The organism is Variovorax sp. GW821-FHT09D07, assembly GCF_059416345.1.
The window spans coordinates 223,399-278,766 of sequence record NZ_JBWKOY010000002.1 but is presented as its reverse complement, the minus strand read 5'-3'; the positions used below and the strand labels follow the sequence as shown (position 1 = coordinate 278,766).

54 protein-coding genes and 1 tRNA gene (2 of these 55 cut by a window edge) are annotated in these 55,368 nt (G+C 68.2%); 21 read left to right on the top strand and 34 right to left on the bottom strand.

The window, feature by feature from the left end; translation table 11 throughout:
* Together AC07OX_RS07600 and AC07OX_RS07595 are read right to left on the bottom strand one after the other, a co-directional pair.
* Positions 1-716, bottom strand: the 5' portion of a protein-coding gene (locus tag AC07OX_RS07600; protein WP_495260749.1) for a LytR/AlgR family response regulator transcription factor. The gene continues 79 nt to the left of window position 1, outside the view; the window shows 716 of its 795 coding nt (coding positions 1-716); its start codon is at positions 714-716; its stop codon lies off the left edge, out of view.
* On the bottom strand, positions 713-1,768 hold the full coding sequence (locus AC07OX_RS07595; protein WP_495260750.1) for a sensor histidine kinase: 1,056 nt from the start codon (positions 1,766-1,768) through the stop codon (positions 713-715). The genes AC07OX_RS07600 and AC07OX_RS07595 overlap by 4 nt, the downstream gene beginning before the upstream one ends.
* A 238-nt stretch (positions 1,769-2,006) precedes the next feature.
* On the opposite strand from AC07OX_RS07595, the gene AC07OX_RS07590 reads away from it, so the two are divergent.
* Positions 2,007-3,191, top strand: coding sequence for an alpha/beta fold hydrolase (locus AC07OX_RS07590; RefSeq protein ID WP_495260751.1), 1,185 nt, complete (start codon positions 2,007-2,009; stop codon positions 3,189-3,191).
* A gap of 135 nt (positions 3,192-3,326) precedes the next feature.
* Here AC07OX_RS07590 and AC07OX_RS07585 read toward each other — a convergent pair whose 3' ends face one another.
* On the bottom strand, positions 3,327-3,704 hold the full coding sequence (locus AC07OX_RS07585) for a tautomerase family protein (RefSeq protein WP_062469294.1): 378 nt from the start codon (positions 3,702-3,704) through the stop codon (positions 3,327-3,329).
* Between the two features lie 83 nt (positions 3,705-3,787).
* Here AC07OX_RS07585 and AC07OX_RS07580 point away from each other — a divergent pair, with 83 nt between their 5' ends.
* Complete coding sequence (locus tag AC07OX_RS07580) at positions 3,788-4,645, top strand: LysR family transcriptional regulator (RefSeq protein ID WP_062469291.1); 858 nt, start codon at positions 3,788-3,790, stop codon at positions 4,643-4,645.
* A 10-nt stretch (positions 4,646-4,655) separates the two neighbouring features.
* Here the strand turns inward: AC07OX_RS07580 and AC07OX_RS07575 are convergent, their stop codons facing one another.
* Entirely contained in the window at positions 4,656-5,258 is a 603-nt protein-coding gene (locus tag AC07OX_RS07575) for an SMI1/KNR4 family protein (RefSeq protein WP_495260752.1), read from the bottom strand.
* 168 nt (positions 5,259-5,426) lie between these two features.
* Here AC07OX_RS07575 and kdsA point away from each other — a divergent pair, with 168 nt between their 5' ends.
* Entirely contained in the window at positions 5,427-6,278 is an 852-nt protein-coding gene (gene kdsA / locus AC07OX_RS07570) for a 3-deoxy-8-phosphooctulonate synthase (protein ID WP_442478996.1), read from the top strand.
* 23 nt (positions 6,279-6,301) lie between these two features.
* Here the strand turns inward: kdsA and AC07OX_RS07565 are convergent, their stop codons facing one another.
* The 19 genes from AC07OX_RS07565 to flgB all read right to left on the bottom strand — a co-directional run bounded on the left by AC07OX_RS07565 (position 6,302) and on the right by flgB (position 26,456).
* Entirely contained in the window at positions 6,302-7,360 is a 1,059-nt protein-coding gene (locus tag AC07OX_RS07565; RefSeq protein ID WP_495260753.1) for a hypothetical protein, read from the bottom strand.
* Between the two features lie 184 nt (positions 7,361-7,544).
* Positions 7,545-8,168, bottom strand: coding sequence for a pentapeptide repeat-containing protein (locus tag AC07OX_RS07560; protein WP_495260754.1), 624 nt, complete (start codon positions 8,166-8,168; stop codon positions 7,545-7,547).
* Between the two features lie 148 nt (positions 8,169-8,316).
* The gene (flgL, locus tag AC07OX_RS07555) at positions 8,317-9,528 is read right to left on the bottom strand and encodes a flagellar hook-associated protein FlgL (protein ID WP_495260755.1); all 1,212 of its coding nucleotides are present in this window, start codon (positions 9,526-9,528) and stop codon (positions 8,317-8,319) included.
* Positions 9,529-9,562: 34 nt separating this feature from the next.
* Complete coding sequence (gene flgK, locus AC07OX_RS07550) at positions 9,563-11,515, bottom strand: flagellar hook-associated protein FlgK (RefSeq protein ID WP_492741794.1); 1,953 nt, start codon at positions 11,513-11,515, stop codon at positions 9,563-9,565.
* A gap of 123 nt (positions 11,516-11,638) precedes the next feature.
* Complete coding sequence (locus tag AC07OX_RS07545) at positions 11,639-13,357, bottom strand: methyl-accepting chemotaxis protein (protein ID WP_495260757.1); 1,719 nt, start codon at positions 13,355-13,357, stop codon at positions 11,639-11,641.
* A 10-nt stretch (positions 13,358-13,367) separates the two neighbouring features.
* Positions 13,368-13,892, bottom strand: a complete 525-nt coding sequence (locus tag AC07OX_RS07540) for a chemotaxis protein CheW (RefSeq protein WP_495260758.1) — start codon at positions 13,890-13,892, stop codon at positions 13,368-13,370.
* Positions 13,893-13,908: 16 nt separating this feature from the next.
* Entirely contained in the window at positions 13,909-15,531 is a 1,623-nt protein-coding gene (locus tag AC07OX_RS07535) for a methyl-accepting chemotaxis protein (RefSeq protein WP_495260759.1), read from the bottom strand.
* A 16-nt stretch (positions 15,532-15,547) separates the two neighbouring features.
* Positions 15,548-17,128 (bottom strand): methyl-accepting chemotaxis protein, encoded by a 1,581-nt coding sequence (locus tag AC07OX_RS07530; protein ID WP_070061534.1) that lies wholly within the window; start codon positions 17,126-17,128, stop codon positions 15,548-15,550.
* A gap of 190 nt (positions 17,129-17,318) precedes the next feature.
* The gene (locus tag AC07OX_RS07525; RefSeq protein ID WP_062469256.1) at positions 17,319-17,600 is read right to left on the bottom strand and encodes a hypothetical protein; all 282 of its coding nucleotides are present in this window, start codon (positions 17,598-17,600) and stop codon (positions 17,319-17,321) included.
* Positions 17,601-17,607: 7 nt separating this feature from the next.
* Positions 17,608-19,173 carry a methyl-accepting chemotaxis protein gene (locus AC07OX_RS07520; RefSeq protein ID WP_495260760.1) on the bottom strand — a complete coding sequence of 522 codons (1,566 nt, stop codon included), beginning with the start codon at positions 19,171-19,173 and terminating at the stop codon, positions 17,608-17,610.
* Positions 19,174-19,243: 70 nt separating this feature from the next.
* Positions 19,244-20,236 carry a flagellar assembly peptidoglycan hydrolase FlgJ gene (gene flgJ / locus AC07OX_RS07515; protein ID WP_495260761.1) on the bottom strand — a complete coding sequence of 331 codons (993 nt, stop codon included), beginning with the start codon at positions 20,234-20,236 and terminating at the stop codon, positions 19,244-19,246.
* A 10-nt stretch (positions 20,237-20,246) separates the two neighbouring features.
* Positions 20,247-21,368 carry a flagellar basal body P-ring protein FlgI gene (locus AC07OX_RS07510; RefSeq protein WP_447741791.1) on the bottom strand — a complete coding sequence of 374 codons (1,122 nt, stop codon included), beginning with the start codon at positions 21,366-21,368 and terminating at the stop codon, positions 20,247-20,249.
* Entirely contained in the window at positions 21,368-22,063 is a 696-nt protein-coding gene (locus AC07OX_RS07505; RefSeq protein WP_159278101.1) for a flagellar basal body L-ring protein FlgH, read from the bottom strand. Before AC07OX_RS07505 ends, AC07OX_RS07510 begins: the two co-directional genes overlap by 1 nt.
* Positions 22,063-22,845: a flagellar basal-body rod protein FlgG gene (gene flgG, locus AC07OX_RS07500; RefSeq protein ID WP_062469245.1), complete on the bottom strand. Its 783-nt coding sequence runs from the start codon at positions 22,843-22,845 to the stop codon at positions 22,063-22,065. The genes AC07OX_RS07505 and flgG overlap by 1 nt, the downstream gene beginning before the upstream one ends.
* Positions 22,846-22,868: 23 nt before the next feature.
* The gene (locus tag AC07OX_RS07495) at positions 22,869-23,615 is read right to left on the bottom strand and encodes a flagellar basal body rod protein FlgF (RefSeq protein ID WP_307694679.1); all 747 of its coding nucleotides are present in this window, start codon (positions 23,613-23,615) and stop codon (positions 22,869-22,871) included.
* Positions 23,616-23,628: 13 nt separating this feature from the next.
* The gene (gene flgE / locus AC07OX_RS07490; protein WP_495260762.1) at positions 23,629-24,843 is read right to left on the bottom strand and encodes a flagellar hook protein FlgE; all 1,215 of its coding nucleotides are present in this window, start codon (positions 24,841-24,843) and stop codon (positions 23,629-23,631) included.
* Positions 24,844-24,925: 82 nt separating this feature from the next.
* Entirely contained in the window at positions 24,926-25,612 is a 687-nt protein-coding gene (locus tag AC07OX_RS07485) for a flagellar hook assembly protein FlgD (RefSeq protein WP_070061527.1), read from the bottom strand.
* A gap of 44 nt (positions 25,613-25,656) precedes the next feature.
* Positions 25,657-26,052, bottom strand: coding sequence for a flagellar basal body rod protein FlgC (flgC, locus tag AC07OX_RS07480; protein WP_062469232.1), 396 nt, complete (start codon positions 26,050-26,052; stop codon positions 25,657-25,659).
* On the bottom strand, positions 26,049-26,456 hold the full coding sequence (gene flgB / locus AC07OX_RS07475; RefSeq protein ID WP_159274363.1) for a flagellar basal body rod protein FlgB: 408 nt from the start codon (positions 26,454-26,456) through the stop codon (positions 26,049-26,051). Before flgB ends, flgC begins: the two co-directional genes overlap by 4 nt.
* A 221-nt stretch (positions 26,457-26,677) precedes the next feature.
* Here flgB and flgA point away from each other — a divergent pair, with 221 nt between their 5' ends.
* The 6 genes from flgA (at position 26,678) to AC07OX_RS07445 (ending at position 33,207) form a co-directional block, all read left to right on the top strand.
* Entirely contained in the window at positions 26,678-27,376 is a 699-nt protein-coding gene (flgA, locus tag AC07OX_RS07470) for a flagellar basal body P-ring formation chaperone FlgA (protein WP_495260763.1), read from the top strand.
* 96 nt (positions 27,377-27,472) lie between these two features.
* Complete coding sequence (gene flgM / locus AC07OX_RS07465) at positions 27,473-27,769, top strand: flagellar biosynthesis anti-sigma factor FlgM (protein ID WP_495260764.1); 297 nt, start codon at positions 27,473-27,475, stop codon at positions 27,767-27,769.
* On the top strand, positions 27,766-28,221 hold the full coding sequence (locus AC07OX_RS07460; RefSeq protein ID WP_495260765.1) for a flagella synthesis protein FlgN: 456 nt from the start codon (positions 27,766-27,768) through the stop codon (positions 28,219-28,221). Before flgM ends, AC07OX_RS07460 begins: the two co-directional genes overlap by 4 nt.
* A 9-nt stretch (positions 28,222-28,230) precedes the next feature.
* Positions 28,231-28,665, top strand: coding sequence for a YadA-like family protein (locus AC07OX_RS07455; protein ID WP_495260766.1), 435 nt, complete (start codon positions 28,231-28,233; stop codon positions 28,663-28,665).
* A gap of 123 nt (positions 28,666-28,788) precedes the next feature.
* On the top strand, positions 28,789-29,622 hold the full coding sequence (locus tag AC07OX_RS07450; RefSeq protein ID WP_495260767.1) for a response regulator transcription factor: 834 nt from the start codon (positions 28,789-28,791) through the stop codon (positions 29,620-29,622).
* A 570-nt stretch (positions 29,623-30,192) separates the two neighbouring features.
* Positions 30,193-33,207, top strand: a complete 3,015-nt coding sequence (locus tag AC07OX_RS07445; RefSeq protein ID WP_495260768.1) for a transglycosylase domain-containing protein — start codon at positions 30,193-30,195, stop codon at positions 33,205-33,207.
* 61 nt (positions 33,208-33,268) lie between these two features.
* On the opposite strand, the gene AC07OX_RS07440 is transcribed toward AC07OX_RS07445, so the two are convergent.
* The 5 genes from AC07OX_RS07440 to AC07OX_RS07420 form a co-directional block, all read right to left on the bottom strand.
* Positions 33,269-33,358, bottom strand: a tRNA-Ser gene (locus AC07OX_RS07440).
* Between the two features lie 57 nt (positions 33,359-33,415).
* Positions 33,416-34,747, bottom strand: coding sequence for a serine--tRNA ligase (gene serS, locus AC07OX_RS07435; protein ID WP_307696204.1), 1,332 nt, complete (start codon positions 34,745-34,747; stop codon positions 33,416-33,418).
* 63 nt (positions 34,748-34,810) lie between these two features.
* Entirely contained in the window at positions 34,811-35,767 is a 957-nt protein-coding gene (locus AC07OX_RS07430; protein WP_095743997.1) for a threonine/serine dehydratase, read from the bottom strand.
* A gap of 5 nt (positions 35,768-35,772) precedes the next feature.
* Entirely contained in the window at positions 35,773-36,741 is a 969-nt protein-coding gene (gene ispH / locus AC07OX_RS07425; protein WP_095743996.1) for a 4-hydroxy-3-methylbut-2-enyl diphosphate reductase, read from the bottom strand.
* The gene (locus AC07OX_RS07420; RefSeq protein WP_062469447.1) at positions 36,738-37,181 is read right to left on the bottom strand and encodes an FKBP-type peptidyl-prolyl cis-trans isomerase; all 444 of its coding nucleotides are present in this window, start codon (positions 37,179-37,181) and stop codon (positions 36,738-36,740) included. Before AC07OX_RS07420 ends, ispH begins: the two co-directional genes overlap by 4 nt.
* 107 nt (positions 37,182-37,288) lie before the next feature.
* On the opposite strand from AC07OX_RS07420, the gene radC reads away from it, so the two are divergent.
* Complete coding sequence (gene radC, locus AC07OX_RS07415; RefSeq protein WP_492734218.1) at positions 37,289-37,966, top strand: RadC family protein; 678 nt, start codon at positions 37,289-37,291, stop codon at positions 37,964-37,966.
* Positions 37,966-38,631: a Smr/MutS family protein gene (locus AC07OX_RS07410; RefSeq protein ID WP_070061513.1), complete on the top strand. Its 666-nt coding sequence runs from the start codon at positions 37,966-37,968 to the stop codon at positions 38,629-38,631. The genes radC and AC07OX_RS07410 overlap by 1 nt, the downstream gene beginning before the upstream one ends.
* A gap of 24 nt (positions 38,632-38,655) precedes the next feature.
* Here the strand turns inward: AC07OX_RS07410 and AC07OX_RS07405 are convergent, their stop codons facing one another.
* The 4 genes from AC07OX_RS07405 to fabV form a co-directional block, all read right to left on the bottom strand.
* Complete coding sequence (locus AC07OX_RS07405; RefSeq protein ID WP_495260894.1) at positions 38,656-40,719, bottom strand: bifunctional 2',3'-cyclic-nucleotide 2'-phosphodiesterase/3'-nucleotidase; 2,064 nt, start codon at positions 40,717-40,719, stop codon at positions 38,656-38,658.
* A gap of 142 nt (positions 40,720-40,861) precedes the next feature.
* Positions 40,862-42,085 carry an NAD(P)/FAD-dependent oxidoreductase gene (locus AC07OX_RS07400; RefSeq protein ID WP_495260769.1) on the bottom strand — a complete coding sequence of 408 codons (1,224 nt, stop codon included), beginning with the start codon at positions 42,083-42,085 and terminating at the stop codon, positions 40,862-40,864.
* 159 nt (positions 42,086-42,244) lie between these two features.
* Positions 42,245-42,664, bottom strand: a complete 420-nt coding sequence (locus AC07OX_RS07395) for a group II truncated hemoglobin (RefSeq protein WP_447741765.1) — start codon at positions 42,662-42,664, stop codon at positions 42,245-42,247.
* 27 nt (positions 42,665-42,691) lie between these two features.
* A complete protein-coding gene (fabV, locus tag AC07OX_RS07390) occupies positions 42,692-43,888 on the bottom strand; it encodes an enoyl-ACP reductase FabV (RefSeq protein ID WP_495260770.1) in 1,197 nt (398 codons plus the stop codon).
* 191 nt (positions 43,889-44,079) lie between these two features.
* Between fabV and AC07OX_RS07385 the strand changes: the two genes are divergently transcribed.
* From AC07OX_RS07385 to AC07OX_RS07365, 5 genes are all read left to right on the top strand, one after another.
* A complete protein-coding gene (locus AC07OX_RS07385; RefSeq protein WP_095946445.1) occupies positions 44,080-44,907 on the top strand; it encodes an ABC transporter substrate-binding protein in 828 nt (275 codons plus the stop codon).
* Positions 44,908-45,028: 121 nt separating this feature from the next.
* Complete coding sequence (locus AC07OX_RS07380; protein ID WP_099792089.1) at positions 45,029-45,724, top strand: amino acid ABC transporter permease; 696 nt, start codon at positions 45,029-45,031, stop codon at positions 45,722-45,724.
* A 12-nt stretch (positions 45,725-45,736) separates the two neighbouring features.
* A complete protein-coding gene (locus AC07OX_RS07375) occupies positions 45,737-46,447 on the top strand; it encodes an amino acid ABC transporter permease (RefSeq protein ID WP_070061508.1) in 711 nt (236 codons plus the stop codon).
* A complete protein-coding gene (locus AC07OX_RS07370; RefSeq protein ID WP_099792091.1) occupies positions 46,444-47,187 on the top strand; it encodes an amino acid ABC transporter ATP-binding protein in 744 nt (247 codons plus the stop codon). The genes AC07OX_RS07375 and AC07OX_RS07370 overlap by 4 nt, the downstream gene beginning before the upstream one ends.
* A complete protein-coding gene (locus tag AC07OX_RS07365) occupies positions 47,184-48,185 on the top strand; it encodes an isopenicillin N synthase family dioxygenase (RefSeq protein ID WP_495260771.1) in 1,002 nt (333 codons plus the stop codon). The genes AC07OX_RS07370 and AC07OX_RS07365 overlap by 4 nt, the downstream gene beginning before the upstream one ends.
* Positions 48,186-48,213: 28 nt before the next feature.
* Here the strand turns inward: AC07OX_RS07365 and AC07OX_RS07360 are convergent, their stop codons facing one another.
* Together AC07OX_RS07360 and AC07OX_RS07355 are read right to left on the bottom strand one after the other, a co-directional pair.
* On the bottom strand, positions 48,214-48,882 hold the full coding sequence (locus tag AC07OX_RS07360) for an HAD family hydrolase (RefSeq protein WP_095743979.1): 669 nt from the start codon (positions 48,880-48,882) through the stop codon (positions 48,214-48,216).
* 79 nt (positions 48,883-48,961) lie between these two features.
* Positions 48,962-50,302 carry an MFS transporter gene (locus AC07OX_RS07355; RefSeq protein WP_095743978.1) on the bottom strand — a complete coding sequence of 447 codons (1,341 nt, stop codon included), beginning with the start codon at positions 50,300-50,302 and terminating at the stop codon, positions 48,962-48,964.
* 190 nt (positions 50,303-50,492) lie between these two features.
* Between AC07OX_RS07355 and cyoA the strand changes: the two genes are divergently transcribed.
* The 5 genes in view from cyoA to AC07OX_RS07330 are tightly spaced (at most 1 nt apart) and all read left to right on the top strand, a layout consistent with a single transcriptional unit that may run on beyond the window.
* Complete coding sequence (cyoA, locus tag AC07OX_RS07350; RefSeq protein WP_062469097.1) at positions 50,493-51,518, top strand: ubiquinol oxidase subunit II; 1,026 nt, start codon at positions 50,493-50,495, stop codon at positions 51,516-51,518.
* A gap of 1 nt (position 51,519) precedes the next feature.
* The gene (cyoB, locus tag AC07OX_RS07345) at positions 51,520-53,526 is read left to right on the top strand and encodes a cytochrome o ubiquinol oxidase subunit I (protein WP_492734214.1); all 2,007 of its coding nucleotides are present in this window, start codon (positions 51,520-51,522) and stop codon (positions 53,524-53,526) included.
* Positions 53,519-54,160: a cytochrome o ubiquinol oxidase subunit III gene (gene cyoC / locus AC07OX_RS07340; protein WP_062469091.1), complete on the top strand. Its 642-nt coding sequence runs from the start codon at positions 53,519-53,521 to the stop codon at positions 54,158-54,160. Before cyoB ends, cyoC begins: the two co-directional genes overlap by 8 nt.
* Complete coding sequence (cyoD, locus tag AC07OX_RS07335) at positions 54,157-54,582, top strand: cytochrome o ubiquinol oxidase subunit IV (RefSeq protein WP_369631730.1); 426 nt, start codon at positions 54,157-54,159, stop codon at positions 54,580-54,582. Before cyoC ends, cyoD begins: the two co-directional genes overlap by 4 nt.
* A protein-coding gene (locus AC07OX_RS07330) for an SURF1 family protein (RefSeq protein ID WP_495260772.1) crosses the window boundary here: on the top strand, positions 54,582-55,368 show its 5' portion. The gene runs 38 nt beyond the window's last position; 787 of the gene's 825 nt are visible here — the first part of the coding sequence; the start codon lies at positions 54,582-54,584; its stop codon lies off the right edge, out of view. Before cyoD ends, AC07OX_RS07330 begins: the two co-directional genes overlap by 1 nt.

Sequence of the window (55,368 nt, the reverse complement as noted above, 5' to 3'; positions counted from 1 at the left end):
CGCCCGTTCTCGTCGCGGGTGGCGCTCACGACGCAGTGGGTGTTGACGAGCACGCCGCGATGCACCTGCGTGAAGTCGGCGGCGTCGATGCGCGACACCAGATCGCGCAGGCTCATGCGCACCAGCGCCTCGCCCTGGGCCGTGACGACATTGACGTACTTCTCGGCGGCTTCCAGGCAGATCACCTCCGAGACCGGAATCATCCGCACGGTGTTGCCGACGCCGGCGCGGATGACTTTGATCTTTTCGGGCGCATCCGCCGGATCGGTGATCGACTGCACGCGCTCCATCAGGGCCGCCATGCCACCGGCCGCCGGTGTCCGGGCGCGTTCGTGCAACCTGTGCTTCAGGCGTTGTACGCAGACCTGCAGGCGTTCGAGCGTCGCCGGCTTGAGCATGTAGTCCATCGCCGCATGCTCGAACGCCGAGATCGCGAAATTGTCGTACGCGGTGATGAACACGAAGAGCGGTTCGGCCTGGTCGTCGGGCCACTCGTCAGCGACGGCCTCGGCGACTTCCAGGCCTGTCTTTCCCGGCATCTTGATGTCCAGGAACATCACATCGGGCGCCAGGGTCTGTGCCAGCTCGATCGCCTTCAGGCCATCGTCGGCAACGCCCACGATCTCCAGCTCGGGCCAGGCTTCGTGCAACAAGCGCTGCAGTGTTCGCGACAGCACCGGTTCATCTTCGGCAATCACGCCGCGCCACGCGCTCACGATGGAATCCTCACGACCGCGCGAACGCCGCACGGCGATCGCGCTTGCAGAGACAGGGACGCACGCAAGCCATAGCGGGTCTGGAGGCGATCACGCACATTTTTCAGTCCGGCCCCGCAGACCTCGTCGCCCCCCGAAGCGGGCAGGTGCGGCGACAAGCCCAGACCGGAATCGTCCACAGCGACCTCGATGCCGCCCTCGATCGAACGTGCCAGCACTTCGACGCCACCTGCGCCCAACTTCGGCTCCAGGCCGTGCCTGATGGCGTTCTCGACCAGCGGCTGCAACAGCATCGGCGGGATGGCGATCCGCTCCAGCTCGGCGGGCAAGTCGAGCCGGTAGGCCAGCCTGGGCCCCATGCGCAAGGACATGATGTCGAGGTACGCCCTCAGCTGGGCGAACTCCGACTGCAGCGTCGTCACCTCGTCGCGTGACGCTGCATGCGTGCTGCGCAGGTAGACGATCAGCTGGTCGATCATGCGCTCGGCCTGTCGGGGGTCCTCGTCGACGAGCGAGCGCAGAGTCGCCAGCGTGTTGAACAGCATGTGGGGCTCGAGTTGCGCGCGCAGCAGCCGCAGTTCCGATTCGGTGGCCAGGCGCTGGGCGTCGGATCGGGCGACCGCCTCCTTGGCAAGCTGGTCGCGCGTCGCAGCGACGTAGAGGACGAACATGGCCAGCACCAGGCCGAAGGCGAACGCCACCATGTAGTCGCTGTCATGACCCACGACGCGGCCGACCGGTTCGCCCAATATCAGGAGCGCGACCAGGTGCCCCCCGAAGTACCCCGTCGGGATGGCGATCGCGCCGGTCAGGAGCCAACGGGGCAGCGCCTGCATTCGCCGCAGTCGTCCAAAGCGGCCCAGCACCGCGACGCACGCGATGAACACCATGCCGACACATTCGACGAAGACGAACAGACGCGCCGGCGTTTCGAGTGCAGGAGCGGCCCAGAAGAGCAGCCCGGCCGCGATCGCGCACAGCAGGAACGAACTGGCCGTCAGCCGCGCTGCGCCCAGCCAGCGGGCGGGAATGGGTGAATCAACGCGGATCACGGATGGCCGTCGGCTGCATGCATCGCGTCACTGTAGAGGTTGGCACGCCATGCCGCCACCGATCGGGGGGCCGTGGGGGCGAGTTTGTCCTCGAGCCGTCGTTTGAGGGGACCGAACGGCGACCGCTCGATACCGTCTCACGACCGTTGGCACCCTCGGTTGGACGTTTGGGCGCCAAACCGGATGCGCGCCTGGCTGCGGCCGCCGACAGTGCGGACCTCACCACCCGGGAGTCCCCATGCAACGATCTTCTTCTCTTTCGAACGCGCTGCTTTGCGCCGCGGCCGCCGTCTGTGCCGCCCTCGTCACGACGCACGCACAGGCCTTCGACGGCATCGTGGAAAAGCAGGTGTTCAACCTGCCCACCTACACGACCGTGAACGGCCAGGTCATCAAGGGCGTGCGCATCGGCTATGAAACCTATGGCCGTCTGAATGCGGCGCGAGACAACGTGATCCTCATCAATCACTTCATCACCGGCACCTCGCACGCCGCCGGCCGGTATGCGGCGAGCGACGCCGCGCCGGGTTACTGGGACACGATCATCGGCGCCGGCCTTCCGATCGACACCGATCGGTTCTTCGTCATCGCGACCGACGCGTTGTCCAACCCCAATCGCGCATCGGCCACCGTCATCAGCACCGGCCCGGCCAGCATCGACGCCGCCACCGGCAAACCGTATGGTCCGCGCTTCCCGGTGCTGGCTGCGCGGGACACGGTGGAAGTGCAGAAGGCCCTGCTCGATGCGTTGGGCATTCGAACCCTCTACGCCGTGGCCGGCGCGTCGGCCGGCGCCTGGATGTCGGTGGAATGGGCCTCGGCCTACCCGGAGCGCGTGCAACGCCTGGTGTCCATCGTGGGACCTGGCGTCGACAGCCCGGCCTACGCCATCGCCAAGATGAGCTCGTGGGGCGCGGCCGTGCGGCTGGACCCGAACTGGGCCCACGGCGACTACCACGGCAAGGCCGAGCCGCTGGCAGGCATGACGCAGGCCATGCGGCTGGTCACGCTCGACGCGCTCAGCTTCGCCTGGGCCGACAAGGCCTTCGGCCAGAAGTGGGCCGACCCGGGCAAGAACCCCGGCGAAGCGGCCGCGAACCAGTTTGCGGTCGATGCCACCCTCGAGAAGATCGGCGAAGCGCGCGCCAAGGGCATGGACGCCAACAGCTGGCTGTACACGCTGAAGGCCTTGCAGCTGCCCAGCGCCAAACCAGAACGCATCAAGGCCAGGTCGCTGTTCGTGGGCATCAGCTCGGACCAGATCTTTCCGCCGCTCCTGTCCAAACGCGCCGTGGAGATCCTCAAGGCGCAAGGCACGCCGGCAGAGTATGTCGAGATGAACAGTCCCAACGGCCACGCCGATGCACTGGGTGCCACCATCGGCCTGGCCGGGCCGGCGATTGCGTCGCTCCTGGCGAAGTAGGCGCGCGGTCTGTGGCGTTGTCAGCAAGCGTCCGGTCGGGAAGAGGAAGCCGGCCTCTTTCAAATTCCGTCCGCCAGTTTTCTGGAATCGCGCGATGGATGCAGGCTTTCTTCTTGAGGCTGAAGCAGCCATTCCTCAGGCAAATTGCGCCAGCCCATGCCCGACGGACCAGTTCTCCCTGGGTGCATCGGCCAGGGTCACGAACACATCCTCCGGGCGTATCCCCGGACTCTCGGCCAGTAGCTGCGCGATGCGCTGGAACAGTGCCTTCTTCTGCTGCGCGGTGCGCGTGTTGAAAACGGTGATCTGGATGTAAAGGAGATCGTCGCTGCGCGCGACGCCGAAGGCGCCTCCATATCGGAAGTTGGCGGCCTCGTGCTCGGTGATCGTCATGAACTGGTCGTCTTGCGGCACGTTCAACGTGTCGCGCAGGGCGCGATAGAGGCTGTCGAAGATCGCCTGCCGGTAGGCCTCTGGCTTTCCCGCGCGCATCGAGATGTGAATGGTGGGCATCGCTGCTCCGAGTCATGGTGGAACAGCGGATGTTATGTATTCAGATTTGCTATTGATACTTATCTCAATAACAATCTTTTGTCATGACTGATCGCCCGCTGGATCTCGATGCCGTTCAGGCCTTCGTTCGCATCACCGAGCTGGGCAGCTTCACGCGCGCGGCAGAAGTCATGCAGACCACGCAAGCAGGAATCAGCCTGAAACTGAAACGCCTGGAAGACAGGTTGGGCTGCCGGCTCCTGGAGCGCACACCGCGGCACGTGGAGCTGTCGGCGCGCGGTGCCGCCTTCCTGGGACATGCCCGGGAACTCCTGGCGGTCCACGATCGCACGCTGGCGGCCTTTGCCAGCGCCCGCCAGCGGCTGACCATCGGCATCAGCGACCACGTGGCAGGCCCGGAGTTGCCCGCGCTGATCGCCCGCATGAACGCGCAAGACGCGCAGCTGCTGATCGATATCCGGATCGGCTCCTCGGGCGATCTGCTCCAGAGCTACGACCGACGCGAACTCGACACGGTCATCGTCCGGCTGCACGCGGGACGCACGGACGGAAAGCTTCTGACGCAGGAGCGCTTCGGCTGGTTCGCTGCCGCAGGCTGGCAGCACCGCGTGGGTGAGCCGCTGCCGCTGGCCACGATGGCGCAGCCCTGCGGCGTGCGCGCGCTGGCGGAGCAGCTCCTGGACACGGCCGGCATCCCGTGGACCGAGGTGTTTGTGGGGGGCGGCGTCGCGGCCGTGGCGGCGGCGGTGGTGGCCGGACTGGGGGTCGCTGCGTTGGCGCCGCGCATGCTGCCCCTGGGCTGCGTCGACGTGGGGCCGAAGCTGGGCCTGCCCGACCTGCCGCGCCTGCCCGTCCTGCTGCACTCCCGGGTCCGGGAGGCTCGGGCGCGGGAGGCCGTGGACGCCCTGTCTGCGGCGTTCAGGAGCGTGGCAAGAAACTGATCCGACCGCGTCAGGGCGCGCGTTCGTCCACCACGAAGCCCCAGAAATCGTCGTCGCAGTGGATGCAATGGTCCAGGAAGGATTGCATGTCGCTGGCGTGGAACCACACCAGGCCCTGCGCCTCGTCGCACAGCGCATCGGCCTGCGCGTCCAGGCTGAGCGATGGGAGGTGGGCCAGTTCCATCTCGGCAAGAAACTCCTGCGTGTCCAGCTTGCCTGCAAAGAGGTCGTGGTCGAGGCTGGCGATCCGGCCCTTGTGCCGGCCGTGCAGCACCTCCACGAACGGGTTGCCCGCCGGGTCGCTGCCGATGTCCAGAAACCAGGCGGCCAGCAGGCTCTCGGCCTGCAGCGTCTCCAGGTCGCAGTGGGGGTCCGATGCGCCGAAGCTGTTGAGCACCCGGAAGTTGGCGTGCGACGCGCTGCTCGCCGTGCCGTCTGGCTGCACATAGGCCGCGATGTCGCCGGCCTGTTCCATCTCGTACAGGGAGAAGCCGTTCTGGGTTCGCAGGAAGGCGGCGTAGGCGTTCGAGAAACCGAGGCGGCGCTGCAGCGCGTCGACCGCCTGCGCGGAGGCCGGTGCGCGGCCAAAGGGATTGGGGAAAAGTACTTTCATGGCGTTCGCAGCAGCCTACCGCGGATCACGGCGCACCGGCCCCGCGTCGCTTTCGTGCACCGCCCCTATCGGCCAGGCAGGTTCAGGCCGTAGGTGGCCAGGGACCCATTCTGGGCCAGAAGCCGAACCGCGAGAATGCGGGCAACAGACACTTCAGAGGAGCTCGCCTTGACCACCGTCGCCATCACCCCCGCCATCCACGTCAGCAACAGCAAGGGCTTTGTCCTGTTCGGCGGCGTGAACGTCCTCGAGTCGAAAGACATGGCCCTGCGTGCCGCGGAAGAGTACGTGCGGGTCACGCAGAAGCTCGGCATTCCCTATGTCTTCAAGGCGAGCTTCGACAAGGCCAATCGCTCGTCCATCCATTCCTACCGGGGGCCCGGCCTGGAAGAAGGCCTGAAGATCTTCGAGGCCGTCAAGGCCGCGTTCGGCGTGCCCGTCATCACCGACGTGCACGAGCCCTGGCAGGCGAAACCCGTCGCCGAAGTGGTGGACGTCCTGCAGCTGCCCGCGTTTCTCGCCCGCCAGACCGACCTGGTCGTCGCGCTGGCCCAAACCGGCAAGGTCATCAACGTCAAGAAGCCCCAGTTCCTGAGCCCGACGCAGGTGCTCAACATCGTGGAGAAGCTCAAGGAGGCGGGGAATTCCTCCGTCATCCTGTGCGACCGCGGCACCTGCTTCGGCTACGACAACCTCGTGGTGGACATGCTCGGCTTCGGCACCATGAAGAAGGTCACCGGAAACCTGCCGGTCATCTTCGACGTGACCCATGCGCTCCAGCAGCGCGAGGCGAATGCCATCGCCTCCGGCGGGCGGCGCGAGCAGGTGGCCGAGCTGGCGCGTGCGGGCCTGGCGGTGGGCCTGGCGGGCCTTTTTCTCGAAGCGCACCCCGACCCGGCGCAGGCCAAGTGCGACGGTCCCAGCGCCCTGCCGCTGGACCAGCTGGAGCCCTTCCTCACGCAGCTGAAGGCGTTGGACGACCTGGTGAAGTCGTTCGCGCCCTTGCACATCCGCGCCTGAACAGGACGCTCCCGCACGGGCCTCTAGCGGCTGTCGAGGCGGGCCTTCATGTAGCAGGCCCGCAGCAGCGCCTGTTCGCGATGGGGATCGTGCAGTCCGTTGCCCATCGGCCGGGTCCGGCTCGCCGCCTCCTGCAGCGCCCCGGCGTGGTACTCGGCCAGCGACTGGGGCGGAACGGCCAGTGCGCCTGCGGCGTATTCGACCCTGGCTTTTTCCGTCATCCAGCCCTGCACGCGCTCGCGCGACCCGGTGTGCGTGCGGCGGTAGTAGCGGTCGGCCTCCACCTCCGATTGATAGAAGGTGTCGATGGCGGTCCGCAGGGCGTCCGAGCAGCGCGACATCAGCATGTCCACGGAGGGCTCACTGCGCGAGGAGGCCCTCGCCGCGGGGACGCTGCCCGCCTGAACCGTCGGACGCTCCGGCGCCGCGGCCTCGTTCGGCATGGCGGCCGAGTCGCAGTTCCTGGCGCCCGAATGCCTGCATTCGGAGACGAGCCGCACGTACTCCTGCTGATAGACCTTGCGCGTGGCCACGCGGTCGTCGGGCGTCAGGTTGCCGCAGCTGCGATCGAGGTACTCGATCATCGTGTAGTTGTGGATGCGGTCCGCGCCGGGGCCCGAGGCCTGCGTGGCGCGTTGCTGCAGCGCCTTGCATTCTTCAGAGGAGGCGCGCGTTCGCTGCGAGGGCGCCGGATTCGCGGCCTTCGCTTCTTTCTCGGAGAAGCAGTACCCCCGGTAGCCTCGTCCTTCCACGTACCGCCAGCGGCCCGTGCCCCGGTGCTTGGTCGAGCAGGCCCACCAGTGCACGGTGCCGTGCAGGAGGTTGCCCTCCTTCTTGCCGGGGCCCAGCGTGCTGAGTCCGCCGTTGGGGCACTGGAAGGCCTCGGAGCTGTCGAAGAAGTGCTTGGTCTGCCGCGGGTTCTCGACGCAGAAGCCGACGTCGACGCTGTAGTTGCACTGGTTGAAAAGCGTGCTGTCCTTGCCGATGACGCAATGGCTGTCGGTGCCGTCGTTCGCGGCCAGGGCGGGCAAGGCCGTGCCCAGCAGGAAGACGCTCAGGGCCAGGGTGCGAACGATCGGCATGCTTTTCTCCTCCAGGATGGCGCCTGAATCTAGCCGGCCGATTCGCAAACGAAATACCGCTTTTGTGGGAGGCCACGGGAACCGGTGGCCCGCCTCGCAAGACGCAAGCGGAGAAGCAATCACACGCCAACGGCAGGCAGCTTGCTTCCTGCCTCGTGTTCATCGCACCCGCGCTGCCTCGCTTCTATTCCTCCGGCCTGACGTCCATTCCCAGCGCCTCGGCGATGGTCAAGGCTTGCACGGCGGTGATGACTGCGCCTTGGAGCTGCACGTGCTGCGGTTCGAGTGCGCTCAGGTCACTGCCACGCAGGTCGCACCGCGAGAAGTTGGCGCTGTGCAGCCAGGCCCCCGACAGATCGACATCGCGAAGAACGCCGCCGTCGCACCGTGCGCCCGTGAGGTCGACCTCCCGCATCCGTGTCCCATGGAACGATGCCTTGCGCAGGTCGGCCCCCGGCAGACCGGCAAACGACCAGTCGCCGCCGACCGCCTTCATCACCTCGAACATGCAGCCGTCGAACATGCTGCCGATGAACTTGCAATCGATGAAGCTGGCGTCGAAGAACTTGCAGGCGACAAACGTGCAATTGACGAAGGCCGCATCCGTGTGGACCGACGAATTGAAGCGCGCGCTCCGGAACGTGCAGTCGGTGAACACCGAACCGGTGTTCCTGGCCTCCGTCATGTCCAGATCGTTGAACAGGACGGCGGTGTAGGTTTGCCGGTCGATGTCCTTCCCGTACCAGCGCTCTCCAGGCAGCGTGGTCTGGGTCGCAGGTGCCGGTGCCCCATATGCACGGTCGGCCATGGATCGATTCTCCGAGGAAGGTGGGTGTGGTGCGCTGCTGCCAGGCGGACGACCGGCGGCAGCCAGTCGACGCATTCTGCCCGCGCCCATCGCGACGATCGGCTTTCCCCCTCCAGTGGCCAGCACGCAGCCGCTGGCCACCCCACCCTCACAGGTAGTTGAAAAGCGAAATGCTGTTCAACTTGGCAAACGTCATCTGCGTCGCCTGCAGCGACGACTGCCGCTGGTAGAACTCGGAAATCGCCGTGTACGGATCGAGGTCCTCGATCGATGACAGGTAGCTTTCTTCCTGCAGCTTGTTCATCGCACCCGCGCTGTCGAGCGCCTGCAGCTCGACCTGGCGCGAGCCCACCGACGACAGCACCGTGAGCACGTTGTCGTGTGCGTTCGTGACCTTCACGTTGGCGGTGCTCAAGGCGTTGCGCAACTGCGCCTGGGCCGCCGCGCCGCCGCCGTTCAGCGGTGCGCGCAACGCCGTCACCAGTTCGCCCAGGGCCGCGAAGATGTCGGTGCCGGCGTTCTGTGCGGTCGACACGTCGAAGCTGTCGCCGTTGGCCGGCGTGCCGCTGATGGCGATCTGCACGCCGCCGAACGAGATCGGGGTGCCGGCGGTGAACGGGCCGCTCGCGGCCACCACGGGCGGCGTGTCCTTGGTCATCACCGTGTAGTCGGTGCCGGTGAAGCGGATGGTGAAATCCTTGCCGTAGTTCGGTGCGGTGGCGTCGGTGATGCTCACCGCGCCGAACACGCCCGAGCCGGTGTTGGCAGGTGAGCCCGAGGTCACATAGCCCGCACCGCCCTGCACCGACTGGAAGATGCTGCGGCCGTCGTCCGAGGTCGACATCTGGCGCGCCACGTCGATCTGCATCAGCCGCTCGCCCTGGTCGCCCACGTACTGCACGCCGCCGCCGGCAGCCATCACGAAGGGCGGGCTGCCGCTCTTGAAGCCGGCGAACAGGTACTGGCCGCTGCCGTTGTCGCTGTTGGCCACGCCCACGAGCTGCTCCAGGCTGCTCTGGATGGCGGTGGCGAGCGAGGCGCGGTCGGCGTCCGAGAGGCCGCCGCCGCCGGCCTGCACGACCAGCGTCTTCACGTGCTGCAAGATGGCCGTCACCGAATTGAGCGCGTTCTCTTCGGTCGACAGCGCCAGCGCCGCGCGCTGGCGGCTGGTGGTGAACTGGGCGCCCTCCGCCAGCGTCTGGCTCACGCCCAGCGCGCGCGCCGCGCCCACCGGGTCGTCGCCGGCCGTCAGGAACTTGGAGTTGGTCGCCAGCTGCTGCTGGACCTTGAACAGCTTCTGCTGCTGCAGGCCCATCGACTGCAGGCTCTGTTCGTAGAAGGATTGGGTGCTGATGCGCATCGCGGGTCCTGAAATCTGTGCGGGGGGTGAACGATCAGCTGCGGATGCCGAGGATGGCGTCGAACATCGCCGAGGCGGTCTGGATCACCTTGGCGTTGGCCTGGTACATCTGCTGGAACATCAGCAGGTTGCCGGTTTCCTCGTCCTGCACCACGCCGGAAATCGCGCGCTGGCTGGCCTTGATCTGGCCGGTGACGCTGTCCTGCGTGACGGCGGCCACCTTGATCGACATGGCGCGGTTGCCGACGTCGCTCACCAGCTGCGAGTAGGCGCCGTTGAAGGTCGCGGTGCCGTTCGACATCGTGGTCTTGCGCTGCAGCGCGCCCAGCAGCAACGCGTTGCCGCCGTCGGACACACCGCCGGTGTTCTTGCCGATGGTGAAGGTGTCGCCCTGCGCGGGTGCGCCCGTCATGGCCACGGTGATGCCGTCGAAGCTCATCTTCGCGCCCGCCGTGTAGGGCACGGGCGTGCCGGCCGGGTAGCTGGTGGCGGTGCCGTCGGCGCGCGTGACGGTCACGGCCGAGCCGGCCGGAAAGCCCGACAGCGTGCCGGTGCCCGCGTTGAAGCTCAGCGTGACGTTGCCGGCCAGCGGCGAGCCCGGGTAGGCCGCGTCGACGGTGGCCGCGCCCAGTGCGCCACTGCCCTTGTTGCCCGCGGTGTTGCCGGTGATCACGGGCGAGGCGGCCGCCACCTTGGCCGGGTCGCGTACCAGCACCTCGAGGTCGCGCGCGCCGGTGCGCGTGGGCTGCACCAGGAACGAATCGCCGGCCTGTGCCGTGCCGCTCGCGGCCGTGAGGCTCACGCCATCGAAGCTGATCGGGAAGGTGGTGAAGCTGCCCATCGGCGTCTTGTCCGAGAGCCGCGTGACCGTGTAGGTGAGCGTGCCCCCCACGTCGGTGACGCTCACGTTGTAGTCGCTGGTGGTGAGCTTGGACGCATCGGTCAGCGTGGCGCCGAGCTCGAGGTTGCCGCTGTTGCCTGCATTGGCGATGGTGCCCGGCACGGCCTGCGAGAAGAAGTTCTGGCCCAGCGCGCCGTTCAGGTCCACGCCCAGCTTGTGCTGCGCGTTCACCGCGTCGGCCACCGACATGGCGAGCCGGCCGATGGCGTTCTGCGTGGGGATCAGCGTGTCCTTGCGAAAGGCCATGAGGCCGCCGAGCACGCCGCCGGTGAAGGCGCTGTCGTCGAGCTCGACGGTGTTGCCGGCAAAGCCCGACAAGGCCACCACCTGGCGCGTGGGGTCGGCCGACGACGTCACCGCCGCCATCTTCGAGGCATGGTCGCCCACCACCAGCGACTGGCCGGTGGCGATGAACACGTTGTACTTGCCGTCGTCCTGCTGCAGCACGCGCACGTCGACCACCTGGCTCAGCTCGCTCACGAGCTGGTCGCGCTGGTCGAGCAGGTCGTTCGGCGCCTGGCCGCCGGCCACCGCGCTCATCTGGCTGATCTGCTGGTTCAGGCTGGCGATCTTGGCGGCGTAGGTGTTGATCTGGCTCACGCTGCCCACGATCTGCTCGTTGACCGAGGTGTTCAGGTCCGACAGGTACTGGTCGGTCGCGCGGAACTTGCTGGCCAGCGACTGCGCCGCGCTGATCATCTGCTGGCGCGCCGCCGGGTCGGCCGGCGTGTTGGCCACGCCCTGCACGCTGGTGAAGAAGCTCTGCATCAGCGGCGCGATGCCCGAGGTCTTGTCGGCCAGCAGCTGGTCGATGCGGTTGACCTGCACGCCGTTGGTGGCCAGCGCGGCCGACTGCGACTGCGCGGTGGCCAGCTGCGCCGTGAGGTAGCGGTCGTAGCTGCGCGACACGGTCGTCACGTTGGCGCCCGAGCCGATGAAGCCCGAGCCGCTGGCAATGCCGCCGGCGGAGGCGATCTGCGCGATCTGGCGGCTGTAGCCGGCCGTGTACACGTTGGCGGTGTTGTGGGCCGTGGTCATCAGCGCGGTGCGGGCGACCGCGAGGCCGCTCAGACCTGTGTAGAACATGCTTCCGGACATAAGGCTTTACCTGTCAAAGGGGTGTGGGGGAGCGGCATCGCACGATGCCTCCCCATGGTTATCGGCAGCGCGCGCCCGAAGTTGAGGGCGCGCGGTGTCATGCCGTCTTTCTCAGAACTCCGACCAGTCGCCCTTGGCGTCGCCGGCCATGGCGAGCTGCGGTGCACCGCTCGGTTCGCGGCGCGTGGGCAGCGCCTTGGCGCGCGGCTTGGGCGTCGGCTTCGGCGGCTTGGGGATCGGCGTGATGCGCGTGAAGCTGGCGCGGGTCGTCGCGACCGCGTTCGCGTCGAGCTTGAAGACGCTCACGGCCTGCACGAGGGCGCCGGCCTGTTCCTGCAGCGACTGCGCGGCTGCCGAAGCTTCTTCGACCAGCGCCGCGTTCTGCTGCGTCACCTGGTCCATCTGCGTGATCGCCTGGTTGATCTGCTCGATGCCCGAAGTCTGCTCCTGGCTGGCGGCGGTGATCTCGCCCATGATGTCGGTCACGCGCTTGACGCTGCCCACGATCTCTTCCATCGTGCGGCCGGCTTCGGCGACCTGCTTGCTGCCTTCTTCGACCTTCTCTACCGAGTCACCGATCAGGGTCTTGATTTCCTTCGCGGCGGCTGCGGAGCGTTGAGCCAAGCTGCGAACTTCCGAAGCCACGACTGCGAAGCCTCGGCCTTGCTCGCCAGCGCGTGCGGCTTCAACAGCAGCGTTCAGCGCAAGGATGTTGGTCTGGAACGCAATGCCATCGATGACGCCGATGATGTCCACGATCTTCTTGGACGATGCATTGATCGAACCCATCGTGTCCACGACCTGCGACACGACCGCGCCGCCCTTGACGGCGACCTCAGAGGCAGAGACCGCAAGCTGGTTCGCTTGACGCGCGTTGTCCGCGTTCTGCTTCACCGTCGAAGTCAGCTCTTCCATCGAAGCCGCCGTCTGCTCCAGCGAGCTGGCTTGCTCTTCGGTACGCGACGACAGGTCCTGGTTGCCCGAAGCAATCTGCCCCGACGCCGTGGCGATCGTCTCCGTGCCCGTGCGCACTTCACCCACCACCTTGGCGAGATTCGCGTTCATGTCCTTCAGCGCCTGCATCAGCTGCCCGGTCTCGTCGCGGCTGTCCACGCGGATGTTCGCGCTCAGGTCACCGGCGGCTACGGTCTCGGCCACGCCCACGGCCTTGGCCAGCGGGCGCACGATGCTGCGCGAGATGAAGAAAGCGAACAGGCCACCCAGCAGCACCGTGAGCGCCGTCAGCAGCAGCCGCAGGTTGAAGCTCTTCGCATTCGCCGCGTCGATGGCGTGGCTCATGTCGTCGATGGCGCGGCGCTCGATGGCCAGCAGCTCAAGCACGCGGTTCTCGTAGGCCTTGGCGGCCGGCTGAAACGACAGCTGGTAGGCGCGCACGGTCTCGACCGTGTTGCCGCTGGCCTTGGCGCGGGTCACGTCGTCCTTGGCGGCCTGGTACTTGGCGCGCAGCTCGACGATGGACTTGTAGGTCGCCTTTTCTTCGTCGGTGACCAGCAGCGCCTCGACCTTGGCCATGGTCTCGCTGCCCTTCTTCACGCTCTCGGAGATCACGTCGGCGAACAGCATCGGCAGCGCCTCGTCGGTGGTGCGCGCGATCATCGAGGTGCGCGCAATGGCCGAGTAGGTCAGCACGTACCAGTCCGAAATGAGCCGCTCCTTGGCCAGCGGGCTCTGCATCATGATGCGCGTGGCTTCGGCGTTCTTGTGCGCCGACATCAGCCCCACCGCGCTGGAAATGAGCGTCAGCCCCAGCACGATGGCGAAGGCAAGGGTCAGGCGGGTGCCGATGCGAAGGTTCGAAAAGAATGTCATGGGATGGTCCTCAAACAGTGGCGGCGGCTTCGATGAGGCCCATTTCTTCGCTGGACATCAGCCGGTCGATGTCCACCAGGATCAGCATGCGTTCGTCCAGCGTGCCCAGGCCGATCAGGTAGTCGGTGTCGAGCACCGAGCCCATCTCGGGCGCCGGCTTGATCTGCTCGGCCGTGAGCGTGATCACGTCCGACACGCTGTCCACCACCATGCCCACCACGCGGCCCGAGATGTTCAGCACGATCACCACGGTGAACTGGTCGTAGGTGGGTTCGCCCAGCTCGAACTTGATGCGCATGTCGATGATCGGCACGATGATGCCGCGCAGGTTGACCACGCCCTTGATGTAGTCCGGCGCGTTCGCGATGCGCGTCACGGCGTCGTAGCCGCGCAGCTCCTGCACCTTCTGGATGTCGATGCCGTATTCCTCGTCGCCGAGCTTGAAGGTCACGACCTCCAGGCGGTTGGCCACGGCCGATGCGGACGGCGCCGCGCCATTCGATCGCGGTGATGTGTCTCTGGTGTTGTTCAACATGTGTTCTTCTCCTCGTTCAATACGCATCCCGGGCGCCGGCACCCTCGCCCGCCCCGGTCCTGAATACCCCTGCGGCCCTGACCAGGCCCTCCGCCTGTTCCTGCAGCGACTGCGCCGTGGCCGACGCTTCCTCGACCAGCGCGGCGTTCTGCTGCGTCACCTGGTCCATCTGCGCGATGGCCTGGTTGATCTGCTCGATGCCCGAGGTCTGCTCCTGGCTCGCGGTCGTGATCTCGCCCATGATGTCGGTCACGCGCTTCACGCTGCCGACGATCTCCTGCATGGTCCGGCCGGCCTCGGCCACCTGCTTGCTGCCCGCCTCGACCTTCTCCACCGAGTCGCCGATGAGGGTCTTGATTTCCTTCGCGGCCGCGGCCGAGCGCTGCGCGAGGCTGCGCACTTCCGACGCGACCACGGCAAAGCCCTTGCCCTGCTCGCCCGCGCGCGCGGCTTCGACGGCCGCGTTCAGCGCGAGGATGTTGGTCTGGAACGCGATGCCGTCGATCACGCCGATGATGTCGACGATCTTCTTGGAAGAGGCGTTGATCGAGCCCATCGTGTCCACGACCTGCGACACCACCGCGCCGCCCTTCACTGCCACTTCGGAGGCGGAGACGGCCAGCTGGTTCGCTTGCAGGGCGTTGTCCGCGTTCTGCTTCACGGTCGAGGTCAGCTCTTCCATCGACGCGGCCGTCTGTTCCAGCGAGCTCGCCTGCTGCTCGGTGCGCGAGGACAGGTCTTCGTTGCCCGAGGCGATCTGGCTCGACGCCGACATCACGCCCGCGACATTCGCGCCCACGTCCGCGACGATGGCGAAGAGGTTGGCGCTCATCTGGTTCAGCGCGCGCAGCAGCCCCGCGATCTCGTCGCCCGGCCGCACCGTGAAGCGCACAAGGTCGCCACCGGCGATGGTGCGCGCGACCTCGATGGCTTCGTCGAGCGGACGGAACACCGTGCGCCCGAGGAACGCACCGAGGCCCAGCCACGCCAGCGCGGCGCCAAGGCTGCCCGCTGCCACGGCGGTGGGCAGCCAGCTGTGCGCGCCGGACGCAGCGGCCAGACGGGACGCTTCCATCCAGCCCATCGCGCCCAGGCCCGCTGACAGCGCAGCCGCCGCGACGGTCACGCCGAACACGCGGCGGCGCACCGGGATGCGGCGCAGCCGCGCCAGCGGACGCGTCCAGCCGCTGCGCACCACCTCGCCCTGCAGCAGTTCGAGGCCCTTGGCCTCGCCCTCGCGCATGCGGCGGTAGAGCGCATCGGCGGCGGCCACGTCGTCGCGCGCGGGGCGGCTGCGCACGGACATGTAGCCCTCCACGCGGCCCTGGTGACGGATCGGCGTGACGTTGGCCAGCACCCAGTAGAAGTCGCCGTTCTTGCGCCGGTTCTTGATCAAGCCGGTCCACGGCAGGCCCTGGTCGAGCGTGCGCCACAGGTCGGCGAAGGCCTCGGGCGGCACGTCGGGGTGGCGCACGATGTTGTGCGCCTTGCCCAGGAGCTCGGCGGCCGTGAAGCCGCTGGCCGCGACGAAGGCCGGGTTGACGTAGGTGATGCGGCCCTTGAGGTCGGTGCGGGACACCAGGGCCTCTTCCTTCGACAGTTCGTATTCGATGTCGGTGACGGGCAGGTTGACACGCATGGCCGGTGCGTCGCCTTCAGGCCAGGGCCAGCGCGTTGCCGTGGCTGCTGCTGCCGCCGAGGCGGAACACACCGACGACCTGCGACAGGCTGCCCGCCTGCTCCTGCAGCGACTGCGCGGCCGCCGAAGCTTCTTCGACCAGTGCCGCGTTCTGCTGCGTCACCTGGTCCATCTGCGTGATCGCCTGGTTGATCTGCTCGATGCCCGAGGTCTGCTCCTGACTCGCCGCCGTGATCTCGCCCATGATGTCCGTCACGCGCTTCACGCTGCCCACGATCTCTTCCATCGTGCGGCCGGCTTCTGCGACTTGCTTGCTGCCCTCTTCGACCTTCTCTACCGAGTCGCCGATCAGGGTCTTGATTTCCTTGGCGGCTGCTGCGGAACGTTGAGCCAAGCTACGAACTTCAGAGGCCACGACTGCGAAGCCGCGACCTTGCTCACCCGCACGCGCAGCTTCAACAGCAGCGTTCAGCGCGAGGATGTTGGTCTGGAATGCGATGCCATCGATCACGCCGATGATGTCGACGATCTTCTTGGAGGACGCATTGATCGAGCCCATCGTGTCTACGACTTGCGAGACCACGGCGCCGCCCTTCACTGCCACTTCCGAAGCAGAGACGGCCAGCTGGTTCGCTTGCCGCGCGTTGTCCGCGTTCTGCTTCACCGTCGAGGTCAGCTCTTCCATCGACGCCGCCGTCTGCTCCAGCGAACTCGCCTGCTCTTCCGTGCGCGACGACAGGTCCTGGTTGCCCGAAGCGATCTGCCCCGAGGCCGTGGCGATCGTCTCCGTGCCCGTTCGCACTTCGCCCACCACCTTCGCCAGGTTGGCGTTCATGTCCTTCAGTGCCTGCATCAACTGGCCCGCTTCGTCGCGGCTGTCCACGCGGATGTTCGCGCTGAGGTCGCCTGCGGCCACCGTCTCCGCCACTTCGAGCGCATGGCCCAGCGGACGGACGATGCCCAGCGTGAGGCGCCAGGCGAACAGCGCGCCCAGCGCCAGCGCGATGGCCGACAGCACGAGCAGCGTGGTGCGGCCCTCGGTGTGGTCGGCCGCGATGCCCTTGGCGGCGGCGTCGATCTTCTCGCGCTGGTGGTTGGCCAGGTTTTCGACGGCGCCGGCGTAGACGGCGAGCGCCGCGCTGAACTTCGTGTCGACCAGCACATTGGCTTCGTCGATCTTCTTCTCGTCCTTGAGCTTGTTGAGCGTGCCCACGGTCTCGAGCACGACGACGCGCGCCGCGACCACCGCGGCATAGAGCGCCTTTTCTTCCGGCGTGGCGAGCATGGCTTCCAGCTGCTTCTGCGCCGGCGTGATGCGCGCCGAGCCGGCCGCCTGGAGCTTGGCGAAATAGGCCGCCACCTCGGGGTCGGTGGTCTTGACCATCGCGTAGTTGGCCACCGTGTTCGACTTGAGCAGGCTGAGCCATTCGGCCGCCAGCCGCTCCTTGACCAGCGCGCCCTGCACCATCTCGTCGGTCGCCTGGCCCACGTTGGTGAGACGCAGCACGCCGGTGCCCGCAATGAACGCCATCAGCAGCAGCAGCACCGCGAAGCCGAGCCCCAGGCGGGTGCCGATTTTCAGATCCTTCAAACTCATTGCGCTTCTCTTCCTTCAATAACGGGGGACGGTGGCCGCATCGCGCGGCGGGCCACCGGCATGACATGACGGCATGGCGGGGCGGCGGCCTGCGCCACCCCGTCTCCCTGTTATCGGCAGCGCGCCGCCAGACTTGAGTCTTTTTTCTGAATATCGGTGCGGATCGGGGCGCGGGCGCATGCGTTCTCTGTCAGGCGTCGGTGGCGTTGACGTGCTGGAACACCCGGTCCAGCCGCTCGGCGACCTTGGCGTCGTGGTGGCTTGCACGGGCCCGTGCGTGCGCCGCGAAGCCCGCGAGACCCAGGCCCGTCAGGCAGGCGGCGCCGGCCAACGCCCACACGGCATGGAGCGCCCAGGCGCAACCGGTGCCGACATGGAAGCCGAGGAAAAGCGCCACGGCCAGCAGCAGGAGCAATGCGGCGAAGCCCATGCCGACGCGGCGCAGGGCTTTCGGATGGAAATGCGTGGACACGGGGTGTTCAGGCCGCAACGGCTTCGTCGGCGTCGAGCTTGAAGGTGCTCACGGCCTCCACCAGGGCGCCGGCCTGCTCCTGCAGCGACTGCGCAGCAGCCGAGGCTTCCTCGACCAGCGCCGCGTTCTGCTGCGTCACCTGGTCCATCTGCGTGATCGCCTGGTTGATCTGCTCGATGCCCGAGGTCTGCTCCTGACTCGCCGCCGTGATCTCGCCCATGATGTCCGTCACGCGCTTCACGCTGCCCACGATCTCTTCCATCGTGCGGCCGGCTTCTGCGACTTGCTTGCTGCCCTCTTCGACCTTCTCTACCGAGTCGCCGATCAGGGTCTTGATTTCCTTGGCGGCTGCTGCGGAACGTTGAGCCAAGCTACGAACTTCAGAGGCCACGACTGCGAAGCCGCGACCTTGCTCACCCGCACGCGCAGCTTCAACAGCAGCGTTCAGCGCGAGGATGTTGGTCTGGAATGCGATGCCATCGATCACGCCGATGATGTCGACGATCTTCTTGGAGGACGCATTGATCGAGCCCATCGTGTCTACGACTTGCGAGACCACGGCGCCGCCCTTCACTGCCACTTCCGAAGCAGAGACGGCCAGCTGGTTCGCTTGCCGCGCGTTGTCCGCGTTCTGCTTCACCGTCGAGGTCAGCTCTTCCATCGACGCCGCCGTCTGCTCCAGCGAACTCGCCTGCTCTTCCGTGCGCGACGACAGGTCCTGGTTGCCCGCCGCAATCTGCCGCGACGCCACCGCGATCGAATCGGTCGAGGCCTTGATGCGCGTCACGAGGTCGGTGAGCGTGTCTTCCATCTCGCCCATGCCGCGCAGCAGCCGGCCGAAGTCGCCGCCGCGTTCGGTCTCGAACTCCTGGCTCAGGTCGCCGGAGGCCACGGTCTCGGCGATCAGCAGCGCCTCGGCCACCGGATCGGCGATGCTGCGCGTGAGCAGCCAGGCGAGCACCGCGCCCAGCGCCAGCGCGGCCACGGCCAGCGCGACGATGTAGATGAGGCCCGCGCGGTACTGCGCGTCGACGGCGGCGGCGGTGCTGTCGATGTGCTTCTGCTGGTGCGCCACCATGGCGCGGATGCCCGCGTCGTAGCCGTCGAGCATCGGCAGCAGCTGCGTGTCGGTGCGCGTCGCGGCCTCGTCCTTGCGGCCTTCGGTCTTCAGCTGGAGGATCTGCTGGCGCAGCGCGATGTACTCGCCGCGCCGCTTCTGGATGTCGGCGCTCAGCGCCAGCTCTTCCGGCGACACGAGCAGCGCCTCGAGCGCCTTCTGCGTCTCGGAGATGGTGGCGCTGGTGGCGGCGATCTGCTTTTGCAGGTGGGCCTGCACCTGCGCGTCGTCGCTCTTGAGCAGCGAGAAGGTGCGCACGCTGTTGGTGGCCGTTCCCAGCTGCCAGGCCGTGGCCAGGCGCTCCTTCGACAGGGTGCGCGAGGCCATGTCCTGCGTGGCCTCACCCACGCCCTGCAGCCGCAGCACGCCGATGCCCGCCACGGCCACCAGCAGCGCCAGCACCAGCGCAAAGCCGGCGCCCAGCCGCATTCCGATCGTCCAGTTCTTTATCGTCATTCGCTTGTCTCCTCTCGGGGCCTCTCGTGTCGTTGTTCTCGGGTCCGGGCAGTCAGGCTGTGCGAAGGGCTCAGCCGAACTTCTGCATGATGCGAACCAGCTTCTCGCCGTACTTCGGGTCGGTGGCATAGCCCGCGCGCTGCAGGCCGTGCGCGGCCTGCGCCGGGTCGGCAGTCGCCAGCACGTTGGCGTAGCGCGGGTTGCGCGTGATGAAGCGCGCGTAGTCGGTGAAGGCCTCCTCGTACGAGGCGTAGGCACGGAACTTCGCGCGCACCTTCTGCGGCTCGCCGTCGATGTACTCGGTGGTCGTGGTCTCGACCGTCGCGCCCTTCCAGCCCTTGTCGGCCTTGATGCCGAAGAGGTTGAAACTGGGTGTGCCGTCGTCGGCGCGGATCTCGCGCTTGCCCCAGCCCGATTCGAGCGCGGCCTGCGCCAGGATCAGCGGCGCGGGCACGCCGCTGGCGGCGCTGGCCGCCTGCGCGGAGGCGCCCATGCGGTCCACGAACACATCGACCTGGCCTTGCAGCGAGACGTTCGCGGCCGGCGAGGGGCCGCTCTTCATTTGATAGACGCCAAGGTCGGCCGCCGTCGACACGCGCGCGCCCGGCGCCGAGCCGATGGGGATGCCCGCGCGCGGGCCGTACGGCAGGCCGGGGGGCGACTCCAGCGACATGGGCCGTGTGCCGATGCCATCGTCGGCTTCGGTCGCCGCCGAAGGCAGTTGCCGCCGCAGCTGCGCCAGCATCGCCTCGGCCAGCCCCACGCCGCGCCCCGAGAGGTTCTGCGTGAGCTGCTGGTCGAACATCGACAAATAGACCTTCTGGTCCTGGCTGTCGAGCAGGCCGCTCGAGGGCGTCGCCTCGCGCATGCTCTTGAGCACCATGTTCATGAACAGCGCCTCGAACTGGCGAGAGACCTGCTGCAGGCCCTCTTCGGGCGAGGTGCGCACGGTGCGCCGCAGCGCATCGACGCCCTGCACGTCGAGCGCAAAACGCTGGTCGAGCGCGCCGCTGCGGCTGGCGGCATCGGCGCCGCTCCATGCGCTGTTGGGAGAGATGGTCATGCCGTCGACCTCAGATGATCTCGAGCTCGGCGCTCAGGGCCCCGGCCGACTTCATGGCCTGCAGGATCGACACCAGGTCCTGCGGGTTCGCACCCAGGCTGTTCAGCCCCTTGACCACATCGGCCAGCGAGGCGCCGCCGCGCACCATCTGGATCGCGCCGCCGCCCTGGTTGACGGAAATCTGCGAGGTCTGCGCCACCACCGTGCTGCCGCCCGAGAACGCGCCCGGTTGGCTGATCACCGGCTCGGTGTTGATCACCACCGACAGGTTGCCGTGCGCGATGGCGCAGTCTTTCACGCGCACCGCCTGGTTCATCACGACCGAGCCCGTGCGCGCATTCACCACCACCCGCGCGCCCGCCTGCGTGGGCGTGACCTCGAGCTCTTGCAGCTGCGCGAGAAAGCCCACGCGCCGCTGCGGCTCGGGCGCCTGCACGCGGATCACGCGTGCGTCCATCGCCTCTGCGGTGCCGGCGCCGAACTGGCGGTTGATGGCGTCCGTGGCGCGCTGCGCGGTGCCGAAGTCGGAGCGGTTCAGCTCGATGGTGAACGAGCCTTCCGCACCCACCGGTGCCTCGACCGTGCGCTCCACCAGCGCCCCGGCGGGAATGCGCCCCGAGCTCAGCTGGTTGACCTGCACCTTGCTGCCATTGGCCGCGGCGCCCGCGCCGCCGACCACCATGTTGCCCTGCGCCACGGCATACGTCGCGCCGTCCACGCCCTTGAGCGGCGTCATCAGCAGCGTGCCGCCGCGCAGGCTCTTGGCATTGCCCATGGACGACACGGTGACGTCGATGTTCTGGCCCGGGCGCGCGAACGACGGCAGCGTGGCCGTCACCATGACGGCCGCCACGTTCTTCAGCTGCATGTTCACGCCCTGCGGGATCGTGATGCCCAGCTGCTGCAGCATGTTGTTCAGGCTCTGCGTGGTGAACGGCGTCTGCATCGTCTGGTCGCCCGTGCCGTCCAGGCCGACCATGAGGCCGTAGCCGATGAGCGGGTTGTCGCGCACGCCCTGGATGCTGGCGAGTTCCTTCAGGCGCTCGGCATGCGCGGGCGCGATGAACAGGAGCGCGCACAGCGCCGCGATGCGCCAGCGATTCGAGGTGCGCGAAAACGGGAGGTGTGTCATCAGAATGGCATGACGTTCAAGAAGATGCGCTGCATCCAGCCCATGTGCTGGGCCTCATCGATGTAGCCCTTGGCCGAGTACTCGATGCGCGCATCGGCCACCAGCGTCGAGGGCACGGTGTTGTTGCCCGACACGGTGCGCGGGTTCACCACGCCCGAGAAGCGGATGTACTCGGTGCCCTGGTTGATGCCCATCTGCTTCTCGCCGCTCACCAGCAGGTTGCCGTTGGCCATGACGTCGGTCACGGTGACGGTGATCACGCCGTTGAAGGTGTTGTTGGCGTTGGCGCCGCCCTTGGCGTTGAGCGTGTTGGTGCCCGACAGCTTGGTGTCCTGCCCGTCGAGCAGGCCGCCGATGAGCTTGGGAATGGCCGCGAACACGCTGGTCGTGTTGCCCGTGCGGCTGGCATTGGCGCCCGAGTTCTTCGTCGCGTTGACCTTCTCGCTGATGAGGATGGTGAGGATGTCGCCGACGTTGCGCGGGCGGCGGTCTTCGAACAGCGCGTTGGCGCCGGGGCCGTCCTGGAAGATCGCACCGGGAGCGCGGCGCGCCTGCACCGCCGCGTACTGGTCGGCGCGCGCCGTCATCGGCTGGTGCACCAGTGGCTCGCGCGGCACCTGCGCGCAGCCGGCGGCCAGCGTGGCCGCGAGCAGCAGCGCCGCCGCCCGGCGAAGAAGACGCACCCCCGCCCGCATCACAACTGGGCCAGGCGCTGCAGCATCTGGTCCGAGGTCTGGACCGCCTTGCTGTTGATCTCGTACGAACGCTGGGTGGCGATCATGTTGACCAGTTCTTCCACCACGTTGACGTTGGAGGCCTCCACATAGCCCTGGCTCAGCGTGCCCGCGCCGTCCACGCCGGGGTTCACCTGGTTGGGCGCGCCCGAGGCGTCGGTCTCGGCGTACAGGTTCTCGCCCTGGCTCTGCAGGCCCGTCGGGTTGACGAAGGTCGCGAGCTGCAGCTGGCCGACCTGCACGGTGTTCGTGCCGCCCGCCTGCACCACCGACACGATGCCGTCGCGGCCCACGGTGATGCTGGTGGCGTTGGCCGGGATGGTGATGGCCGGCTGCACCGGGAAACCGCTGGCCGTGACCAGCTGGCCGTCGCGGTCGGTCTGGAACGAGCCGTCGCGCGTGTACGAGGTGGTGCCATCGGGCATCAGCACCTGGAAGAAGCCGCTGCCGCTGATGGCCACGTCGGTCGGCTTGTCGGTCTTGGTGAGGTTGCCCTGCGAGTGGATGCGCTCGGTGGCGACCACGTGCACGCCGGTGCCGACCTGCAGGCCCGAGGGCAGGCGCGTCTGGTCGGAGCTCTGGCCGCCGACCTGGCGCAGGTTCTGGTAGACCAGGTCTTCGAACACGGCGCGGCTGCGCTTGAAGCCGGTGGTGCCGACGTTGGCCAGGTTGTTGGAGACCACGTCGAGCTGCGTCTGCTGCGCGTCCAGGCCGGTCTTGGCGATGTAGAGGGAGCGGATCATTGAAAGGAGTTCCTGGAAGAGGGTCAGCCGTAGGCCAGCAGCTTGTTGGCGGTCTGCGCGTTGATGTCGGCGGTCTGCAGCGACTTCATCTGCATCTCGAAGCTGCGCGCGTTGGCGATCATGGCCACCATGGCATCGACCGGCTGCACGTTGCTGCCCTCGATGGCGCCCGAGATGAGCGTGACGGCCTCGTCGGCCTCGGCCGGCGGCAGGTCGGCGCGCATGCGGAACAGGCCGTCGTCGCCGCGCACGAGGTCGGTCACGGGCGGGTTGACGAGCTTGAGACGGCCCACCTCGGCGATGCCGGTGAGCACGGTCGAGGCCGCGTCGCGCGAACCCACGAGGCCGTTGGACGCAATGCTCACGGCCGAACCCGGCGGCACGGTGAGTGCGCCGTTGTCGCCCACCACGGGGCGCCCGCCCATGGTCGTGAGCTGGCCGTCGGCGCCGATCTGCAGGTTGCCGACGCGCGTGTAGGCCTCGCTGCCGTCGGCCGCCTGCACCACCAGCCAGCCTTCACCGCCCACCGCCACGTCGAGCGCGCGGCCGGTCTGCGTGAGCGGGCCGTGCGTGAAGTCGGCGCCGGGCGTGGTGGCGGCCACGAAGGCGCGCGTGGGCGCTTCTTCGCCGACCACGGGCACGGCGCGGAAGGTCGCGATCTGCGCACGGAAACCCGGCGTCGAGACGTTCGCCATGTTGTTGGCGACCACGGCCTGCTGCTCCATGGCCTGCTTGGCGCCGCTCATGGCGACATACAGCATTCGATCCACGCAATGCTCCCGGTCAGCGGATGTTCATGAGCGTCTGCATGACCTGGTCCTGCGTCTTCACGGTCTGCGCATTGGCCTGGTAGTTGCGCTGCGCGACGATGAGGTTCACCAGCTCGGAGGTCAGGTCGACGTTGGACGACTCCAGTGCGCCCGAGGCCAGCGAGCCGGCCTTGGTGCCTTCGCCCGGCGTGCCGGTGAGCGCATTGCCCGAGGCCTGCGTCTCGGCCCACACGTTGTTGCCCTTGGGCTCCAGGCCGTTGGGGTTGGCGAAGGACGACAGCACGACCTGGCCCAGCAGGCGCGTCTGCTCGTTGGAGAACTTGCCGGTGATGGTGCCGTCGGGGTTGATCGAGAACGCGGTGAGCTCGCCCGACTTGTAGCCGTCCTGGCCCAGCTTGCTCATGCCGTTGGCGCTGCCGAACTGCGTGGTGCCCGTGAGGTCGACCGAGGCGGTGAGCGGCGAGGCGCCGTTGGTGAAGGTGAGCGGCCCGATGTTGAACGCGCCCGAGGCCGGCGCGGTCATGACGCCCTTGGCATCGAACGTGACGTTGGACAGTGCGGCGCCGCCGTTCAGCGGCGCGCCGTCGGAGGTGCCGTACACGTTCCAGGTGTTGGCCGCCGTCTTCACGAAGTACACGGCCACGTCGTGCGGGTTGCCCAGCGAGTCGTAGATGGGCCCGATGGCGTTCGGGTAGTTGTAGGTGGCGGCGTCGGTGGGGTTGAACGGCGTCTTGGTGGGCGCCGTGCTGCGCGCGTCGAGGTTGAACTGCGCGTCGATGTTGGCCGTGGGCTTGGGCGGCATCATGCCGCCCTGCACCTGGATCGGGCCCGGCGTGCCGCCGCTGATGCCGCCGCTGGCGTTGGCGCCGTAGCCGGTGAGCTGCAGGCCCTGCGCGTTGACGATGTAGCCGTCCTTGTCGCGCGTGAACTGGCCGTTGCGCGAGTAGAAGACCTCGCCGCTGGGGCTGGCCAGGCGAAAGAAGCCGTCGCCGTTGAGGATGGCCACGTCCAGCGGGCGCGTGCTCGACTGCGTCACGCCCTGCGTGAAGTTCTGCGTCACGCCCGACACCGAGGCGCCCAGGCCCACGCGCGAGCCGGCGTACACGTCCTGGAAGGTGGCGGCGGCCGACTTGTAGCCCACCGTGCCCGAGTTGGCGATGTTGTTGCCGATGACGTCGAGGTTGGCCGCGGCCACGCCGAGTCCGCTGATGCCTTGGGAGAAACTCATGAGGGGGTCCTTGTTCGGTGCGAGGAAGAAGAGTGCGAAGGGCGCAGCCCGCACGGGCCACGCCGAAGACGAAGACGAAAGCTCAGAGGAACAGGCGCACGTCGCCCAGCCCGATGCTGGCGCCCGAGGCCAGCTCCAGCGTGACGCCGCCGGCGCCCTGCTTCACGGCGGCCACCTGCGAGAAGGTGAGCGCGGTGGCCTTCACCGTCGTGCCGTTGTTGCTGGCATCGACCGTGAAGCGGTAGGCGCCCGGCGGCACGGCCACGCCCAGGTCGTCCTTGCCGTCCCAGGTGACGGCGTTGACGCCTTCCTTCATGGCGCCCGCGTCGAGCGTGCGGATCACCTTGCCGGTGCTGTCGACGATCTTGATCTCGACGTCGGCGGCGGTGCCCGGCAGCTGCACGGCGAAGGCCTGCGTGGCGGGGTCCTTGCCGTCTTCGGGCTTCTTGGTCGTGAGCACGTCGCCGGGCGACAGCACGTTGTAGCCAATGAGCGAGGTGGCCTGCAGCAGCTGGTTGGCACCGGTCTGGTTGACGAGGCCCGAGAGCGTCGCGTTGAGCTTCTCGATGCCGCTCACGGTGCTCATCTGCGCGAGCTGCGAGGTGAGCTCGGCGTTCTGCATCGGGTTGAGCGGGTCCTGGTTGTTCAGCTGCGTGACCAGCAGCTTGAGAAAGCGCTGCTCGCTGTCGGCGCTGGACACGTTGTTGTTGCTGTTCGCCGCCGTGGGCGCGTTCAGCCCGCTGATGGACGAGGTGTCGGAAAGGGCCATGGAGTCGGTGTTCTTCCTGCGGGAGGCGCGTGTGCGTGCGTGGGTTACTGGCCGATGGTCAGCGTCTTGACCATCAGCGTCTTGGCGGTGTTGAGCACCTCGACGTTGGCCTGGTAGCTGCGCGAGGCCGAGATCATGTTGGTCATTTCCTCGACCACGTTGACGTTGGGCATCGCCACGTAGCCCTCGGCATTGGCGTGCGGGCTCTTGGGGTCGAACACCAGCTTGGCGGGCGACGGGTCTTCGATGACGCCGGCCACCTTGACGCCGCCGATGTCGCGCCGGCCCGAAGCGGCCACCTCGAACACCACCTGCTTGGCGCGGTAGGGCTGGCCGTCGGGGCCGGCCACGCTCTCGGCGTTGGCGAGGTTGCTCGCGGTCACGTTCATGCGCTGCGATTGCGCGGTCATGGCGGAGCCCGCCACGTCGAAGATGTTCATGGCTGTACCGCCGACAGGAGCGACTTGATCTTGGCGTTGATGAGGGTCAGGTTCGACTCGTAGCGCAGCGCGTTGTCGGCGAAGGCGACGCGTTCGACGTCCATCTCGACGGTGTTGCCGTCGAGGCTGGACTGGTGCGGCACGCGGTACAGCAGGTCGTCGCCGGCCGTGGCCTGCGCCTGGCCCGCGAGGTGGCGCGACGAGGTGGTGGCCATCGACACCGACGATGCGGCGCGGCCGCGCTCGACGGCGTCGCTCAGGCGCGCGCCGAAGTCGAAGTCGCGCGCCTTGTAGTTCGGCGTGTCGGCATGGGCGATGTTGGCCGCGAGCACCTCCTGGCGCTGTGCCCGGAGATGGAGCGCTTCGCGGTGGAAGCGAAACGCCGCATCCAGCTTGTCGATCATCTTTGTTCCATCTGTTGAGGCGTCGCCAGTGCACGGGGCGCAGCGACCGATGGAAAGCAAGTCTATGCATGCGGCGCGTTGGCAATCGTCCGAACAAAGGGGGGTTTCGCCTGCTGCTCGCACCTTCGCCGGCGGGGCGAATTCATAAGAATCCAGGGGCGCCGGTTGCGGCTTATCTGCACCGGCGCCCTCATTTTTCTGGCCCTCTTCTTTCGCCTTCGATGACCCTCTCGCCGCTTCGCCAACGCCTGCTGCGCACTGCCTGCGCGGTGGGGCTGTCGTGCGCGATGTCGACCGGTGCGATCGCAGGCGACGCGGCCGCGAAGGCGGTCGAGACCTACCTCCAGGTGCAAAGCGCCGGCCTGCCGGGCAAGGTGACGGTCAGCCTCGAAGGGCGCGGCACCGACGCCCTGCCCGCGTGCGAAGCCCCCGAGGTGTTCCTGCCGCCGGGCGTCACGCCGTGGGGCCGCATCTCGGTGGGCGTGCGTTGCCATGCCGAGCGGCCGTGGACGCGCTTCGTGCAGGCGCGTGTCGCGGTGGAAGGCCGCTACCTGGTGGCCGCGCGCGCCATCGACGCGGGCCGGGCGCTGGGCGCCGGCGACGTGGCCGAGCGCACCGGCGACCTCACGCGGCTGCCGCGCTCGGTGGTCACCAGCGCGGCCGAACTGGTCGGCGTGGTGAGCGCCAACCGCGTCGCGCCCGGCGCTCCGATCCGCAAGGAGCTGCTGCGCGGCGTCGCCGTGATCCAGCAGGGCCAGGCCGTGAAGGTGGTGGCGCAGGGGCCGGGTTTTGTCGTCAGCACCGAGGCCAAGGCCCTGAGCGGCGCCGCGGTGGGCGCGGTGGTGCAGGCCAGGACGCTGGACGGCCGGGTGATTCGCGGCGTGGCCGACGAGGAAGGACAGGTCCGGCTGGTGCAGTAGCAGCCGCCGCGTTGGCGCAGGCTTCACTTCATGCACGCCCTTCCTAAAGTTCTTGCACCGGCTGCCGATATACGGGTCAGCCCCTGAGGAATCACCTTGAAAATCGATCCCACCGCCCCTTCGGCCACGCCCCTGCACCGCACGCCCGCACCGGGCACGCCGGCTCCGTCGACGCCCGCCGAGGCCGTGCAGCGCCCGAAGGAAGCGGCGCCCGTTTCCGCGCTCGTCGATGCGATGCCCGCCGCCGTGGGGGGCAGCGATTTCGACGCCGCGCGCGTGGCCGCGATCCGCGAGGACATCCGCGCCGGCCGCTACGAGATCCGCCCCGAGCGCATCGCCGATGGCCTGCTGGCCAGCGTGCGCGAGCTGCTCGCACCGAAGGACGAGGCATGAGCACCTTGCTGGCGCACCTGCGCGCGGAAGCGGGCTGCATCGGGGAATTTCTCGTGGCGCTGGACCAGGAGGCGCAGGCCATGTCCGCCAGCGACTTCGACGCGCTGAACGCCATCGCCGGCCGCAAGACCGCGCTGCTGGACCGCATGGCCGAACTCGACCAACAGCGTGAATCGCTGCAGGCGGCGCTGGGCTTTGCGCCCGGCCGCGCGGGTGCGGATGCCGCCGCGGCAGCGGGCGGTGCGCCGACGCGCCAGGCCTGGAGCGAACTGCTCGCGCTCGCCGAAGACGCGCGCAACCGCAACCTGCACAACGGCACGCTCGTGTACGCGCACCTGGACTTCACGCAGCAGGCGCTGCACTTCCTGCAAGCCCGCGCCCAACCTTTCTACGGCCCCGACGGCGTGCGCAAGACGCAGGCCGGCGCGGGCACCCGGCTGGCCGCCGGCTGAACAGCAGCCGTGAACGCATCCGCACGTTTCGCCCTCCGACGCACCGCGATCCTGCGGGTGCTGATGCTGTGGCTCGCGTGCGCCGGCGCCCATGCCTTCGAACGGGCGCCCGCCGTGCGCCCGGACGACGCCATCAACCTGGGCCAGCTGCAGCCGGTGCGCGCGGCCGTCGGCGAGACGGCGCGCATCGCCTACTCGGGCGCGGCCATGGCCATTGCCATGTCGGCCGCCTACGTGCCGACGTACCGGCCGGGCGAACAGTCGATCGGCCTGGCCTTCGGCAGCTACCGGGGCTATTCGGCCGCGGCGCTGGGCTTCAAGCGCAGCTCGGGCGACGGCGACATGGCCTGGGGCATGGGCGTGTCCAGCACGGGCCGGGACTGGGGCTTCAACGCGGGCATCGGCTGGAAGCTGCCGCGCAGCACGGCCGCCGCCCGCCCCTGAGCCCACGCCATCGCCCCGGGACACCCTTCACCACCTTCGCATGGATGCCACCGACATGAAGACCTCTCCTGCCACGCCAACGCCCCGCCACGAGAAGGTCGCGCGCCGGGGAGCCCGCGCGTGATGGCCGCGCAGCAGGGCGCGCGCCGCATCGCGATGGTGGGCTGCGACGAGGCGCAGCAGGCCGGCTGGGGCAACCGCCTGCGCCTGATGGGCTGCGATCCCGTGTGCTTCGACGACAGCACGGACTTCCTGCTGGCCATCACCCAGGGCCTGCAGTTCGGCCTGCTGCTGGTGGTGCTGAAGGACGAAGGCGCCTGGCCGATCCTCACGGCGATGTGCCGCGCGCTGCGCATTCCCATCTTCCTGGTGGCGCGCGCCTCGCAACGCGACCTGCTGGTCGACGTGCTGTCGGCCGCGGGCGGCGAGACGCAGGGCGCCAGCATCGACTTCGCGGTGCTGCCCGTCGACGAGTTCGAGGTGGAGCTGCGCGTGCGCGAATCGCTGCGGCGCAACCGCACGCTGCTGCAGCCGCACGCCACAGCCGCGTGCTTCGGCGACTACCAGTTCCTGGGCGAGCGCCGCGTGGTGGTGTGCGACGGCACCGAGGTGCGCCTGAAGCCGCGCGAGTTCGAACTGGCGCTGCTGCTGTTTCGCAACGCCGGCCGGCTGCTGGAGCGCGACTGGCTGCTGGCCTCGCTGTGGGTGGATGCGCGCATCGAACGCACCAGCCGCACGCTGGACTGCTGCGTGGCCAGCATCCGCCGCAAGCTGTCGCTGCACAAGGGCGGCGAGTTCGTGCTGGTCTCGGTGTATGGACGGGGCTACGAGCTGCGGCACATGGCGCCGGCCGCGCGGTGCGCGTCGGACGTCGACGAGGCGCCGCTGATCGACACCGCGGACTTCCCGGACACCTCGAACGAGCCGGTGTGGCTCGGCGAAAGCGCGCGGGCCTGAGCATGCGCCCGCGCGACCAAAAAACCGTGACGACCTCCGGCCTCGAGGAACCACCCCGAAGGGCGGGTGCCGAAGCGTCCTCTACCAACGCCAGAAGACCGTCGCCGCCAGTATCCGCGCCTTACCTGAAGACAGGCTGAAGCCCCGCACAAAACCCTTCTGCTTCCGCACTCAGCCGCCAGTCAGTGAACGCACGTTCAATGGCGGGCACATCGTGAGGGGGAGATTCATTGCAGGACACCATGAGACTACTCGCAGAGGCATCGCTGATTCTTGCCCTGGCCATCGTCCTCGGCGGGTTGGTGCTCGGGCTGCTGGCGGGCCCGCAGGATTCCGACGACTAGTGGGGTGTCCGAGGTCGTGAAGGGTTAGCAGGTCAGTTCGCCCTGAAATAGATCCGCACGTCCGTGCAGATCGACATGCGCCATGTGTGTCGAGGTACCTCTTCTGCCGCGCGGCGGAAGTGCATGACTCCGGCCGATTGCGTCGTCGCACGCATGCCAAATCGCCTCAAAAAGCGCATCATCGTCACTGACGAACCCATGGTGTGGACTGTTCGCGAGGCAGAGCATGACTTGGTTCAAGAAGCTTGTCTGGATCGGCGCGGGACTCGCCGTGGGAGGCGGGTTTGCCCTGTTCGTGCTGGACGAACTGAAGACGTCCCGGCTGCAATCGGCCCTGTGGCGCGACCTGGCCGAGGGCGCCCGCTTCAGCGTCGAAGACGGTGCCAGCGACGCCATCCGCTTTCCCCGGACCGGCCCCTACGACGAGCGGCTGGGCTACCACCAGCTGCCGGGCTACATCGACCGCCTGGCGCCGCAGGGCTATGTCGTCACCCGCCAGGCCCGCATGTCGCCGCGGCTGATCGAACTGCAGGACTACGGGCTCTTCGCGCCCTACCGTGAGAAAAACCAGGCCGGCCTGACCGTGCGCGACTGCCGGGACACGGCGCTGCTGCACACCCGCGTGCCCCAGCGCGCCTACGAGCGCTTCGAGGAGGTGCCGCCGCTGCTGGTGAGCGCCCTGCTCTTCGTCGAAGACCGCCACCTGCTGGACGCGCAGCCGCTGCAGCGCAACCCCGCGATCGATCCGGAACGCTTCGCCAAGGCGGCGCTCGAGCAGGCGCTGCGCGCGGTCGGCCTGGGCCAGACGGCGACGGGCGGCAGCACGCTGGCCACCCAGCTCGAGAAGTACCGCCATTCGCCGCAGGGCCGCACCGGCTCGGTCGGCGACAAGCTGCGCCAGATGGCCTCGGCCTCGCTGCGTGCCTACCAGGACGGCGACGACACGCAGGCGCGGCGCCGCCAGATCGTCGTCGACTACCTCGACACCGTGCCGCTGGCCGCGCGCCCGGGCATGGGCGAGGTGCACGGGCTGGGCGACGGCCTGTGGGCCTGGTACGGGCGCGACTTCGGCGAGGTCAACCGCCTGCTGGCCGACAACGCGGAAGAGGCCGCAGCGCCCACGGACGAGGCGCTGCGGCAGCAGGCCGAGGCCTTCAAGCAGGCGCTGTCGCTGATGATCGCGCAGCGCCGCCCGTCGCAGCACCTGCTCGGCGACGGCGTCGGCCTAGCGCGGTTGACCGACAGCTACCTGCGGCTGATGGCCGAGGCCGGCCTGATCTCGCCCACGCTGCGCGACGCGGCGCTGCCGCTGTCCTTGCACCTGCAGCCACCGCTGCCGCCGACGCCCCGGCCCGACTTCGTGCAGCGCAAGGCCTCGACCGCGCTGCGCACCCACATCGGCACGCTGCTCGACGTGCCGCGGGCCTACGACCTGGAGCGCCTGGACCTCGAGGCCGAGACCAGCCTGGACGGCGAGGCGCAGGCGCTGGTGGCGCGCGTGCTGGCCGGCCTGCGCACGCCCGCCGCGACGAAGGCCGCGGGGCTGGTGGGCTCCCACATGCTCGACCCGGGCGCCGACCCCAGCCCGCTGATCTACAGCTTCACGCTGTTCGAGCGCAGCGCCGGGACCAACCTGCTGCGTATCCAGGCCGACAACATCGACCAGCCGTTCGACGTGAACCAGGGCGCGCGGCTGGACCTGGGCTCGACCGCCAAGCTGCGCACCCTGGTGAGCTACCTGGAGCTCGTGGCCGAGCTGCACGCGGGCTGGGTCGACCTGAGCCCGGCCCAGCTGTCGGCACTGGCGCCGAACCCGCGCGACCCGCTGGGCATGTGGGCGCGGCAGTACCTCCTGCGCACCAAGGATCGGCGTCTTGCGCCGATGCTGGAGGCGGCGATGGAGCGCAAGTACTCGGCGAACCCGGGCGAGGCCTTCTTCACCGGCGGCGGCCTGCACCAGTTCGAGAACTTCGAGCGCTCGCGCAACAGCAGTTCGATGACCGTGCGCGAAGGCTTCAAGCATTCGGTCAACCTGGTGTTCATCCGCCTGATGCGCGACCTGGTGCGCCACCGCATGTTCGGTGGCGCGTCGGGCGCCGAGCGCCTGCTGAAGGACCCTGCCGACCCGGGCCGGCGCGAGTTGCTTGCGCGCTTTGCCGACCGCGAAGGCTCGGCCTTCCTCACCCGCTTCCATCGCAAGTACCAGCACCTGCCGGCCGCGGACGCCGAGGCGCTGTTGCTGCGCGGCCTGAAGCCGTCGGCACCGCGCCTGGCGAGCGTGCTGTTCACCATCGAGCCCGAGGCCGACGACGCACGGCTCGACGCGCTCCTGGTGCAGCGGCTGGGCCGCAGCGCCGACTCGCCGCGCGCATTGGGGGCGCTGCGCCGCACCTACGCCGGCCTGTCGCTGGCCGATCGCGGGTATGTCGCGCGCGTGCATCCGCTGGAGCTCTGGCTGGTCGGCTACCTGCGGCGCCACCCCGGCGCCTCGCTGACCGAGGTGCTGGACGCGAGCGTGCGCGAACGCCAGGAGGTCTACGCCTGGCTCTTCAAGACGCGCCACAAGAGCGCGCAGGACAGGCGCCTGCGCGAGCTGATCGAGCTCGACGCCTTCGCGCAGATTCACCGCTCATGGCAGCGCGTGGGTTACCCCTTCGCATCGCTGACGCCGTCTTATGCGAGCGCGATCGGCGCCTCGGGCGACCGGCCGGCCGCCCTGGCGGAGCTGATGGGCATCCTCGCGAACGACGGCGTGCGGCTGCCCACGCAACGGGTCGGCGCCTTGCATTTCGCGCGCGACACGCCCTACGAGACACGGCTGGAGCCGCGCCATGCGAGCGCACAGCAGGTGCTGCCCGCCGAGGTGGCCGCCACGGTGCGCCGTGCCTTGGTCGAGGTGGTGAACGACGGCACCGCACGGCGGCTGAAGGGCGCACTGCTGGATGAGAACGGCCGCGCCCTCGAGATCGGCGGCAAGACCGGCACCGGCGACCACCGCTACGAACAGACCGGCCGCGGCGGACGGGTGATTTCGCAGCGCAAGATCGACCGCTCGGCCACCTTCGTGTTCATGATCGGCGACCGCTACTTCGGCACGATCCTGGCCTACGTGCACGAGCCCCATGCCGCGCGCCATCGGTTCACGAGCGCACTGCCAACCCAGCTGCTGAAGTCGCTGGGGCCGCAGTTGCTGCCGGTGCTGCAGCGCAGGGGGTGCGGGGGGCCGCAGCGGTCGCCATGAGGCGACATGGGCGGCCCAAAGACAAAGCCCCTGTAGCAGGGCTGCTACAGGGGCTTGAATCTGGAGGAGAGGGAGGGATTCGAACCCTCGGTACTATCGCTAGTACGCCTGATTTCGAGTCAGGTACATTCGACCACTCTGCCACCTCTCCGGTGCTGTCGAGCCTCAGATTATAGCCAGAAAAATCTGACTTTTGACGCCCTGCGCTTCAACCGCGCAAAACTTCGAGGCCGCCGAGGTACGGACGCAACGCCGCCGGCACATTGATCGAGCCGTCTTCGTTCTGGTGGTTCTCAAGCACAGCGACCAGCGCACGGCCCACGGCCAGGCCGGAGCCGTTGAGGGTGTGCACCAGCTCGTTCTTGCCCTGGGCGTTCTTGAAACGGGCCTGCAGGCGGCGCGCCTGGAAGGCTTCGCAGTTCGACACCGAGCTGATCTCGCGGTACGTGTTCTGCGCGGGCAGCCACACCTCGAGGTCGTAGGTCTTGGTGGAACCGAAACCCATGTCGCCGGTGCACAGCAGCACCACGCGGTACGGCAGCTCCAGCGCCTGCAGCACGGCTTCGGCGTGACCGGTCATCTGCTCGAGCGCGTCGTAGCTCTTCTCGGGGTGCACGATCTGCACCATCTCGACCTTGTCGAACTGGTGCTGGCGGATCATGCCGCGCGTGTCGCGCCCGGCGCTGCCGGCCTCGGAGCGGAAACACGGCGTGTGGGCCGTGAGCTTGATGGGCAGTTGCGCCTCGGGCACGACCTCGTCGCGCACGAAGTTGGTCAGCGGCACTTCGCTGGTCGGGATGAGGTACAGCGCCGAGTGGTCGGGCGCGGGCTCGCCGTCCTGGCCGCCCTTCTTCGCGGCGAACAGGTCGCCTTCGAACTTGGGCAGCTGGCCGGTGCCGCTGAGCGTGGCCGCATTGACCACGTAGGGCACGTAGCACTCGGTGTAGCCGTGCTGTTCGGTCTGCAGGTCGACCATGAACTGGGCCAGCGCACGGTGCAGGCGGGCGATCGGGCCCTTCATGACGGTGAAGCGCGAGCCCGAGAGCTTGGCGCCCATCTCGAAATCGAGCCCCAGCGGCGCGCCGAGGTCGACGTGGTCCTTGGGCGCGAAGGCCAGCGGCGTGGCGTTGGCGCCGGCGCCGCCCTGGGGCGCCCAGCGGCGCATCTCGACGTTGCCGGTTTCGTCTTCACCGAGCGGCACGCTGGCGTGCGGCAGGTTGGGCACGGCCAGCAGCAGCGCGTGCAGCTCGGGCTGGATTTCCTCGAGGCGCTTGGATTGCGATTCCTGCTCGGCCTTGAGCGCGTTGACCTCGGCCATGAGCGCGTCGACCGACTCGCCCTTGGCCTTGAGCGGGCCGATCTGCTTGTTCAGCGTGTTGCGGCGCGCCTGGATTTCCTCGGTGCGGGTCTGCAGCGTCTTGCGCTCGGCCTCGAGCGCGGTGAACGCCGAGACGTCGAGGTAGGGCTGGTTCTTCTTGCGTTTTTCGAGGCCGGCCACAGCGGAGGCCAGGTCTTTGCGGAGCAGGGTGATGTCGAGCATGGGGAGATTTTAGGTGGGCGCCCGGCCCGCGCCCGCCCTCCCCGCTCGCACGCCTGCGGCGACTCAGGCGACCGTGGCCGGATCGACGTTCGCCCCGCAGATGATCAGGCACACCTTCTCGCCCTCGCGCGGCACGTAGGCGCCGGTCTGCAGCGCCGCCAGCGGCAGCGCGGCGGCCGGTTCCACGGCGAGCTTCAGTTCTTTCCACAGCCACTGCTGGGCGGCGCGGATCGCGTCGTCGGACAGCAGCAGCGCGTCGCGCACCTGCTGCTGCGTGATCTCCCAGGCGATGGCGCCGATGCGGCGCGCGCCGAGCGAATCGGCCGCGATGCCGCCGACGTCCACGTCGACGGGCTCGCCGGCCTCGCGGGCGCGGAACAGCGTCGGGGCCTTCTCGGGCTCGAGCGCCACCACGCGGGCGCGCTGCTCGAACCAGCCGGCCAGGCCGCCGATCAGGCCACCGCCGCCCACGCTCACCAGCACGGCGTCGGGCAGGCCGCCCTGCGCCTCGATCTCGCGGCCGAGCGTGCCGGCGCCGGCCACCACTTCGGGCTGGTCGTAGGCATGGGTGAGCAAGGCACCCGTTTCCTTCTGGCGTGCCAGGCAGGCGGCCAGCGCGTCGGGGTACAGCTCGCCGACCACGACCACTTCGGCGCCCAGCGCCCGCAGGCGTGCGCGCTTGGCTTCGGGCGACACGCCCGGCAGGAACACCTGGCAGGGCACGCCCAGCGCCTTGGCGGCGGCCGCCGTGGCAATGCCGGCGTTGCCGCCCGAGGCCACGATCACGCCCGCGGCGGGGATGTCGTTGGCCAGCAGGCGGTTCATCATGCCGCGGGCCTTGAAGCTGCCGCTGACCTGCATGTGCTCCAGCTTGAGCCAGACTTCGGCGCCGGGCGCGGCCACGCCCAGGGCGGCGGCCGGCAGCTTCCACAGCGGCGTTTCACGCAGGAAATGGCCGGCGCGTTCGCCCAGCCTGCGGGAGGCGCTCTCGATGTCGGAGCGCCAATCGGTGTTTGTCATGATGTTCAGGAGATGTGCCCAGGGGGCGGGATGTCGTCGAGCTTGAGGCCCTTGGGAAGCGGGAACTTGATGGTTTCCTCGATGCCGTCCATCTTGCGCACCGACACGGCGCCGAAGGCGCGCACGCGCTCGATCACCTCGTGCACCAGCACCTCGGGCGCCGAGGCGCCGGCGGTGAGGCCGATGCGCGACTTGCCCTCGAACCATTCGGGCTTGAGTTCGTCGGCCGAGTCGACCATGTAGCTCTCGGTGCCCAGGCGCTGCGCCAGCTCGCGCAGGCGGTTGCTGTTGGAGCTGGTGGGGCTGCCGACCACGATCACGAGATCGACCTGCGGGCTCATGATCTTCACCGCGTCCTGGCGGTTCTGGGTGGCGTAGCAGATGTCCTGCTGCTTGGGCTCGCGCACGTTCGGGAAGCGCGCGCGCACGGCGGCGGCGATCTCGGCGGCGTCGTCCACGCTGAGCGTGGTCTGCGTGACCACGGCGAGCTTCTCGGTCTGCAGGGGCGAGGCGTTGGCCACGTCGGCCACGTCTTCCACGAGGTGGATGCCGCTCGACAGCTGGCCCATCGTGCCCTCGACCTCGGGGTGGCCCTTGTGCCCGATCATGATGAATTCGTAGCCCTCTTTCGCGAGCTTGGCCACCTCGACGTGCACCTTGGTCACGAGCGGGCAGGTGGCGTCGAAGATCGAGAAGCCGCGGTCGCGCGCCTCCTGCTCCACCGCCTTGCTCACGCCGTGCGCGCTGAACACCAGCGTGGAGCCGGGCGGCACGTCGGAGAGCTCCTCGATGAAGATCGCGCCCTTGGCCTTGAGCTCGTTCACCACGTAGGTGTTGTGCACGATCTCGTGGCGCACGTAGATCGGCGCGCCGAACTTGGCGAGGGCGCGCTCGACGATCTCGATGGCGCGGTCCACGCCGGCGCAGAAGCCGCGCGGCTCGGCCAACAGGACTTCTTCGATGTTCGGGTTCATAGCACGCCGATCAGCTTCACTTCGAAGGTGACGGGCTGGCCTGCCAAGGGGTGGTTGAAGTCGAAGCGCACGCCGGTCTCGTTCGACTCGACGACCGCGCCCGCGTAGCTGCCCGAGCCGTCGGGCGTGGGGAACTGCACCACGTCGCCGACGGCGTACTGCTCGTCGGGGTCGCCCATCTGGGCCAGCAGCTTGCGCGCCACCCATTGCTGCATGTCGGGGTTGCGCTCGCCGAAGGCCTCGCCGGCGGGCAGCTCGAAAGTGGCGTGCGCGCCCTCTTCCATGCCCATCAGGCGCTGCTCCATGGCCGGCGAGAGCTCGCCGGTGCCCAGCGACAGCGTGGCGGGCTTGTCGGCGAAGGTGTTGATGATGTCGCCCGCCGGACCGGCCAGCCGGTAGTGCAGGGTCAGGAAGGAGCCGGAAGTCACAACTTGGGACATGGGTGCAGCGAAGGTGGGCAAAGACGAGGGAGGTGTCCCGATAAACTGACCCTCATTTTAAGGATCGGGGCAACATCTCGCCCCGGCCCAGGTTTCTGCAGGGTTTCATGGCATTCAAGGATCTCCCTCTCGACGCCCGGCCGCGCGAAAAGCTCATCGCGCGGGGCGCCGCCGCGCTGGCCGACGCCGAGCTGCTGGCGCTGCTGCTGCGCACCGGCGTGGCCGGCAAGAACGTGCTCCAGCTGGCCCAGCAACTGCTCGAACGCTTCGGCGGGCTGTCGGGGCTGCTGCACACCGCGCCCGATGACCTCAAAGAGGTCAAGGGCATGGGCGGCAGCGCCAAGCGCTCCGAACTCACGGCGGTGCTCGAACTGGCGCGCCGCGCCATGGGCGAGCGCCTGAAGGAGCGCACGGTGTTCGACTCGCCCGAGGCGGTCAAGCAGTACCTGCAGATGCACATCGGCTCGCGCCCGCACGAGGTGTTCGCGGTGCTGTTCCTCGACGTGCAGCACCGCCTGCTCACGCTCGAGGAGCTGTTTCGCGGCACGCTCACGCAGACCAGCGTCTACCCGCGCGAGGTCGTCACCCGCGCGCTGCACCACCAGGCCGCGGCCGTGGTGCTGGCCCACAACCACCCCAGCGGCAGCATCGAGCCCTCGCGTGCCGACGAATCGCTCACGCAGACGCTGCGCGCCGCGCTGGCGCTGGTCGACGTGCGCGTGCTCGACCACGTCATCGTGAGCCCGGGCCAGAGCTTCTCGATGGCGGAACGGGGGCTGCTCTGATGGCGTCGTCTTCTTCGCGTCCCCCGGCCCTGAAGAACCTGGCCGACCTCAAGCAGGTGCAGCGCGTGCTCGCCGAAACCCGCGAGCGCGAGGCCGCGGAGGCTGCCGCGCGCGCCGCGGCCGAGCGCAAGCGCGCCGCCGAGAAAGACCTGTTCACGCGCGCCATCGGCGCCACCGAGCCGCTGCGCCGCAAGGCCGCCGTGGCGCTCGCGCCCGAGCCGCCCGCGCCCATTCCGTTTCAGCACCAGCTCGACGAGCAGCGCGTGCTGCGCGAGTCGCTGTCCGACGAGTTCGACGTGACCACGCTGCTCGACGTCGACGACGCCATGAGCTTTCGCCGCCCCGGCATCGGCACCGACATCACGGCGCGGCTGCGCAAGGGCGACTGGGCGATCCAGGGGCAGGTCGACCTGCACGGCCTGCGCAGCGACGAGGCGCGCGAGGCGCTCGGCGGCTTCATCCGCAACGCCCACAAGCAGGGGCTGCGCTGCGTGCGCGTGGTGCACGGCAAGGGCCTGGGCTCGCCCGGCAAGCAGCCGGTGCTCAAGACCAAGACGCAGCGCTGGCTGATCCAGAAGAACGAGGTGATCGCCTTCGTGCAGGCCAAGCCGGCCGAAGGCGGGGCCGGGGCGCTGGTGGTGCTGCTGGCGCCCGTGCGGCGCTGACACGGCGCCGCACGGGCCCTGCCCTTACTTGCTCAGATCGACCTTGTAGACCGAGCGGCCCTTGCCACTTTCATCGTCCGCCTTCAGCAGCGAGATGTTCGTCAACCCCGCGTCCGTGGCCGCGCTCAATTGCCCCTGGCCCGACGTGATCGTCACGTTGCCCGCGGTCGTCACCTTGGTGAAGCGCCAGCTGCGCGCCGCGCCGTCGGCCGCGCGCGTGATCGTCTTCTTCGCCTTGATGTACGCGATCAGCACGTCGCGGTTCGCATCGGGCGAGGCGTAGATCGTCGCGCGCCCGTCCAGCGCCGGAATGAAGCTCGCACCGCTGGTCGCGCGGTAGTTGTTCGTGGCAATCACGAACTCCTTCGCCGGGTCGATGGGCGCGCCCAGGTACATGAGGTTCTTGATGCGGCTGCCCACGGCCTGCGTCACGTCGATCTCGTACTGCATGTCGGGCGTGGTGAACATGTCGAAGTTGTAGCCCGGGAAGGTGCTGATCAGCGGCTGGTCGGTCGTGAGCGCCGGGTCGATCCTGTTGAAGCGCTTGGCCGCGGCTTCGAGCCAGCCCTTGATCTCGGCACCCGTCACCTTCACCGCGTACACCGTGTTCGGGTACAGGTACAGGTCGGCCGCGCTGAAGATCGCCAGGTTGCCCACGGCCACGTCGGTGTAGTCGCGCCCGCCTTCGAAGCCCGACTTGAAGGGTGCGCTCACCGACAGCACCGGCAGGCCCGCGTACTGCGGCAGGCTGGCCTGGATGTAGGTCTTCACATAGTCGGCCTGGGCCTGGTTCACGATCTGGATCGCGCCCGGGTCGCCCACGTCGGCGAAGAAGGTGTTCATGCGGAAGTCGGTGCTACCGATCGGCGTCTTCACGTAGTCGATCGCGGCCTGGTGCTGGGTGTCGACCAGCGGCGCCACGCTCGGGTCGGCATCGACGTACACGGCCTTGCCCGCGCCGTCCTTGCCGGTTTGCGTGGAGCGTGCCTCGACCAGCGTCTTGGTCTTGTCCACGCCCCAGGCCTTGCCGTCCCACACGAGCTCTAGCTTCACGAGGCCCAGCGCCTTGCCCCACGAACTGGGCATCACGGCCGGCACGCCGTTGACGGTGCCGGCGGCGTTGTCCACGCCGGGCTGCGTGTAGCCGGGCTTGGCGCCGCGGTCGGGGAACAGGCCGTGCTGGTGGCCCATCATGAGCACGTCGATGCCGGGCACCTTCGACAGGTACAGGCCCGGGCTTTCCATCGTCGGCGAATACGGCGAGGCATCGAGGCCGCCGTGCTGCAGCGCGACCACGATGTCGGCGCCCTTCTCGCGCAGCTCGGGCACATAGCGCTTGGCCGCTTCGACCGCGCCTTCGGTGCGCAGCTTGCCTTCGAGAAAGCGCTTGTCCCAGTTCATGATGCCGGGCGTGGTGAAGCCGATCACGCCGACCTTCACCGGCACCGTCACGCTCTTGCCGTCCGGCGCGGTGGCGGTGAACTGCTTGGTGACGATGGTGTAGGGCGCCACGAGCGGCTTGCCGCTCTTGAGGCTGTGCACGTTGGCCACCACCATCGGGAAGCTCGGGCCTGCGCACTTCTTGCTGCCGTCCACGCCCTCGACATCGAGACCGCCGCCGAGCACCTGGTTGAGGAAGTCCAGGCCGTAGTTGAACTCGTGGTTGCCCAGTGTGCCGGCGTCATAGCCGGTGGCGTTCATCACCTTGTACATCGACAGCGGCTGCGTGCACGGGATGCGGCTGACCAGCGCCTCGTAGTCGGCCAGCGCGGTGCCCTGGATGGTGTCGCCGTTGTCGAACAGCATCGTGTTCGCGAACTCCTTGCGCGCGGCGTTGATGAGCGTCGCGGTGCGCTCGTAGCCGTACGACTTGTCTTCGGCGAGCTTGAAGTAGTCGTAGCTGCGCACGTTGAAGTGCAGGTCGGTCGTTTCGAGCAGCGCGACCGTGGTGCGCGTGCCGGCGGCCACGGGCGCCGGGGCGGGTGCGGGCGCCGGGGGCGGAACGATCGGGGGGAACGTGGTGCCGCCTCCGTTGCCACCGCCACAGGCGGTGAGCACGGCGGCCAGGACGGCGGCACAGGTGGACATGGGGGCGAGGCGCGCCAGCGACGCGGCCACTGCGTTGTTCATCGAGAGGTCTCCCTGCGGATATGAGGAAGGACCAGTCTCCGAAAGCCGGGTGACAGACCGGTGAATCCAGGCCTGTCGTGCAGCGCCGTTGCGACAGCGGTTACGTCAGGTGATTCTTTAGTGGTACCGCCGCGTCCGCCACCGCCTCGGGCGCGGGGCTGCGGCCCGCTTCGAGCAGCTTGCGGCTCATCATGTGATCGACCGGCGCGTTCACCGATTCGACGCACACGAGCTGGCCGTCGACGTAGTGGAACAGCGAGAACGCCTCGGGCTTCGGCCCCGCGCGGCGCACGCTCACCAGGCCCAGCGTGCCTTCGGCCGGCATCAGGCCCGCCATCTGCAACCGCAGGCCGCCCTGGTCGGACCAGAACCACGCGACCGCGTCGTGATCGCGTGCGGCGCCGGTCAGCGTGGCCACGGCCGTGCGCGCCTGGTCGTTCGCGTTCTGCACCGATTCGAGCCGCAGCGCGCGGCCTGCGCGGCGGTCGGGGAAGCGCGTGCAATCGCCCACCGCGAGCACATCGACCGCGCTGGTCTGCATGTGGCCGTCGACCACGATGCCGTCGGCGCATTCGAGGCCCGCGGCCTGCGCGAGCGCGGTCTCGGGCACCGCGCCGATGCCCAGCAGCAGCAGGTCGATGGGCTGCTTCACGCCGTTGACCTCGACCGACACGAGCCGGTCGCCCACGACCTCGAAGGCGCCGGTCTGCGCACCCAGCACGATGTCGATGCCGGCCGCGCGGTGCGTGGCCAGCACGTGCGCCGACAGCTCGGGCGACACGGCGCGGCCCAAGAGGCGCGGCGCGCACTCGATCACCTGCACGCGCTTGCCCAGCGCTTGCGCGGTCGCTGCCACTTCGAGGCCGATGAAGCCGCCGCCCAGCACCGTGACCTGCTGTGCATCCGCCAGCCGCGTGCGCAGGCGATGTGCTTCGTCGGCGGCGCGCAGGCTCGCGACGTTCTCCAGGCCTTGCGGCAGGCCGGGCATCTGGCGTGCGCGCGTGCCGGTGGCCAGCACCAGGCGCTCCCACGGCAGCACCGCGCCCGAACGCAGCGTGACGGTGTGTGCCTCGCGGTCGATGGCCACGGCGGCGTCGCCCAGGTGCAACGTGATGCCCGCTTCGCGGTACCAGTCGGCGGCCTTGTGCGGCTGCGTGGTTTCTTCGGCGCTCTTGAGGAAGGCCTTCGACAGCGGCGGGCGGTGATACGGCTCGCAGGCCTCTTCGCAGACCAGGTGCACGCGCGCGCCCTGCCCGGCTTCCGCCAGGCCGGCGCAGAGCTGGGCCGCGGCGTGGCCGCCGCCGATGATGACGATGGAATTCATGGACAAAGATCCTTCGAGTCGTTGTGTATGTGGTTCATTCGACGGCCTGGCCCCTTCGTGGAACACCGCGGAACCGGCTTTGCCGGGCCGCTGGTGTTGCCCCCGGCAGGGGGTTGGCGAAGCGACACGAAGTGCGCATAGCCTGGGGGCGAGCCTGATCTATTCGCCGCGGTTGCGCATCCAGTCGGCGGTCTTGAAGAAGGAATCGCGCAGGCGTGCGCGCAGGTCTTCAGGCACGCCGGTCTCGCCCATCGCCTGGTCCATGCAGGCCAGCCACTGGTCGCGTTCCTTGATGCCGATGCTGTGGCCGCCGATGGCCTGCGGCAGGTGCCGCGCGCGCAGCATGGGGTGGCCGAAGCGGTCGGTGTAGTGGGCGGGCCCGCCGAGCCAGCCGCACAGGAACCAGAAGAGGCGCTGGCGCGCGTTGTCCAGGTCGGTGCCGTGCACGGCGCGCAGTTGCGCGTAGGCCGGCTCGAGGTCCATCAGGTCGTAGAAGCGCTCGACCAGCGCCGCCACCTTCGGCTCGCCGCCGATCCACTCGAAGGGCGTGCCGGCGGGCGGTTTGTCTTGAATCTGCATGAAAGCGAGTATCCCCTCGGGTCCGCTCTAGAGTTGGATCAGATCGGGAATGCCCACATCGGTGCTCACGTCGGCCGTGTAGTCCACGCCCTCGACGGCAAAGCCGAACAAGCGCAGGAACTCGGTCTTGTAGCCCGCGAAATCGGTCAACTCGTTGAGGTTCTCGCCGGTGACCTGCGGCCAGAGCTCCTGCACGCGCGCCTGCACCTGCGGCGCCAATTCCTTGTAGTCGGCGCGAAGGCGGCCTTCGTCGTCCAGGTGCGGCGTGGCGCCGTACAGGCTGTCGGCGTACAGGCCGTGCACCTGCTCGATACAGCCTTCGTGCGTGCCTTCGGCCTTCATCACCTTGAACAGCAGCGACAGGTACAGCGGCATCATCGGAATGGCCGAGCTGGCCTGCGTGACCACCGCCTTCAGCACCGACACGCGCGCGTCGCCGCCCTTGGCGGCCAGCTGCGCGCGGATGTCCAGCACCTTCTCGTCCAGATCCTTCTTGGCGGCGCCGATGGAGCCGTTCCAGTAGATGTCGTGCGTGATCTGCTCGCCCAGGTAGGTGAAGGCCGTGGTCTTGGCGCCGTCGGCCAGCACGCCGGCCTGCTGCAGCGCGTCGATCCACATCTGCCAGTCTTCGCCGCCCATGACGGCGACGGTGTTGTCGATTTCTTCCTGCGTGGCGGGCTCGAGCACCGACTCCTTCACGGTCCCGCTGTCGGTGTCCAGGCCGCGCAGCGTCACGGCCTTGCCGATGGGCTTGAGCACGGAGTTGAAGACCTGGCCCGTCTTGGGGTGCGTGCGGCGCGGCGCGGCCAGGCTGTAGACCACGAGGTCGACCTGGCCGAGGTCGGCGCGGATGGTCTCGATGGCCTGCTGCTTCACCGCGTCGGAAAAGCCGTCGCCGTTGATCGTCTTGGCGTAGCGCCCCTCGGCCGTGGCGGCGCGGTGGAAGGCGGCGGTGTTGTACCAGCCGGGCGAGCCGGGCTTGGTCGCGCTCCCCGCGCGCTCGAAGCACACGCCCAGCGTGTCGGCGCCGCAGCCGAAGGCCGCGGTGATGCGCGCGGCCAGGCCGTAGCCCGTGGACGCGCCGATCACCAGCACGCGCTGGGCGCCGCCCGCGATGGGGGGCCTGGCTTTGACGTACGCGATCTGTTGCCGGACATTGGCTTCGCAGCCCACGGGGTGGGTGGTGACGCAGATGAAGCCGCGCACGCGGGGTTGGATGATCATGAAAAGCTCGCTCGGTAAGACATTCGGGGGACGGCGGCGGGGCACGTCGCGGCGTCGCGAATTTAACCCAGCCGGCAACAGGCCGATTCATCAGCCCCATATGCATATGTCGATTGACGATTTAATAATCTTGGGTTTTATTGATATGGTTCCGGCCTGAATTTCACTCTGGAGAGAGGACGATCCCCACCATGCGCCACACCCTGCTTGCCGCGGCCCTTGCCGCTTCCGCCCTCCTGACCGGCGTTGCCGCCCATGCGGACCAGCTCGCCGACATCAAGAAGAAGGGCGAACTCGTGGTCGGCGTGCTCGGCACCGACGAGCCCGCCACCTTCATCGATCCGAAGACGCGCCAGATCGTCGGCTACGAGGTCGACCTGGTGAACGCCATCGCGAAGAAGATCGGCGTGAAGCCGGTGCTCAAGCAGATCGCCGTGGCCGCGCGCATTCCCGAGCTGCAGCAGGGCCACGTGGACCTGGTGGCCGCCGGCCTCACGCACAACAAGGAGCGCGAGGCGCAGATCGACTTCTCGCTCACCACCTTCGTCACCGGCCAGAAGGCCATCGTGAAGAAGACCAGCGGCATCACCGAGGTGCCGCAGCTCGGCGGCAAGAAGGTGCTGACCATCCGCGGCGGCACGCAGGAGCCCAACATCCGCAAGGCCGTGCCCACCGCCGAGGTCGTGACCTTCGACACCAGCCAGCAGGCCTTCCAGGCGCTGCAGCAGGGCAAGGGCGTGGGCTACGTCGACGACGAGGCCGCGCTGCTGCGCAGCTACGCCAAGCTGGGCCCGCAGAAGGCGCAGTACGTGGTGCTCAAGCAGAACCTGAGCACCGAGTCGCTGGCCATCGGCATCAAGAAGGGCGAAAGCGGCCTGAAGACCGTGGTGGACGACACGCTGCGCGAGCTCGAGAAGTCGGGTGAAGCGCAGAAGATCTTCATCAAGTGGTACGGCCCGAACACGGCGTCGGGCTTCCAGACGCGCGACTTCAAGCTCGAGACCGACAAGATCGACTGAGCCCGCGCGCTCGGCACACCAGGGGCGGGCCGCCATGCGACCCGCCCTTCGCTTTTGAGCGGCACGGCGCGCATGCGTACCATGTGCGCCCCGGCGCCTTTCGCCGTGCCTCCCGTTTCCCATGCCCCTGTTCGACTATTCGCTGCTGCTGACCGGCCAGTACCACGACATGCTGGTCGCGGGCCTGTGGCTGTCGCTGCAGCTGCTCGCGGTCTCGCTCGTCTTCGCGCTGCCGCTGGCGCTGGTGGTGGCGCTGCTGCGGCTCTCGCCGCTGGCGCCGCTGCGCTGGCTCGGCTTTGCGTACGTGGAATCGATCCGCAACATCCCGCTGCTGGCCCACATGCTGTTCTGGTACTTCGGCGCGCCCGAGCTGCTGCCCGAAGGCATCAAGACCTGGCTCTATGAAGGCCACATCGAGGCCTACAGCGCGATCGTGGCGCTGTCGCTGTACACGGCGGCCTTCATGGCGGAGGACATCCGCAGCGGCATCCGCTCGATCCCGGCCGTGCAGTTCGAGGCCGGCCGCGCGCTGGGCTTCAGCTTCCTGGCCACCATGCGCCGCGTGGTGCTGCCGCAGGCATTGCGCGTGACCGTGCCGCCGCTCATCTCGCAGACCCTGAGCCTGTGGAAGAACACCTCGATCGCCACGGTGATCGGTGTGGCCGAGCTGATGTACCAGGCCGGGCAGGTCGAGAGCGCCACCTTCCGCAGCTTCGAGTCGTTCGCGTTCGCGAGCGCAGCGTACCTGACGGTGTCGCTGGCGATCACCGGCCTGGCGACCTGGTACCACCACCGTTTCCCGGTGCGGACCATCTGAGGCGTTGATGACATGCTAGAGATCATCCACGACTACTGGGTCTACTTCCTCATCGGCCAGTACCCGAACGGCCCGCTCGGCGGCCTGGTGCTCACGCTGCTGCTGGCCTCGTGCGGGCTGGTGCTCGCGCTGCCGCTGGGCATCGTGCTCGGCCTGGCGCGCGTGAGCCCGTGGCGCTGCGTGCGCTGGCCCGTCACGGCGCTGGTGTTCGTGGTGCGCGGCCTGCCGCTCCTGATGGTGATCTTCTGGGCCTACTTCTTCCTGCCCAGCGTCACGGGCGTGAAGACCGACCAGTTCACCACCATGCTGATCGCGCTCGTGATCTTCGATGCCGCCTACCTCGCCGAGATCGTGCGCGCCGGCATCCAGGGGCTGCCGCGCGGGCAGATGGAAACCGCGCGCGCGCTCGGCCTGAGCTACTTCGGCGCGATGCGCCTCGTGGTGCTGCCGCAGGCGCTGCGCAGCATGCTGCCCTCGCTGGTGAACCAGTTCGTCTCGACCATCAAGGAGACCTCGCTGGGCTACATCATCGGGCTGGCCGAGGTGTCGTTCATCGCCACGCAGATCAACACGCAGGTGTTCACCAAGCCGGCGCAGATCTACCTGATCCTGGGCCTGACCTACTTCATCCTGTGCTTCGGCCTCTCGCGCTTCGCCTACTGGCTGGAGCGCCGGCTCGCGCGCCGCGGCCTTCCCGCCGCGCCTCTCAAGGTGCCCGCATGATCGAACTCGAAAAAGTCAACAAGTGGTACGGCAGCTACCACGCGCTGGTCGACGTGACCGAGACCATCCACAAGGGCGAGGTGGTCGTGGTGTGCGGGCCCTCGGGCTCGGGCAAGTCGACGCTGATCCGCACCTTCAACCGGCTGGAGCCGATCCAGTCGGGCCGCATCACGCTCGACGGGCAGGACATCCACGCGCCCGGCCTGGACGTGAACGCGTTCCGCTCGCGCATCGGCTTCGTGTTCCAGCAGTTCAACCTGTTCCCGCACCTGAGCGTGCTGCAGAACTGCACCATGGCGCCGATGCAGCTGCACGGCCTGTCGCGCAAGGAGGCCGACGCGCGCGCGATGGCGCTGCTGGAGCGCGTGGGCCTGGCCAACAAGGCCAATGCCTGGCCCGGCGAGCTGTCGGGCGGCCAGCAGCAGCGCGTGGCCATTGCGCGCGCGCTCGCCATGAAGCCGCCGCTGATGCTGTTCGACGAGCCCACCAGCGCGCTCGACCCCGAGATGGTCGGCGAGGTGCTGCTGGTGATGCGCGACCTCACGCGCGACGGCATGACCATGGTGTGCGTCACGCACGAGATGGGCTTCGCGCGCGAGGTGGCCGACCGCGTGCTCTTCATGGACCAGGGCCAGGTGCTCGAACGCGCCACGCCCGACGATTTCTTCAACCGCCCGCAGCACCCGCGTGCGCAGCAGTTCCTGTCCGACATCCGTTCGCCTTTTTCGAGAGACGCATGACCGACCCATCTCTTCCCCTCATCGACGTCGCGCCGCTCGTGGCCGGCACGCCCGAACGCGCACGCGTGGCGGCGCAGATCGGCGACGCCTGCCGCGCGCATGGCTTCTTCTATGTCACGGGCCACGGTGTCGACGCCGCGCTGGTCCAGCGGCTCGAAGACCTGAGCCACCAGTTCTTCGACCTGCCCGGAGAAACCAAGATGCAATGGCGCATGGCCCTGGGCGGCCGCGCCTGGCGCGGCTTCTTCCCGCGCGGCGGCGAGCTGACCTCGGGCCGCCCCGACTGGAAGGAAGGCCTGTACCTGGGCACCGAGCTGCCCGCCGACCACCCGCTGGTGCAGGCGAAGACGCCGGTGCATGGGCCGAACCTCTTTCCCGACGTGCCGGACTTTCGCGAGACCATCCTCGCGTACATGGACGCCGTCACGCAGCTGGGCCATCGGCTCATGGAAGGCATCGCACTGAGCCTCGGCCTGCCCGCTTCCTATTTCGCCGAACGCTACACGGCCGACCCGCTGATCCTGTTCCGCCTCTTCAACTACCCGACGCAGGCCGTGCCCGAAGGGCTGGACGTGCAATGGGGCGTGGGCGAGCACACCGACTACGGCCTGCTCACGATCCTGCACCAGGACACCGTGGGCGGCCTCGCGGTGCACACGCCGGGCGGCTGGATCGACGCGCCCCCGGTGCCCGGTGCCTTCGTCTGCAACATCGGCGACATGCTCGACCGCATGACCGGCGGGCTCTACAAGTCGACGCCGCACCGCGTGAAGCGCAACACCTCGGGCCGCGACCGGCTGTCGTTCCCGCTGTTCTTCGACCCGAACTTCGAGGCCCGCGTGCAGCGCATCGAGGGCCTGGCTGGCGCCGACGCGCTGGACGACAGCGCCGAGCGCTGGGACCGCGCCAACGTGCACGCCTTCAGCGGCCGCTACGGCGACTACCTGCTGGCCAAGGTGTCGAAGGTGTTCCCGCAGCTGCGGGACGAAGTGCTCTGAACTGAACTGAACACGGGCCCTGACTTCGTCAGGGAAACCAGCGCGGCACGTGCGGCATCGCGTCGTGCAGCGAATCGAGCACCTGGAAGGCCTGCGCGACGATCGCCTCGGGCGGGTGCTTGAGGTCGGGCACCACCACCACGCGCATGCCGGCGGCCAGCGCGGCCTTGGCGCCGTTCTCGCTGTCTTCGAAGGCGACGCAGTCCGCAGGGTCCACGCCCAAGCGCTCGGCCGCAAGGCGGTACAGCGCCGGGTCGGGCTTGGCGCGCGCCACCTCGTCGCCGCCCGCGAAGGCCTCGAAGTGGTGGAGCACGTCGAGGCTGCCCAGGCAGGCCGCGATCTGGCCGCGCGTGGACGACGAAGCCACCGCGCAGCGCGTGCCGCGCCCGCGCAAGGCGGCGAGCAGCTCGGCCGCGCCGGGCTTGATGGGAAAGAGCGGCCGGGCGTCGCCGTCGGCGCGTTCCAGCTGCAGCGCGGCGGTCACCTGCGTCGCCGCGTGCTGGTAGGCGGCGGGGCCGCCGAGCAGCGCGGCAAGGATTTGCTTCGATTCGCTCATGGCCAGCCCCACGCATTGCAGGTACTGGGCGTGCGAAAGCTCGACATCGAGCGTGCGGGCCGCGGCGATCCAGGCGGCCATGATGGGGCGCTCCGAATCGATCAGCAGCCCATCCATGTCAAAAATGGCGGCGGTGAACATCGAGGCGAATCCTAAGCGAGCCACGCAGCGGCTATGAAAAAAGGGGCCATCGGCCCCTTCGTTCGAGAAACGCTGCCGGTCAGTCCCGCGCCAGCGCCCGGTTCAGCCCCAGCGCCGCCAGCGTGCCGAGCGCGCCCGACAGCAGGTAGATGCTCACGAAGGCCAGGCCGAAGTGCGCCGACAGGCCCAGGGCGACCAGCGGGGCAAATGCCGCGCCGATGAGCCAGGCCAGGTCGGCCGTGAGGGCCGCGCCCACATAGCGGTACTTGGGCGCGAAGTTGGAGGTCACGGCGCCGGCCGCCTGGCCGTACGACAGGCCCAGGAGCGCAAAGCCCAGCACGATGAAGATGTCCTGGCCGATGCGTCCGCCGTCGAGCAGCGTGGGCGCAAAGCCGCTGAACACGGCGATCATGGCGGCCAGGCCGCCGAGCGTGAAGCGACGGCCGATGCGGTCGGCGATCAGGCCCGAGGCCACGATGCCGATGGCGCCGAACACCGCGCCGACCATCTGCACGATCAGGAACTCGGTGATCGACTGGTCGGAGTACAGCGAGATCCACGACAGCGGGAACACCGTGATCAGGTGGAACAGCGCGTAGCTGGCCAGCGCGGCGAACGCGCCGATCAGCAGGTTGGCGCCCTGTGAACGGGTCAGCTCGACCACGCTGGTGGGCTGCAGTTCGCGCTCTTCGAGCAGGCGCGCGTACTCGTCGGTGGCCACCAGGCGCAGGCGCGCGAACAGCGCCACGACGTTGATGGCGAAGGCCACGTAGAACGTGTAGCGCCAGCCCCAGTCGAGGAAGTCGGCCAGCGGCAGGCTGGAATACAGGTACGCGAACAGCGCGCTGGCCAGGAAGAAGCCCAGCGGTGCGCCCAGCTGGCCCAGCATGGCGTACCAGCCGCGCTTGTTGGGCGGTGCGTTCAGCGCCAGCAGCGACGGCAGGCCGTCCCACGAGCCGCCCAGCGCCAGGCCCTGGGCAAAGCGGAAGATCGACAGCAGCACGATGGCCGTGAAGCCGATGCTGGCGTAGCCCGGCAGGAAGGCGATGCCGGCGGTGGAGGTGCCCAGCAGGAACAGCGCGATGGTCAGCTTGGTCTCGCGCCCGAAGCGCCGCTGGATCGCCATCGAGATCACGGTGCCGAAGGGGCGCGCGATGAAGGCGAACGAGAAGATCACGAAGGCCCAGAGCACGCCTTCCAGGCGCTGCTCGAAGGGGAAGAACACCGCCGGGAACACCAGCACCGAGGCGATGCCGTAGACGAAGAAGTCGAAATACTCGGAGGCGCGACCGATGACCACGCCGACCGCGATCTCGCCCGGGGCGATGTGCGAATGGTCGGCGTCTGCGGCGCGGGCGCCGCCTTCGGTCGGGTGCGACACAGGCTGGGCGCCTGGTGGACTGATGCTGGACGTCGTCATCTTGCTAGCTGGCTGGCTGTAATTCGGGTGTCATGCCGGGGCACGACACAGGGGAAATTCTGGACACCCTGTAGCGTCTCACCGAATTGCGTTTACCGCCATAGGACAAAACGTCCAATAGGCGGAATCCCTTGGGCGGCGTAGATTGCAGGGTCATTTTTGCGCGGCCTTCGCACTTTCCTCTCCCGGCATGCACATCCTCAAGACCCTTCGCCGAGCGCTTCTGCTGCTTTCCGCCATTTTCCTGGCGGGCTGCAACACGGTGCTGTTGAACCCCTCCGGCGACATCGCCAACCAGCAGGGACGCCTGATCGTCGTCTCCACGGTGCTGATGCTGATCATCATCATCCCGGTGATCGCCCTGACCATCTTCTTTGCCTGGCGCTATCGCCAGTCGAACAAGGAGGCCACCTACAGCCCCGACTGGGACCACTCCACGCAGCTCGAGCTGGCGATCTGGGCCGCGCCGCTCCTGATCATCATCGCGCTGGGCGCGATCACCTGGATCAGCACCCACACGCTGGACCCGTACCGCCCGCTGAGCCGCCTGGACGCGCAGCGCCCGATTCCCGCCGAAACCAAGCCGCTGGTGGTCGAGGTGGTGGCGCTGGACTGGAAGTGGCTCTTCATCTACCCCGAGCAGGGCATCGCCACGGTGAACGAGCTGGCCGCCCCGGTGGACCGCCCGATCAGCTTCAAGATCACGGCCTCGTCGGTCATGAACTCCTTCTTCATCCCCGCGCTGGCCGGCCAGATCTATGCCATGCCGGGCATGGAGACCAAGCTGCACGCGGTGATCAACAAACCGGGCGAATTTGACGGCTTCTCCGCCAACTACAGCGGCGCGGGCTTCTCGGGCATGCGCTTCAAGTTCCACGGCCTGAGCCATGACGGCTTCGACCAGTGGGTGGCCAAGGTCAAGACCGGCAAAGAGGGCGAACTGACCCGCGAGCAGTACAAGAAGCTCGAAGTGCCGAGCGAGCGCGAGCCCGTGCGCCACTACGCCGCGGTCGACCCGGCCCTGTACGACGCCATCCTGAACCTGTGCGTCGACCGCAACAAGATGTGCATGAAGGAAATGATGGCCATCGACGCCGACGGCGGCCTGGGCAAGCCCGGCGCCTTCAACGTCGCCACCAAGCAGGCCTGGCAGGCCGACTCCCTCGACACGCCCAAGCGCAAGTACGTCACCGCGATGTGCACCACCGAAGACTAAGATGTTGCAGAACCTAGACCTGACGAAGCTCGTCTTCGGCCGCCTCTCCTGGGAGGCGATTCCCCTTCATGAGCCCATCCTGCTCGTGACCTTCGCGGCCGTGATCCTGGGCGGCCTGGCGCTGCTGGGCGCCGTGACCTATTTCAAGCTGTGGGGCACCTTGTGGCGCGACTGGATCACCAGCATCGACCACAAGAAGATCGGCATCATGTACATCATCCTGGGCCTGGTGATGCTGCTGCGCGGCTTTGCCGACGCACTGATGATGCGGGCCCAGCAGGCCGTCGCCTTCGGCGACAACGCGGGCTTTCTGCCGCCGCACCACTACGACCAGATCTTCACCGCCCACGGCGTGATCATGATCTTCTTCGTGGCGATGCCGCTGGTCACGGGCCTCATGAACTTCGTGGTGCCGCTGCAGATCGGCGCGCGCGACGTGGCCTTCCCGTTCCTGAACAACTTCAGCTTCTGGATGACCACCTTCGGCGCCGGCCTCGTGATGGCCTCGCTGTTCGTGGGCGAGTTCGCCAAGACCGGCTGGCTGGCGTACCCGCCGCTGTCGGGCATCCTGTTCAGTCCTGACGTGGGGGTCGATTACTACATCTGGTCCTTGCAGATCGCGGGGGTCGGAACACTGCTCTCGGGCGTGAACCTGCTGGCCACCATCGTGAAGATGCGCGCGCCCGGCATGACCATGATGAAGATGCCCGTCTTCACCTGGACCGCCCTGTGCACCAACGTGCTGATCGTGGCCGCCTTCCCGGTGCTCACGGCCGTGCTGGCCCTGCTGTCGCTGGACCGTTACGTCGGCACCAACTTCTTCACGAACGACATGGGCGGCAACGCCATGATGTACGTGAACCTGATCTGGATCTGGGGCCACCCCGAGGTGTACATCCTGATCCTGCCGGCCTTCGGCATCTTCTCGGAAGTGGTCTCCACCTTCTCGGGCAAGCGCCTGTTCGGCTACGCCTCGATGGTGTACGCCACGGTCGTGATCACGATCCTGTCGTACCTCGTGTGGCTGCACCACTTCTTCACCATGGGCTCCGGTGCCAGCGTGAACTCGTTCTTCGGCATCACGACGATGATCATCTCGATCCCCACGGGCGCGAAGATCTTCAACTGGCTGTTCACCATGTACCGCGGCCGCATCCGTTTCGAGCTGCCCATGATGTGGACCATCGGCTTCATGATCACCTTCGTGATCGGCGGCATGACCGGCGTGCTGCTGGCCGTGCCCCCGGCCGACTTCGTGCTGCACAACAGCCTGTTCCTCATTGCCCACTTCCACAACGTGATCATCGGCGGCGTGCTGTTCGGCATGCTCGCGGGCATCACCTACTGGTTCCCGAAGGCCTTCGGCTACAAGCTCGATCCGTTCTGGGGCAAGTGCTCGTTCTGGTTCTGGATCGTCGGCTTCTGGATGGCCTTCATGCCGCTGTACATCCTGGGCCTGATGGGCGTCACCCGCCGCATGAGCCACTTCCAAGACATGTCGCTGCAGATCTGGTTCCAGGTCGCCGCCTTCGGCGCGGTGCTGATCGCGCTGGGCATCGCCTCGTTCCTGATCCAGCTGGTGGTGAGCTTCATCCGCCGCGAGTCGCTGCGCGACACCACGGGCGACCCGTGGAACGGCCGCACGCTGGAGTGGTCGACCTCGTCGCCGCCGCCGGCCTACAACTTCGCGTTCACGCCGCGCGTGCATGACAACGACGCCTGGACCGACATGAAGGCCCGCGGCTACCAGCGTCCGCTGGACGGCTTCAGCCCCGTGCACATGCCCAAGAACACGGCCGCCGGCTTCGTCATCGCGGCGCTGAGCGCGGTGTGCGGCTTCGCCCTGATCTGGCAGATGTGGCTCGTGGCCGGCATCGGCTTCGTGGCCATGCTGGTCGCGATCATCGCCCACACCTTCAACTACAAGCGCGACTACTACATCCCCGCGGAAGAAGTCGTTCGCACCGAAGAAGCACGCACGCGCCTCTTGGCCACCGCCCATGTCTGATACCACCGCCCTCCCCTCCCGGAACGCGAACGCACCGGCGTTCGACCTGTTCCACGTCCGCAACGAGGACCACCACCCCGAGAACGGCACGCTGCTGGGCTTCTGGCTCTACCTGATGAGCGACTGCCTCATCTTCGCCTGCCTGTTCGCGGTGTATGGCGTGCTGGGCCGCAGCTACGCGGCCGGCCCCTCGGGCGCCGACCTGTTCGACCTGCCGCTGGTGGCGATGAACACCTCGCTGCTGCTGCTGTCGTCGATCACCTACGGCTTCGCGATGCTCGAGATGCAGCGCAAGCGCATGGGCGGCGTGCTGCTGTGGCTGGGCATCACGGGCCTCCTGGGCCTGGGCTTCATCGGCCTGGAGCTGTACGAGTTCGCGCACCTGCTGCACGAAGGCGCCGGCCCGCAGCGCAGCGCCTTCCTGTCGTCGTTCTTCGCGCTGGTGGGCACGCACGGCCTGCACGTGAGCTTCGGCATCATCTGGCTCGTCGTGCTGATGGTCCAGCTGCCCAAGCACGGCTTCACCGCCGCCAACCGCCGCCGCCTGATGTGCCTGTCGATGTTCTGGCACTTCCTGGACGTCGTGTGGATCGGCGTCTTCACCTTTGTCTACCTCATGGGATCGATGGCATGAGCGCCCCCGCACACACCGCCACCGCCGCACACGACGGCCACGGCGCACACGACAGCCACGGTCACGGCGACCACCACGACGACGGCCCCGTCAGCCACAGCACCTTCAAGGGCTACATGACCGGCTTCGTGCTGGCCGTGATCCTGACCGCGATCCCGTTCTGGCTCGTGATGGGCAAGGTGATCGCCAACCCGAGCACCACCGCGCTCGTCATCCTCGGCTTCGCCGTGGTGCAGATCGTGGTCCACATGGTGTACTTCCTGCACATGGACGCCAAGTCCGAAGGCGGCTGGAACATGCTGGCGCTGATCTTCACGCTGGTGCTCGTGGTCATCACGCTGGCCGGCTCGCTGTGGGTCATGTATCACATGAACACCAACATGATGCCGGCCATGGTCCACGACATGAAGAACATGCCCTGATGGCCCCGGCCGCCCGCCCGCGCTCCGTTGTCACGCGTGCGGCGCTGGCGGTCTGCGCCCTCCTGGCCTTTGCCGGCTTTCTTGCGCTCGGCACCTGGCAGGTCGAGCGCAGGGCCTGGAAGCTCGATCTCATCGCCCGCGTCGACCAGCGCGTGCACGCCCCGGCCGCCGACGCGCCGGCGCGACCCGAATGGCCCACGGTCAACGCGGCCAACGACGAATACCGGCACGTGCGCCTTCGCGGCACGTTCCTCCATGACAAGGAAGCGCTGGTGCAGGCCAGCACCCGGCTCGGGGCCGGCTTCTGGGTGCTGACCCCGCTGCGCAGCGCCGACGGCAGCGTCGTGCTCGTCAACCGCGGCTTCGTGCCGCCTGAAGCGCGTGAACGCGCGGCGCGCACCGCGCCCGAGCCCCAGGGCGATACCACCGTGGCCGGCCTGCTGCGCCTGACCGAACCCAAGGGCGGCTTCCTGCGCACGAACGACCCCGCGGCCGACCGTTGGTTCTCGCGCGACGTGCAGGCCATTGCCGCCGCGCGCGGCCTGGCCGACGTGGCGCCCTACTTCGTCGATGCCGAGGCCGGGCCCGCGCCCGCACAGGCCACGCCCACGTGGCCGGCGGGCGGCCTGACGGTCATCGCCTTCCCCAACAGCCACCTCGTCTACGCCCTCACCTGGTACGGGCTGGCGCTGATGGTGCTCGGCGCCTACGGGTTCGTGTGGCGCGACGACCGGCGCCGACGGGCATCGCAAGACGGTAGCGGCGAAAATGCACCGCATGCCGACG

Coding starts and splice junctions, on each gene's coding strand:
- AC07OX_RS07370 (WP_099792091.1), top strand. CDS start 46,444: ATGATCGAACTCGAAAAAGTCAACAAGTGGTACGGCAGCTACCACGCG.
- cyoB (WP_492734214.1), top strand. CDS start 51,520: ATGTTGCAGAACCTAGACCTGACGAAGCTCGTCTTCGGCCGCCTCTCC.
- flgJ (WP_495260761.1), bottom strand. CDS start 20,236: ATGACCATCTCTCCCAACAGCGCATGGAGCGGCGCCGATGCCGCCAGC.
- flgB (WP_159274363.1), bottom strand. CDS start 26,456: ATGATCGACAAGCTGGATGCGGCGTTTCGCTTCCACCGCGAAGCGCTC.
- cyoA (WP_062469097.1), top strand. CDS start 50,493: ATGCACATCCTCAAGACCCTTCGCCGAGCGCTTCTGCTGCTTTCCGCC.
- AC07OX_RS07565 (WP_495260753.1), bottom strand. CDS start 7,360: ATGCCGATCGTTCGCACCCTGGCCCTGAGCGTCTTCCTGCTGGGCACG.
- AC07OX_RS07400 (WP_495260769.1), bottom strand. CDS start 42,085: ATGAATTCCATCGTCATCATCGGCGGCGGCCACGCCGCGGCCCAGCTC.
- AC07OX_RS07530 (WP_070061534.1), bottom strand. CDS start 17,128: ATGAGTTTGAAGGATCTGAAAATCGGCACCCGCCTGGGGCTCGGCTTC.
- AC07OX_RS07405 (WP_495260894.1), bottom strand. CDS start 40,719: ATGTCCACCTGTGCCGCCGTCCTGGCCGCCGTGCTCACCGCCTGTGGC.
- AC07OX_RS07510 (WP_447741791.1), bottom strand. CDS start 21,368: ATGACACACCTCCCGTTTTCGCGCACCTCGAATCGCTGGCGCATCGCG.
- flgG (WP_062469245.1), bottom strand. CDS start 22,845: ATGATCCGCTCCCTCTACATCGCCAAGACCGGCCTGGACGCGCAGCAG.
- radC (WP_492734218.1), top strand. CDS start 37,289: ATGGCATTCAAGGATCTCCCTCTCGACGCCCGGCCGCGCGAAAAGCTC.
- flgL (WP_495260755.1), bottom strand. CDS start 9,528: ATGCGCATCAGCACCCAATCCTTCTACGAACAGAGCCTGCAGTCGATG.
- flgK (WP_492741794.1), bottom strand. CDS start 11,515: ATGTTCTACACAGGTCTGAGCGGCCTCGCGGTCGCCCGCACCGCGCTG.
- AC07OX_RS07380 (WP_099792089.1), top strand. CDS start 45,029: ATGCCCCTGTTCGACTATTCGCTGCTGCTGACCGGCCAGTACCACGAC.
- flgE (WP_495260762.1), bottom strand. CDS start 24,843: ATGAGTTTCTCCCAAGGCATCAGCGGACTCGGCGTGGCCGCGGCCAAC.
- AC07OX_RS07540 (WP_495260758.1), bottom strand. CDS start 13,892: ATGTTGAACAACACCAGAGACACATCACCGCGATCGAATGGCGCGGCG.
- ispH (WP_095743996.1), bottom strand. CDS start 36,741: ATGAACCCGAACATCGAAGAAGTCCTGTTGGCCGAGCCGCGCGGCTTC.
- AC07OX_RS07450 (WP_495260767.1), top strand. CDS start 28,789: ATGGCCGCGCAGCAGGGCGCGCGCCGCATCGCGATGGTGGGCTGCGAC.
- AC07OX_RS07520 (WP_495260760.1), bottom strand. CDS start 19,173: ATGACGATAAAGAACTGGACGATCGGAATGCGGCTGGGCGCCGGCTTT.
- cyoC (WP_062469091.1), top strand. CDS start 53,519: ATGTCTGATACCACCGCCCTCCCCTCCCGGAACGCGAACGCACCGGCG.
- fabV (WP_495260770.1), bottom strand. CDS start 43,888: ATGATCATCCAACCCCGCGTGCGCGGCTTCATCTGCGTCACCACCCAC.
- serS (WP_307696204.1), bottom strand. CDS start 34,747: ATGCTCGACATCACCCTGCTCCGCAAAGACCTGGCCTCCGCTGTGGCC.
- AC07OX_RS07365 (WP_495260771.1), top strand. CDS start 47,184: ATGACCGACCCATCTCTTCCCCTCATCGACGTCGCGCCGCTCGTGGCC.
- AC07OX_RS07585 (WP_062469294.1), bottom strand. CDS start 3,704: ATGCCCACCATTCACATCTCGATGCGCGCGGGAAAGCCAGAGGCCTAC.
- AC07OX_RS07430 (WP_095743997.1), bottom strand. CDS start 35,767: ATGACAAACACCGATTGGCGCTCCGACATCGAGAGCGCCTCCCGCAGG.
- AC07OX_RS07560 (WP_495260754.1), bottom strand. CDS start 8,168: ATGGCCGACCGTGCATATGGGGCACCGGCACCTGCGACCCAGACCACG.
- AC07OX_RS07575 (WP_495260752.1), bottom strand. CDS start 5,258: ATGAAAGTACTTTTCCCCAATCCCTTTGGCCGCGCACCGGCCTCCGCG.
- AC07OX_RS07420 (WP_062469447.1), bottom strand. CDS start 37,181: ATGTCCCAAGTTGTGACTTCCGGCTCCTTCCTGACCCTGCACTACCGG.
- AC07OX_RS07485 (WP_070061527.1), bottom strand. CDS start 25,612: ATGGCCCTTTCCGACACCTCGTCCATCAGCGGGCTGAACGCGCCCACG.
- AC07OX_RS07355 (WP_095743978.1), bottom strand. CDS start 50,302: ATGACGACGTCCAGCATCAGTCCACCAGGCGCCCAGCCTGTGTCGCAC.
- AC07OX_RS07385 (WP_095946445.1), top strand. CDS start 44,080: ATGCGCCACACCCTGCTTGCCGCGGCCCTTGCCGCTTCCGCCCTCCTG.
- AC07OX_RS07535 (WP_495260759.1), bottom strand. CDS start 15,531: ATGCGTGTCAACCTGCCCGTCACCGACATCGAATACGAACTGTCGAAG.
- AC07OX_RS07590 (WP_495260751.1), top strand. CDS start 2,007: ATGCAACGATCTTCTTCTCTTTCGAACGCGCTGCTTTGCGCCGCGGCC.
- AC07OX_RS07545 (WP_495260757.1), bottom strand. CDS start 13,357: ATGACATTCTTTTCGAACCTTCGCATCGGCACCCGCCTGACCCTTGCC.
- AC07OX_RS07505 (WP_159278101.1), bottom strand. CDS start 22,063: ATGCGGGCGGGGGTGCGTCTTCTTCGCCGGGCGGCGGCGCTGCTGCTC.
- AC07OX_RS07580 (WP_062469291.1), top strand. CDS start 3,788: ATGACTGATCGCCCGCTGGATCTCGATGCCGTTCAGGCCTTCGTTCGC.
- flgA (WP_495260763.1), top strand. CDS start 26,678: ATGACCCTCTCGCCGCTTCGCCAACGCCTGCTGCGCACTGCCTGCGCG.
- flgC (WP_062469232.1), bottom strand. CDS start 26,052: ATGAACATCTTCGACGTGGCGGGCTCCGCCATGACCGCGCAATCGCAG.
- cyoD (WP_369631730.1), top strand. CDS start 54,157: ATGAGCGCCCCCGCACACACCGCCACCGCCGCACACGACGGCCACGGC.
- AC07OX_RS07460 (WP_495260765.1), top strand. CDS start 27,766: ATGAGCACCTTGCTGGCGCACCTGCGCGCGGAAGCGGGCTGCATCGGG.
- AC07OX_RS07375 (WP_070061508.1), top strand. CDS start 45,737: ATGCTAGAGATCATCCACGACTACTGGGTCTACTTCCTCATCGGCCAG.
- AC07OX_RS07410 (WP_070061513.1), top strand. CDS start 37,966: ATGGCGTCGTCTTCTTCGCGTCCCCCGGCCCTGAAGAACCTGGCCGAC.
- AC07OX_RS07395 (WP_447741765.1), bottom strand. CDS start 42,664: ATGCAGATTCAAGACAAACCGCCCGCCGGCACGCCCTTCGAGTGGATC.
- AC07OX_RS07445 (WP_495260768.1), top strand. CDS start 30,193: ATGACTTGGTTCAAGAAGCTTGTCTGGATCGGCGCGGGACTCGCCGTG.
- AC07OX_RS07360 (WP_095743979.1), bottom strand. CDS start 48,882: ATGTTCACCGCCGCCATTTTTGACATGGATGGGCTGCTGATCGATTCG.